The following is a 55948-nucleotide window of genomic DNA, read 5'->3' on the forward strand; positions in this document are numbered from 1 at the left end:
CCCGCCGGCGAAGGACGGCGAACCGTCCCCCGGCGCCAGCCGGAACATGAAGTCGATGCGCGCCTCCTCCAGGTAGCGGAGGAAGACCACGTTGTTCACGTGGCCGAAGGCATCCATGTCCGACCAGCGCAGCGGGCAGCTGTAGATATGACGAGCCACGATCAGCCTCGCGTGAGCTTCTTGTACGTGGCACGGTGCGGACGGGCCGCGTCCGCACCCAGGCGCTCGACCTTGTTCTTCTCGTACGACTCGAAGTTGCCCTCGAACCAGTACCACTTGGAGTCGCCCTCGTACGCCAGGATGTGCGTGGCGACGCGGTCCAGGAACCAGCGGTCGTGGGAGATGACCACGGCCGCACCGGGGAACTCCAGCAGCGCGTTCTCGAGCGAGGACAGGGTCTCGACGTCGAGGTCGTTGGTGGGCTCGTCGAGGAGCAGCAGGTTGCCGCCCTCCTTGAGCGTCAGCGCCAGGTTGAGGCGGTTGCGCTCACCACCGGACAGGACGCCGGCCGGCTTCTGCTGGTCCGGGCCCTTGAAGCCGAACGCGGAGACGTACGCCCGCGAGGGCATCTCGACCTGGCCGACGTTGATGTAGTCCAGCTCGTCCGACACGACGGCCCAGAGGGTCTTCTTCGGGTCGATGTTGGCGCGGGACTGGTCGACGTAGGAGATCTTGACCGTGTCGCCGACCTTGATGGCGCCGGAGTCCGGCGTCTCGAGGCCCTGGATCATCTTGAACAGCGTGGTCTTGCCCGCACCGTTCGGGCCGATGATGCCGACGATGCCGTTGCGCGGCAGCGTGAAGGACAGGTCGTCGATGAGGACCTTGTCGCCGAAGGCCTTCGAGAGGTTCTCGACCTCGACGACGATGGAACCGAGACGCGGGCCCGGCGGGATCTGGATCTCCTCGAAGTCCAGCTTCCGCATCTTGTCCGCCTCGGCCGCCATCTCCTCGTAACGGGCGAGGCGTGCCTTGGACTTGGTCTGCCGACCCTTGGCGTTGGAGCGGACCCACTCAAGCTCTTCCTTGAGCCGCTTCTGGCGCTTCTCGTCCTTGCGGCCCTCGACCTTGAGGCGGGTGGCCTTGCGCTCCAGGTACGTGGAGTAGTTGCCCTCGTAGGGGATCGCGCGGCCGCGGTCGAGCTCGAGGATCCACTCGGCGACGTTGTTCAGGAAGTACCGGTCGTGGGTGACGGCCACGACGGCGCCCGGGTACTTCGACAGGTGCTGCTCCAGCCAGTTCACCGACTCGGCGTCGAGGTGGTTGGTGGGCTCGTCGAGGAGGAGCAGGTCCGGGGCCTCGATCAGCAGCTTGCAGAGCGCCACACGGCGCTTCTCGCCGCCGGAGAGGTTGTTGACGGGCCAGTCGCCGGGCGGGCAGCCCAGGGCGTCCATGGCCTGCTCCAGCTGGGCGTCCAGGTCCCACGCGTTGGCGTGGTCCAGGTCCTCCTGGAGCTTGCCCATCTCGTCCATGAGCGCGTCGGAGTAGTCGGTCGCCATGAGCTCGGCGACCTCGTTGAAGCGCTTGAGCTTGCCCATGATCTCGGCGGCGCCGTCCTGGACGTTCTCCAGGACGGTCTTCGACTCGTCGAGCTTCGGCTCCTGCATGAGGATGCCGACGCTGAAACCGGGCGTGATGTACGCCTCGCCGTTGGACGGCTGCTCGAGGCCCGCCATGATCTTCAGCACCGTGGACTTACCGGCGCCGTTGGGTCCCACGACACCGATCTTCGCGCCGGGCAGGAAGTTCAGGGTGACGTCATCGAGAATCACCTTGTCGCCGTGCGCCTTGCGCGTCTTGCGCATGGTGTAGATGAACTCAGCCAAGAGAAACCGTCCGGCAGCAATAGAGGTGTGGGCAGATACACCCATCTTGCCTGACGTCCGCACCCGGACGGAAACCAGTCCGCTCCCCGGTACCCCCTGTTCATCCGCCCGGAACGCACCGGGCCCGGTACGCGGGTGCGTACCGGGCCCGTCACCGGCGCATCGTCACGATGCGCCGCCGGTCACTTACCCGGCGTTCGCACCGTCGTTGCCTTCGCCGGCCGGCTTCTTCTTGCGGAGCAGGAAGACCGCGCCGCCGCCGAGGACGACGAGGCCGATGGCGATGCCCGCGATGAGCGGCGTCGCACTGGACCCGCCCGTCTCGGCGAGGTCGCCCTCGATGCCGGTGGAGCTGGTGCCGGTCGAGGCGGGCACGGGCTGCTTGGCGCTCTGCGTGCCCACGCCGTCACCCGTCACGGTGCTACCCGCGGTGGCGCAGTCCAGGACGCCCTTGAAGTTCTTGCGGAAGCCGCCGGGCCCGGTGATCGTGAAGTCGTACGCCTGGTCCTCGGCGACCGGGATGGTCACCGTCCTGGTGACTCCCGCTTCGATGGTGTGCTGGAAGCCGGCGAGCTCGAAGGTGAACGGGGCGTCCCCCTTGTTGGCCGCGGTGATGTCCACGCCGCCCTTGGCGCAGTTCTTCTTCGCCGTGAGAGCGGGTACGGCGCCCGTCTCGGCCCAGGTCGCGGTCGCCGTCGCGGAGACCGTGGACTCGCTGGAGCCGGCCAGGATCTGCGTCTGGCTCCTGGTCACCCCGGCGAACGCCCGGCCGACGGGCACGGAGGTGGTCGCCTGGACGGTCAGCGAGGCGGAGCCGTCCGCGGCGTCCTCGGGGATGTCGAAGTACAGGCCGGTGCCGTCGGCCGCCTCCGTTATGGGCTTGCCGTCCTTGTCGGTGACGGTGATCCCGCTGGCCGCGGCGTCGGCGGGCGGCGCGACGGAGACCTGGCCCGCGTCGGTGCGGACCGTGACCGGACCGAGCCGCCCACCGGCCCGTCCGGAGACCGCGGCCGGGTCCAGGGCGAGGGATGCCTTGGGCTCCGCCATGTTGACGGCCTCGTCCTCCAGCCAGTCGGCGAGCTTCTCGGCCTGCTTGTCGGCGGCCTCGACCTCGGCGTCGTCCGAGTAGCGCCAGATGGCGACCTGGGTGCCCGCGGCTGCGGTCCGCTCGGTGAGCGGCCCGGTGCCGGCCTTGTCGGCGAGCGCCGCGAGGTCGTCGACCTGGGGGTAGGAGTGCTGCAGGATCCAGCGGATCTTCCCGGCGTTCTTGTTGGCGCCGAGCGAGGTCTGGATCCAGGGGGTCTCGAGGTACTTCGCCTGGTCCTGGGTGGGGTTGTGGATGTCGATGCAGTAGGTCTTGAGCCTGCCGCCGCCGTCGACGGTCATCTCGAACAGGCCTGCGGGAAGCTCCTGTGTCGTGCGTTCCTTGCCGCCTTCGCCGCCGGTGTGGAGCAGCGCACGGTCGAAGGTCTTCAGCCCGTCCAGGACTGCGGTCGCGCCCCCCTGGTGCTGGCCTGTCTCCTCCGCTGCCGCCGTCGCCGCACCGGCGAGGGTGCCGGCCGCGACGAGACCGGAAGCCAGCACCGCGGCGGCCAGCCGGGCGAGACCCCGTCCCCGGCCGGCTCTCCGGCTCCGGCCCGGCACCTGGTCGCGCTTCCGACCCCGGCTTCGGCTCCGTGCGGAGTGCTCCGTCGTCGCGGTGGACGGCGAAGCAGACGCTGCGGACGCAGAAAACACAGAAAACACAGAATTCCCCTCCGGGCGAGGCCTTCACGCATGGTGCGTGTGTGGGGATTGCCTCGCCAGCAGACTCAAGTGCCGCATGAGTACTGAGGAATCCTAAGGAGCGGGCGAGGAGCAGTCCCCCGTCATACCGTTGGATAACCATTCCGACTCGTAATCGTTATCGCCTTCTCCGGCGCGTCCTGCCTATTTCAGGACACCGACACCATCTCCGTGGCCCGTTTCTGACGATGCGCCGATTCTTCCGGGCCCCTGCCTGCCGCACCGTTGCTTGCCCCACCCCTCCTTGCCCCTCCCCTGCCTGCAGCGCCCCCGCCTGCCACAGCACTGCCTGCCTCCCCACCGCCGGCCTCTCCACCGCCGGCCTCGCTGCTGCCGGCCTCCCTGTGCTCCGCCTCGCCTCTGTCCGAGCTCCCCGGTGGACGCGGCCGACGGGCCGTCAATGAGGGTTCACCCCTCACCACCCGCCGGAACGCGGCCGTCCCCCGGGTCAGGTCGTGTCCCACCGCCACGGCCTCGATGTCCACAGAGGTCTTCCAGGCCCCGTCGCGTTCCTCCTCACGCACCTTCAGTCGGCCGTGCACGACGAGGGGTTCGCCGACGGAAACGGAACCGGCCAGATTCGATGCCAGCGTCCGCCATGCCCACACCGTGTAGAAGCTGGTGTGGCCGTCCGCCCAGTGCTGCTTCTCGCGGTCCCATCGACGCGGAGTCGCCGCCATCCGGAATCGCGCCATTCCCCCGGTGGCCGTCTCCCGGAACTCCACTGCGGTCGCGGCATTTCCCACCAGCGTCACCAAGGTCTCGTTCATTTCGTCCCCCGTATCCGTCCTGCACCGGTCCGGTGGGATCCGGTGTGATCCCAATGCTGGACGGAAATCGGGGATCCTGCCGGCGCCTGTGGACTACCGGCCGGTTGTGGAAAACTCCGTCACCGCCACGTACCGCTCGCGCACCTCGCGATAGCGCGCCAGCTCCGCCGCGACGGGGTCCAGGACCCTGGCCCGGCCGCATCCGGACGCGGCCTCGCGCAGGCGCCTTTCGGCCTCCTGCCCGTACCGTCGCGCGGGGCCCCGTGCGGCAGCGGCGCAGGACCACTCCACGAGCGGTCCGCCGACGACCCCGGCCAGCATGAGCAGCGCGGGGGCGACCAGGCCGGGTTCGATTACGCCGACGATCTGACCGAGCAGCCACAGTCCGCCGAAGATCTGAAGCAGCGTCATCGAGGCCTGCGCGAGCACCGCGGCGGGCCACCACGCGGGGCGCGGAAGCCTGACGGGCCGGCCCCCGAGCGCCCCCGCGGCGGGAGCGACGGCCCTGCCCGAAACCCCGGATCCGAGAGCGCCGGAGCCGAGGGATCCTGAGCCGAGTGCCCCTGAGCCCGGAGCCCTCGCCCCGGCCGGCCCGCCAAGCGTCCCCTGGGCGCCCTGTGTTCCCTGCGTCCCCGCACCCCTCGCGCCCGAGGCAGCCGCGCCGAGATCCGCGGCACCTTTGTGCCCGCCGCCCCCAGCACGCCCCCGGCCGGCCGCTCCCGTCCCGGCCTGAGCGTTCCGTGCGAGCTCGTCCAGCGCCTCCGGCAGCCCCTTCGCCCCGCTCACCGCAGCCTCGCGCACGGCCTGGGCCCAGGGCGCCGGCAGCCCGACGACGGCGTCGTCCGCCAGCGTGCGCACGGCCTGCTCCACGCGCTGCCGGGCGGTGAGTTCCTCCTCCGGCGGCGCGAGCGCCTGCGCCATCAGGTCCAGGCCGCCGAGCTGCCGGGTGGATTCGTACCAGCGCCACAACCGCAGCCACGGCGTCCCGCAGGCCCGCCCCGCGTTCCTGCGCCACTCGCGCTCGGCCGCCTGCCCCGCGGCTGCCGCACCGACGGCTTCCGCGAGCCGGTCGGCGAACTCCTCACGCGTCCGTTCACCGAGTCCGGGCCGTCCCTCGGCGACGTACACGGGCCTGAGCCGCGCCGCCGCCGCGGCCACGTCGGCGGAGAGCCGCGCCGCGGCCGCCGTACGGTCCTGGACGAACCGGCCGAGCATCTCGCGCAGGTCCGCCACCCCGTCACCGGTGAGCGCGGACAGGGACATGACGGTGGCGCCGGGCTCACCGTGCTCGCCCACCGCCATGCCGTCCTCGTCGAGCAGCCTGCGCAGGTCGTCCAGGACCAGGTCGGCGGCCTCTCCGGGAAGCCGGTCGATCTGGTTGAGGACGACGAAGGTGATCTCCGCGTGTCCGGCGAGCGGCCGCAGATAGCGTTCGTGGAGGGCCGCGTCGGCGTACTTCTCCGGGTCGACGACCCAGATCACCGCGTCGACCAGCGCGAGGACACGGTCCACCTGGTCCCGGTGCCCGGTCGCGGCCGAGTCGTGGTCGGGCAGGTCCACCAGCACGAGCCCTTGCAGCGCCTCGTCGGCGTCCGTACCTCCCTGCACGGGCCTGCGCCGCAGCCGGCCGGGAATGGCCAGCCGGTCCAGCAGCCCGGCGGCTCCGTCGGTCCAGCTGCAGGCGATCGGCGCGGACGTGGTCGGCCTGCGCAGCCCGGTTTCGGAGATCTGTGAGCACGCGAGAGCGTTGAAGAGGGTCGACTTCCCGCTGCCGGTGGCACCGGCGATGGCGACGACCGTGTGCCGGGAGGAGAGCCGCTGCCGGGCCGATGCCTCGTCCAGGACGCGCCCCGCCTCGGCGAGGGTGTCCCCGTCGAGCCTGGCGCGGGAGAGGCCGACCAGCTCGCGCAGCGCATCGAGGCGCGGGCGCAGAGGGCTGCCCGGCAGTCCGTACGCCTCGACCTGAGGCCGTACGTCGTCGTCCGGCGGACGCTCCCTCTCGACGCCCTCCTGCAGGGCGTCCGCGGCCCGTCGTGCGATGAGCCCGTCGTCCCAGCGCCGGCCCGCCGCCCCCTCCGCTCCTTCGGCGCCCCCGGCCGCCCCGTCGGCCGCCCCACCGGCCCCTCCGTGCTCGGGGCCCTGCCCCCGGTCCCGGCCCTGGTCAGTGACAGCGGTCATCGCTTCCACCTCTCCTTCTGCAGTACGGACAGCGCGGCAATCAGTTCGGCCTGCGGTTCCGGGGCCACCTCGAGCGCATCGAGCGGGGCGAGCCGCCGGTCGCGTTCGCCGTGCAGGACCTGGTCCAGATAGCTGGTGAGCAGCGCCCCGCCCTTGTCGCGCAGCCTCAGTGCGCCCTGGGCACCGATCCGTTCGGCGAGCTGCTCCCCGGCGCCCCGGGCCCGGCGCCCGCCGAGCAGGGCGGCCGCCAGCAGCGCCGCCACCGTCTCGGCGTCGGGTGCGGCATTGCGTTCCAGCAGCCGCGCCTCTTCCTCGGCCAGCTCCTCCAGGACCCGCCGCCACCGCCGTACGGCCATGGCGATCCGGCCCTGGATGTCCTCGGCCGGGCCCCAACCACCGGCTTCCCGGCCCGCCTCCTCGAACCTGAAGTCCCCTGCCGCGGGCTCGCGCTGCCAGGTCGTGCGGATCTGCTCGTCGGCGGCTGCCACGGCGCACTGGAGCAGGGCCGCGAGGCTCTCCACGAGTGCGTCGAGCAGTTCCCCGGCGGTGCTGTACAGCGGATATCCGCGCCACCGGGTGCGCGCGTCACCGGCGAGCACGGCACCGTTCTGGAGCCGTCGGCGTACGCGCGAGGACTCCGTCCCGTACGCCTCCTCGACCACGCCGGTCAGCCGCACCGCCGCCGCGTACTGCGCGGCGACCGCCCCGGCCAGTTCGGGCATCCGGACGTTGAGCGACTCGATGACTCCGGATGCCGTACGCCCCAGCGCCTGCTGACGGGCCGCCGGATCCTGTGCCCGGTGGGTGAGCCAGGAACGCAACGGCGCGACGGCGGTGGTGGGCAGCAGTCCGCTGCCGCCGCCTGCGGACTCGGGCAGCTCCGGGATGGTGAAGCGGGGCACCTCGCCCAGTCCGGCCCGGGTGAGCAGCGCCGCGAACTGCCGGGACACTTCACCGATCACCTGGTGCGGTACCCGGTCCAGGACGGTGACCAGGCAGGCGTCGTACTCCTTGGCGGTACGCAGCAGATGCCACGGCACCGCGTCGGCGTACCGGGACGCGGTGGTCACCATGACCCACACGTCGGCGGCGCAGATGAGTTCGGCGGCCAGGACCCGGTTCCGTACGACGAGCGAGTCGATGTCCGGGGCGTCCAGCAGCGCGAGTCCCCGGGGCAGGGTCGCCGCGGTCTCCACGCGCAGGACGGTGTCGTCCTCGCCCTCCGGGCCGAGGTGGTCGAGCCCGTCCGGATCAGGGGCCTGCCCCGGCGGCAGCCACACCCGGGTGAGCTGTGGCAGCACGCGCACCCCTGCGAACCAGTGGTGATCGTCCGGGTGGCAGACGAGTACCGGGGTGCGGGTGGTCGGCCGCAGCACACCGGCCTCGCTGACCCGGCATCCCACGAGCGAGTTGACGAGCGTCGACTTGCCGGCGCCGGTGGATCCCCCGATGACCACGAGGAGCGGCGCATCGGGATCCTTGAGCCTGGGCACCAGATAGTCGTCGAGCTGGGCGAGCAGTTCGGTCCTCGTCTGCCGGGAGCGCGCGGCTCCCGGCAGCGGGAGTGGAAGACGCACGGCAGCGACACGGTCGCGCAGGGCGGAAAGTGCGTCGATGAGCTGGGGCCGTACGTCCATGGTTACCACATGTGAAGAATGCCCAATTTTGACGCCATTTTGAAGCGTATAGGCACCCTCTGCGCGGCGGATCCACGTTGGGGGACAGAGGGGACGAGTGGGGCGCAGGCATAACGAGTGCACAACACCCGGGGCGTGAGGCGTCAAAAGCGGTGCATGAATCGCACCCACCTGCGATTATCGGTTCGCTTCACCGAACCTCCACATCGTGCCACGCAGGTGAAGCAACCGGGACGAGGCGATCTGAGCCCTATCCTTGTCCCGGCAAGGTCACGGATGGCTTGATTCAGCGCTCTCCGGACCGTCGAGGCCGACACCGGCCCCCGTAGCTCAGTGGATAGAGCAGGCGCCTTCTAAGCGCTTGGCCGCAGGTTCGAGTCCTGCCGGGGGCACACATCCCGTACGACGTCAGACCCTCCCTCGGGAGGGTCTTTTTTGCAGGTCACAGCACCGTAGCGAGGGCCGCGTAGCGACCGCGTAAGCGCCGGAGCGTCCCCAGGTCACGGCGGGGAGGGCCGGCGCCTCAAGCCGAGAGGAGGAGCCGTGCCCAGAGGGGACGAAGCCCGTGTGCAGGCAGCATTCGAGCAGTGGCTGGCCAACAGTGGATGGACTCTGCGCTTCAAGGCCGAGCGAGGGGATGTGGACGTCGACGCGGTCCATGCCGACGGGCGCCGCCTCCTTGCCGAGGTCAAAGGCAGGACGAGTGCGCCAGGCCTGGACGTCGACACCGCGTACGGGCAGCTTCTGCGCCGCATGACCGGCGAGATGAACACGGCCTACGCCGTAGTCGTCCCCGAGTCCTGCGTCGCAGCGGCGTTGCGGGTACCCCAGGCCGTGCGCGACCTGCTTGACATCACGGTATATGCCGTGAATGAGCAGGGGGACGTTCGATTCGTGGCGTGACACCTGCCCGGGACCTGGCAGGAGGGCGCTGGGCGCCGCCGTCCCGGAGCTGCGCGCTAGTTGACAGGCAGCACGGCTCTCAATACCGGCGAGGCAGCACGGTGTTCCTCGCAGACGGCCCACCAACTGTCACCGCCCCGGTCCCTCACATGGACGCTCCAAGCTGCGGCGTTCGAACACGGGGCGTTCCAAGCGCAGTGCCGTTGATGGGACTTTGTGCCAGCACTGTGCTTGCTCTGGTCCCACTCGATCGGCTTCTCAACAAGTTCCATGCAGCCAGTGAAGAGGATCCTGGCCCGCTGCCGCGGTCGAATACGTATCGAAGCTCGTAAGCAGCTACCTAGCAGCTCAGTCCAAGCGCCTTCTCGGCACTTGGCCGCAGGTCCCTCGAAGGGCTCTCTTTGCAGGCCACAGCACCGCAACCAGGCCCCGTAGCGAACACGTAGGCGCCGGACCGCCCCCGCCCCCGGTGGGGGCGGTCCGGCGCCCTCCCTCTGTCACCGGGTGGCCGAGGGGATACGCGGTGGCGCGTCCCGCGGAGAGTCAATCGAGGGGAAGGCCCTGCATCTGCCCGAGAGTTCGCGCTCCCGAGCCGTGGAGCAGGGTGCCGTCACAGGCAGGCAGTTCGCCCTTAACCTTCTCCAGTGTCTCGGCATCCACATAGCCCACGGGAATGTCTCCCTTGTCGGTGAAGACCTTGGTGTAGCTCCGGTCATGATCCGTCCCCATGGCCAGCAGACGCTTGCTGTCGAGGAGCACGCCGTAGTACGGCCTGTCGGAGTTCAGCTTGTCCACGGCCGAACAGAGCACGGGTACCTCTTCGCCGCGCTGCGGGTGGCAGTCGGGCTTGGCCTGATTGCACAGCTCGGCATCGCTGACCTTGATCACCTTGCAGCTGTCCTCGGACTCGCCCGTGCAGGAGACCGGCATGATGTTGAGGGGCGGGCTCACGCCGACGCTGTCGTACACGCTGGCCCAGGGCGCGCTGACGGCTGTCCGGTGCACTTCGGGACGCGCGCACAGGTCGATGTCCGCCGTCCCCCCGAATTTGTCGTCCTGCACGGTCACCGCGTGCTTCTCGGGGCAGTCCCCTGACGCGCCCTCGTCGGCCGCACCACCGCCGGCCACGCTGCCTGCGGCTGCCGGGCCCGGGATGTCCGAGTCCTTGTCCGCCGTGGATCCGCAGGCGGCGAGGGACAGGGCCAGGACCGCTCCGAGGATGCGGGAAACGAGGACGCGGTGTGACACGAAAGCACCTCTTGTTCGACGGGTGAATCATCCGAATTCCGGGAGCGGCCTGCACGTGGCTGTGCTGCGGCGCGGGGATCGATGCTCGCAGGATCCGCTGCCGAGGGCGTCGGTGGAATCACGTACTTCGCCACGTACTGACCGGCCGACCAACCGGGCACGCCCTGAATTACGTAGGCCCGTCAGGGAATTCACGGACTCGCGGCACCGTGATGGGTGGGAGGGTCGAGGTCGGTCAGTGAGCCGAACACGTCACAGCCGGTCTGCGTGACGGCTGCCTATGGGGAGGGCAGGCGGTGTGGCGCGAACGGCAGGGACATGGGAACGCAGGGTGGGTCTGACCGGAGCGGTGGTCAGCCTCGCCGTCGCCGGGTGGCTGATCTGGGTGCTCCCGGGACCCCACCTGGCGGCCGTCCTGGGCATCGGCCCCGTGGACGGCGTCATGAGGATCAGCGGGTGCTACGAGTCCACCGACGCGCAGGGCTATCAGGACGGCACCGACTGCACAGGCATGTACACGCCGCGCGCGGCGGGTGAGCCCCGGCGTGAGGTCATGCTGGACAAGGCTGCCAGGACGCACGAGCCCGGCAGCACCGTGGACGTGCGGATGGTGAGGGGCCGGGCCCACGAACCGTCGGGCTACGCGCTGGGGACGTGGGTCACCGTCACCGGGCTCATCCTCGGCCCCTTCCTCGCCCTGTCGCTGTCCTTCCGCGCCTGCGCGCGGGACGCCACGTGGAGTCACAACGGTGACTACGTACTGGTCTTCATCGCCGCCGAGATCGCCGCCCTCGTTCTCGGAGTCCTCGTCGGCATCCTCGCCTGGATCGCCCTTGCCCTGTTCGGCTGAAAAGGCGGGAGGCGCCGCAACGAGGCGTGCCGTACGCCCCGCGCCCTCGGCGGAGATTCTGGACGCGGCGTGTACGACTCCCGAACGGTCTTGCGTCCAACGTGATAGACAAAGCCGTGGAGTTCGGCAGGGAGATCACACACGTGGGAGCGCCGGAAGGCTCATCCGCACCTCACGACAGCGGGAGTCCTCTCGTCGGCCGAACGGCCGAACTGGGACTGCTCGACACGGTGATCGACCGGCTGGGCCATGGGGCACCGCCCTTCGTCGACATCACCGGCGCGGCGGGGATCGGTAAGAGCCGGCTGATGACGGAACTCTGCCTGCGCGCACGGCGGCGCGGGATGACGGTGCTGCGCGGCCGGGCGGCCGAGTACGAACGGCATCTCCCTTTCCATCCGTTCGCCGACGCGTTCGCCGATCTGGACGACCGCCTGCCGCACACGGCACCGGAGCTGCTCGACGCGGTCTCCCCGATCCTCGGCGGCCGTGGCGCCGGGCCGTCCCCCGGACCGGCGGCGGCCAGCGCCGACCGCTTCGGCCTCCACCGTTCGGTGGCAGGGCTGTTGGCGCAGCTCGGCCGGGCCGGCGGCCTGGTGGTGGCGCTGGACGACGTGCACTGGGCGGACCCGGCGTCGCTGGAGCTCCTGGACCATCTCGTCCGGCATCCCGTACCCGGCCCGGTCGTCCTCGTCGTCGCCCGCCGCGACCGGCAGACGCCGGCCGCACTCACCGCGGCTCTCACCCGCGGAGTCGACACCGATGCGGTGCTCCGGATCGCTCTGGCGCCGCTCGCGGAACAGGAATGCGTCGAAGGGCTCGCCCCCGATCTGCCGCGCGGCCGGGCCGCGCAACTCTATGCCGCAGGCGAGGGCAACCCGCTCTACTTCCTCTCCCTCCTGCACGCGCACCGCGAGGGCGCCGCGCGTCGCCCTGCGTCCTCCTCGGCCTCCGCCGAGAACGGTCTCGGCGAACTGCCCACCGGACTCGGAGCACTGCTGCTGAACGAGCTGGCCCCGCTGACCCCGTCGCAGCACCGTGCCCTGGAGGCGATCGCCGTGCTCGGCGATCACGCGGTGCCCCCGGTGATCCGCGGGGCGACCGGTCGTACCGACGCCGAGCTCGACGACGATCTGGACGCCCTGGCGCGACGTGACCTCGTGCGGCCGGGCCCGGGCGGCCGCATGGTGTTGCGCCACCCGGTGATCCGGACCCTGGTCCACGAGTCCACCGCCGTCCGACGGCGCGTCGAGATCCATCGCGCCGCAGCCGCCGAGCTGGCCCGCACCGGCGCACCGGCCGTCGAGCAGGCCCGGCACGTCGAACGGTCGGTGACCTCGTGGGACCCGCAGGCGTACGCCGTACTGAGGCAGGCGGCCGAGCAGACTGCGTCGACGGCCCCGACGAGCTGCGCACACTGGCTCGGGGCGGCTCTCCGGCTGCTGCCCGACACGGTCGAACGCGCACCTGAGCGACGCGATCTGATGCTGCGTCGCGCACGTGCGCTCGGTGTCGCCGGCGGGCTGCGGGAGAGCCGCGACCTGCTGCACAAGGTGATCAGCACGGTCGGTCCCGACGAGGCCGGCGTCCGGACGTCGGCGGTCGTGCTGTGTGCCTCGACCGAGCGGCATCTCGGAAGATATCCGGAGGCAATCGCGCTCCTGCGGCGCGAGTTGAGCAGGCAGCCGGGACTGTCGCCGTCCGACAGGGTGTCGATCGGCCTCGAACTGAGCTCGTCCGCACCGCACAACGCCTCGTATCCGCAGATGCGGGGCGAGGTCGCGCGGACCCTCGCGGATGCCCGCGCTCTCGGCAACGAACTCGGCGAGGCGGGGGCACTGGCGGTCGCCGCGTTCGGCGAGGCCTACGAGGGCGGTGTGGCCGCGGCGAGCTCGTACGCCGCGCAGGCGGCCGGGTTGCTGGACGGTCTGCCCGACGACGACCTCACGGCGCTGTGCGAACCGCTGGGCAGGCTGGGCTGGGCGGAGGCATTCCTCGGCTGCTTCACCGATGCCGAGCGTCACGCGGACCGGGGCCTGGGGATCGCCCGGCGCAGCGGGCAGGTCTACCTCCTGCCGCTCCTGCTGCTGTGCAAGGCACACGTACGGATCCAGACCTGCCGGCTGCCTTCGGCCTGTGAACTGGCGGACGAGGCCGAGGACATCGCCCGCGGTATCGGCAGCAGCGAACTGCTCGCCTTCGTCCTGGCCAACAAGGCCCAGGTACGCATCGCGGCGTCCGCCCCAGGCGACCCGGAGGCCCTGGCGGCCGCCGAGGAGGCCGTCGCGTCCATGGGTCCGAGCGACAACTGGCGGGCCTCCATGGCCTGGTGCATGCTCGGCTACGCGGCGCTCACCGGCGGTGATCCGCACCGTGCCCGGGACGCCCTCCTCCGGGCCGGGGGCGACGACCTGCGTGGCCTGCAGCCCTCGATGCGCCCCCTCCTGTCGGAACTCCTCGTCACTGCGGCCCTCTCCACCGGGGACGTCGACTCCGCGTCGGCATGGTCCGAGCGGGCCCGTAAGGACGCGGAGCGGCTCGGCCTGCCCGTGCAGCGCGCCTCCGCGCTGCGGAGCGCGGCACAGCTCGCCCTGCACGGCGGCGACCCGTCCACTGCGGCGACGCTGCTCGCCGAGGCGGCGGCGGAGTGCGCGCGTTCCGGCGCGGTGTTCTGGGAGGCGCGGTCACTGCTGCTCGCGGCCCCGGCGATGACGGCTGCCGGGTTCGGAGCGCGCGGTGCTGCCATGTGGGAGCAGGGCCACCGGCTGGCCACCGGCGGAGGCGCAGGCCTGCTGGTCGGCCTGGCGGAGCTGACGCGGCCGTCCGTACCCTCCCCGTCCTCCCCCGCCCCGCCGTGGCTGGCCTCCTTGACGGCACGCGAACGGGAGGTCGCCGAAATGGTGGCGGAGGGCCTCACCAACCAGGCGATCGCGACCAGGCTGTACCTCAGTCCGCGTACCGTCGAGACCCACCTCTCCAGGGTGTTCCGCAAGACCGACGTCGCCACCCGGGCGGGGCTCGCCGCCCTCATGGCCCGTTCCTGACAGCAGGAAGCGGAGGCGCCCACGTCCAGGCGCCCACGTCGAGGCGCCCACGTCCAGGCGCCTACCTTCAGGGGCTCGGCACCGGGACCGGCCTGGCCAGTACTTGGTCCATGACCTCGGTGAGGAACCGAGCGGGATCCGCCGGCGACGCCGTGGCGCGCATCGCGACGATCCCGTCCGGACGGACGAGCAGCGCCCCTTCCTCCGGCAGCCACGGGACCGCGACGCGATGCGCGGGGAGTCCGGCGCCCGCCGCGGCGGTGATCCAGCGCTCGCCGGCGTCGCCCACCAGCAGGGTCCACCGGGACGCCACCAGGTCGAGCGTGGATACCCCGTCGATCCACGCGTGGGGCACCCGGGACCCCGGCGATCCGTCCAGCACCAGGTCGACCGTGGACGGGAGTTCCGGCCGCGGATCGACAACGGCGGCCGAGTCGTACCGCTGGCCGAGGTGCACGACCGGCGCCGCCCATACCCCCGCCGCCGCCCTGGCGGCGTCGGCCTCGGGTCCGCGTCCCCAGTGCAGCTGCGGGTCGGCGAGCCTGCGCATCGCCTGGTCCAGCGTCGCCGCGGCCACCGGTTCACGTTCGTGCGCGTAGGTGTCGAGCAGCCCGGCACCGGCCTCGCCGTGATGGACGGCGGCCAGTTTCCACGCCAGGTTGTGCGCGTCGGCGACCCCGGTGTTGAGGCCGAACGCGCCCAGGGGCGACACGGTGTGCGCGGCGTCGCCCACGAGGAACACACGGCCGACGGCGAAGCTTTCGGCCGCCGCGCTCCGGGGCCGCCACGCGAGCACGCTGCGCACCTCGACGTCGAGGCCGGGATCGCCGACCGCCAGCCTGACGACCGCGGCGCAGCGTTCGTGCGTGAAGTCCTCGGGGCGTTCGCCGCCGTCGACGTCGCAGGGGACGTGGAAGACCCAGTTCGTCTCTCCGTCCACGGTGGCCAGCAGGCCGGGCGCCTCCGGTGTGGTGATCGTGCAGGTGGCGAAGGACATACCCCGCAGGTGCGGCCGGAGGTCGGCGCGGAACAGGATGTTGATCATCGACTTGCCCAGGTCGCCCGGCCCGGAGGTGCCCACACCGAGGGCGCCCCGCACGGTGCTGTGCGTGCCGTCGGCGGCGACGACGCGCCCGCACCGCAGCGAGTAGCGGCCGTCCGGTCCCTCCAGTTCGACATCGACCCCGTCGGCGTCCTGCGCGATGCCGGCCAGGCGGGTCGACCAGCGCAGGTCCGCTCCTCGGCGTGCCAGGTCGGCTGCCACGACGGCGTCGAGCCGGTCCTGGGCGCAGACGCCGCGCAGCCTGAACGGCGTCACGTCCGGTTCGTCGGCGGACGGGACCGGCATGGGCACGGTCACGACGTCGCCCGCACCCATCTCGACGACGGTCCGTGCCACCGCCTTGCCCGCGCCGCCCCGGAGGTCGACCGCGGCGGCGTCGACGGCGGTGTCGAGCCCGAGTTCGCGGAGGATTTCGACGGTACGCGGTCCGATGCCGGTGGCACGTGGGTGCACCGACGGCCCGGACCGGCGTTCGACGAGCACCGCGGGGACGCCGTGGTGGGTGAGCAGCGCCGCAGTGAGCAGGCCGACGCTGCCGCCTCCGACCACGAGAACGGGTACTTCTGGATACACTGTCTCCGTCATGGATACACCGTAGCCAGAAGGTATGATGCGGGTCAACGAGGAAAGGACCGCCCCGATGACCGACCCCGTTCCCTCCTCGGTGTGGACCCGGCCGCGCCCCGAACCGCGGCGACGCGCGCCTGGGGTGGACCAGTACGTGGCCGCCGCGCTGGCCGTCGCGGACGCGGAGGGACTGGCGGCGGTGTCGATGCGGCGGGTCGCGGGTGACCTCGGTTCCGGGACCGCCACGCTCTACCGGTACATCACCAACCGCGACGAGCTGGTGGACCTGATGGTCGACGCGGCACAGGGCGAGGATCCGCTGCCCGAGTCCGTCGAGGACTGGCGTGCCGGTCTGGAGGCGGTCGCACACGCGTCGCGTACGACGCTGCTGCGGCATCCCTGGCTGGCGGGCGAACTGACGGGGAGACCAGCGCTCGGCCCCAACTCGCTGCGTCGGTCCGAGTCCGCGCTGCGCGCCGCCGTCGCGCTCACGCCCGACATCACCCTGGCCTCGCAGGCGCTCGGCGCCGTGCACGCGTACGTCCTGGGCTCGGTCGCCGCCCAGCAGGCCCTCCGACGCACGGAGCAGCGCACCGGGCTCACCGAGGAGGAGTGGCAGCGCAGCGTCGGGCCCTACATCAGCGAGGTCATCGCGGCGGGGGAACACCCGATGCTCGCCCGCCGCGTCCACGAAGCCGAGGAACCCGACCCCGACGTCGACTTCGCGTTCGGCCTGGACTGCGTGCTCGACGGGCTCGCGGCCCGGCTGGGTCGCTGAGCGGTCAGTACGGACCGCGGCACTCGATCGGTACGCCGGGCCGGGCAGCGCGGGCCCCTGCCGGAGTCGGCAGGGGCCCGCAGTGCAGAGAGCTGAGAAGAGCCGGGTCTGTCTCGACGAGCACCGTCCCGGCCGACACCGTTCACTGCCGGCCGTCGGCCCGACGGCCCGGCCTCACTTCAGGTGCCGGGCGAAGAACCGGGCCGCATCGTCCCCCGCGAACTGCGGGACGCCGGTGTGCCCGCCCATGTTGGCGTGCAGCGTCTTCTCCTTCGAGCCGAAGGCGTCGAACAGGTCCAGGGCCGCCTGCCGGTCGTTCCCTTCGTCGTCCCACTGCAGCAGGACGTGCAGCGGAATGGTGACCCGGCGGGCCTCCTCGAACATGGCGCGAGGCACGAAACTCCCGGCGAAGAAGCCGGCGGCGACGATGCGCGGCTCGACCACCGCAAGCCGGATACCGATGGAGATCACTCCCCCCGAGTACCCGACCGGGCCGCCGATCTCGGGCAGCGACAGGAGGGCGCCCAAAGCGGCCTGCCATTCCGGGACCGACTTTTCGACGAGCGGGAGGACGAGGGCGTCGATGATCTCGTCGTCGACCGGCTCGCCGGCCTCCATCACCCGGCGCAGGTCGGCGCGGGCCTTCTCGGCGGCGGCCCAACGGGGCCGGTCACCGCTCCCGGGGAGCTCGATGGTGGCGGCGGCGAACCCATCCGCCGCGGCCTGCCGGGCCCGCCCCGCCAGCCGGGGGTACATCCTGTGCAGCCCGAGCGGGGGATGGCCGAGCAGGATCAACGGCACCGGCGCGGATGCGGAAGCGGATGCGGGCGTCCACAGGATGCCGGGGATCTCGCCCAGGGTGAATTCGCGTTCGAGGACGCCGTCGTCGAGGCGCTGTTCGGAAGTGAATTGCATGGTCGTGCCTTTCGGGAGTGCTCAGAACGGCGCTCCCGGACGACCTATCGCCCGACCGTGGCCCCGGAGGGGAGCACCCATGTCGATACTGCGTTCACGGGTACCACCTCCTCGTTCTCTCGCACGGCCTCCGGAAACGTAGCAAGGGTCGCCGTGGTCCGCCAAGCGGATATTGCGCGGGCTCCGTGGCCGGATGCCACGGAGCCGGAACACTACGCAGAGCTCTCCGGCACGGCAGACGCGGTCACCATCGGTATCGGCATCAACGAGTCACGCCTGTCGACCGGCCTCGCAGAAGCCACCACCTCGGCGTCGCCTTGTGATGCACCGCATCTGCCGCTGCGCACCGATCCGCCAAGAGTGACGGGACAGCCCTCAGTCGAGCGGACTGAGGCACAGGGTGAAGCTGTCTCGGCCTCCGTACTCGGCGTACTCGGAAAAGACCGTGCGGTCGCAGTGGGCGTCACTGTCCTCGTACCGCTCCGCAACCTTGAACTCCGCCTCGGCCGAACCGCAGTCGACGACGGCGACTTCAGGAGCGCTTTCCGTTCCGCTGACGCGCACGCACTCACCGACACCCGCGGTGTTCGCGCTGTCGTCCAGCTGCGCGGCGATCGCGAAGAACCCGACGATGAGGAACGGCGCGAGGACGCCAAATGCCTCGACACGTCGAATGACCGGCTTCCCTGGGTCGAGCGGAGGCTGCATGCCGTTGGCGGGAGGCGCCATTCGGCCGAAGCGAACGCGAGCGACGAGGTTGGAGATCAGGGTGACCGGGGTGATGATCACGGAGGCGATGCCCCACCAGCCCTGCCACAGCGTCTTGGTGCTCATCTCACGGTGCGTCGCGATGCCGCAGGTGCGACAGAAGAGCCCCCGCACCTTGAGGAAGCGCATGACGATCAGAAAGCCCTGATGCCCGCGGACGGTGGCTTTGAGCGCCGGCATCCCTCCGCAGAATTGGCAGCACTGAGAGTCGGCCCCCGCGAGCCCCTGGAGCGGTGCGGGTGCGGGCCCCTGGAGCGGTACGGGCACAGGTGCGGGCTGAGTTGGCGGAACTGGATCAATGTTCTGCGGCGGTGTCGCCATGCTGATTTCCCCCCCGGGAAATGATCTCTGGATCGTGCGAGAGCCGAAGTGTAGAGCAGCGGACTGACACAACTTCTCCCGGCTCGGTCCAGTCCAGCCGTCCGCCGGCCCCCGGCCCGGTCGGCACTTCGCCCTCTGGTCCGGAGCGCCCAAGCACTGGACCGGAGCCGCCTTCCTGGACGGCGCCCCGCCGGCTCGCCTTGGCCGTCGACTCCGCCTCCCGGACACCCGCATCAACGGGCCGCCGCCCAGCGCGGGTCGACCGGGGCGGCGCTGCTCCCAAAAGGGGTTGCCCTTGCCGTGCGCCATGCGGCGATACTCCGCCATGAGCAGAATTGCGCAGGTCATCGTGTTGGCGACGTACGCGGACGAGGTCATGGAACCGCTGACCCGCCCCGACGAGTCACGTAGCTGGAACGGTCACTTCCAGCCCCTCGACTTGTTCGTAGGCGGATGGGTCATCGAGTTCCACCGCGTGGGGCCGCGCACCGGGCTGCTGAAGCATCTCGAATCGCTTCCGTGGCCCAACCCGGGCCAGGTGCAGGTCCTGATCCACGATGAGGAGGACGACTGCTTCGGCCTGTGGATGATTCACGACGGCAGACTGGTCGAGGTGCCGCTTCCGCGCACCCAGCGCTTTCATTCCCCGGCTCCGGCCTCCGACGCATACGCACCGAGTCCGGGATATCTGTGGCGGACCGACGCGGGCAGCACAGTTCCGGCAAAACTCTCGACAGAGCGGCAAGATCCCCGACCGGCCTGGTAGCAGCGGAGCCGCAGCACCTACTGGTCGTCAGTAGCGGTGGCCCGGCCAGTGCGGATCCATCCAGCGGTCCTCGTCGGTGAGTCCGAGCAGCCGTATCCGGTGCTGCAGATCCTCCGATGCGCCCGACGCGCGGAGTCGCACCGCGGCGTGGCCGAGGAGCCATGCGACCAGTTCGGCGCGCATCTCCTCCTCGTCGTGCCCGTACCAGCCGCTCCACGGCAGGCTGTCTCCCAGCAGCTCGTACTCCCATTCAGCCGCTGCCTCCACGAGACGTCGGTCGCTGAGGTGGCCGGTCCGCTCCTCCCATTCGGCAAGCCAGGGTCCGACCGTTCCGGACGCCTCGGCACACATCACGAAGACCTCGTGCGCCGGGACGACCGCATCCGGGTCGGTGAGGCTGTGCACCCACCACGCGTGCAGAAACTCGCGTACGGGACCGGCGTGATCGTCGGGCCACTGCTGCCAGCCGCCGCGGGCGAAGGCCTGTCCGGCCTCCTGCAGTCCGAACAGGGGGTCTGCCCGACCGGCGACCAGGACCTTTGCGAACTGCGGCAGGACTCGACGCAGCACGGCCGCGGAGTCGGTCCAGTCGGTGGCCTGCCAGGTCCGGCGCAGAAGGTCCGGCTCCAGCTCCACGTCCGGCGTCTTCAGGAGGGCGAGTTCATCGGAACTACCCCAGTGACACTCACAGTTGGTCTCATCCGGACGCGCGGTCATGCCACGGAAGGTGACAGCCAGGTCATCCAGGGCGGCGCCGAGTCGGCGGTGTGCGGGATGGTCGGCGAGTTGCATGGTGTGCCCGGCCTTCAAGGACTCCGTACGGCTTCCGCCGGCCGAAGATCGCCACTTTACCGGGTGGGCCGGAGTTGGCTACGGCAGCCGAGCGCGCCGTGCTGCCGCCTGCGGTCGCTGCTCCGCCGTCACCGTTCGGGCCTGTTCACACGGATCAGCGTCTGCTGGCCGTTCGCGACGAGCGAGCGGCGGCCGTCCTGGACACCGAACACTTCCAGTTGACACACGGTCAGCGTTCGCCCCGCCTTCAGGACTGTTCCCACCGCCTCGATGCTGTCGCCGACGGCGGGCGCCAGAAGGTTGATCTTGTACTCGACGGTGAGTACCGAGGTGTTCTCGGGGAACAGCGTGAAGGCCGCGTAACCACCCGCACTGTCCGCGATGGCGCTGGTGGCGCCCGCATGGAAGTAGCCGTGCTGCTGGGTGACTTCGGGGCGTGAGGGAAGCACGATGTGGACGCGGCCCGGCGCGATGTGCGCCATACGCGCACCGAGGTGTGCCATCAGCCCCTGGCGGTCGAAGCTTTCCTGGACGCGCGCCCGGACTTCGGGGCTCGCCGGTTCCTGCGACGTTCGGTCTTCCACGTGCGTGCGCTCCTTCAGCAGTTGGTGCGCGGCCGGCACTCGGCCGTGAGCAGCGATCCGGTTCCGGTCACCCGGCGGAGCCGAGTACAGAGGGTGATCAGCCTGCCAGGCGTTCCGCGAGGAGGAAGCCGCCGATGACGATCATCATCGCGCCGGAGGCCCGGGTGACCGCGCGGGCGGCTGACGGCCGGGTCTTCAGGAGCGTGCGGGCAAGGACGCCCACGGCGAGGTAGACAACGGCGCAGAGCGCCATGTGGAGAGTGCCGAACAGCCCGGTCTGGGCGGCGACGGGCCAGCCCGATGCGGGGTCGATGAACTGCGGGAACAGCGAGAAGTACAGCAGCAGCGCCTTGGGGTTGAGGCCGCTGATCCCGGCGCCCTTCAGCACGACTCTCCGGCGGGAGGAGTCCAGCGTCTCCGTCGGCGCGCTCAGTCCGGTCGGCCGTTTCAGGACGTTCCAGCCGAGCCACATCAGGTAGGCGGCACCCAAGACGGTCAGTGCGGTGAGCAGGCTCGCCGAGCTTGCGACGATCACCACGAGGCCGGCCACGGCGAGCAGGGTGTATCCGGCGTATCCGGCTATCAGTCCGGCGACCGCAGGCACCACCGACCGCTCCCGCAGTCCGGCAGCGATCGCATAGGCCCAGTCCGCGCCGGGGGTGAACACCAGCAGGAGGTCCACCGCCAGAAAGGTCGCCAGTGTGGTCGTGTCCATGGAGCATTTTCCTCTCACATTCTTGTGGCGAGAGGAAAGATTAGGACCGTTCTGCCCGAATGTGTTCCCGTTCTTTCTCCATGATCGCGCTGATTGAGGGAGAATCTTCTCCATGGACGCCTTGGACCGGAAGATTCTTACCGAGCTGCAGTTGGACGGGCGGCTGACGGTGACCGAGCTGGCCGCCCGCGTGAAGCTGAGTGTCTCGCCGTGTCACCGGCGCCTGCGCGATCTCGAACGGGAGGGAGCGATCCGCGGCTACCGCGCTGTCGTGGACCCGGCCGCCGTCGGGCTCGACTTCGAGGCCCTGGTCTTCGCCACCCTGCGTTGGGAGGACCGCGACACCGTCACCACGTTCGAAGAGGCCGTGGCCGCCGTCCCGCACGTGATCCAGGCCCAGCGTCTGTTCGGCGAACCCGACTACCTCCTGCGCGTGGCCACCACCGACCTGGCCGCCTTCCAGCAGCTCTACGACCGGCAGTTGGCCACCCTGCCCGGTGTCCAGCGCCTGACGTCGACCCTCGTCATGAAGCACGTCGTCGACGACCGCCCGCTGCCGGAGCAGCCGGCCGACGGCGGACTACGCGGCCGATGAGGCCCCGGGGATGCCCAGGCCGACCAGGAGGAGCCCGTACAGCTCTTCCGCACTGGTGGCGGACCCGGTGAGCGCCTGTCGGACGACTTCGGCGTCGGAGGCCAGCCCGGCTGCGGCCGACCACGCGAGGGCGCCCGCTACGGCAGGCTCCACCGGGAAATCCTCCAGCGGTATGTCGTAGCTCTCCGCCATACCGCGGTTGAGCAGCCCGTCCCAGGCTCCGCCGTCCGGCGCCATGGCCTCGACGAACCCCACATCGCTGTCCAGGAACGACACCATGACGACCGGCGCACCGGTCTTCTCCACAAGTCCTGGCAGGCTGCGCTGATCCGCGTCGGCGAACTCCACCGCCTGCCAGCCCTCCGCCAGAACGTCCGCGTCCTCGATGCCGACATAGCCCGTCGCCCTCATCGGATCGCGAAGCTCTGCCGTGGATCCGATCGCGAGCGAACCGCCGAAATTTCCCATGGCCCGCAGATTAGCCAGCACCACCGACAACACCCCGCTGCGTCCGACTGCCCTGCCCCCCGGCCCTAGGAGCGCATCGCAGTCCGACTGCCCTGCCCCGGCCCTGCAAGCGCATCGCCACGCGGTCCGGAGCAGAGCTGTTCCCCGTGGCCGCGGCCTGTGTTCATGCTGCGTTCGGTTCGGTCACCGAGACTCGGCCCTCGCCCCCCAGCGCGGTTGAACGAGAGGCTCACTGTGACGGACAAGAAGAACTCCGACGACCCCGAGGCCGCGGCGATCTCACGGCGCCGCCTGGTCAAGTACGCCGGGGTCGGGGCGACTCTGGCGGCCGCGAGCCCGCTGGTGGGCGGCGGCACCGCGTTCGCCGACAGCGGCGAGGACCGGCGCGCGAAGCCCGGCAACTCCCGTGACCGGGTGTGGCGCGCCGGGGATCACCATGTGCACTCGGAGTACAGCGGGGCCTTCGACACGACGAAGAATCCGCCGGTGTTCCGCAAGGGGGCCGACGCGGTCTACCCGATCGTCACCAACGCGATCATGGCCAAGAACTTCGGTCTCGACTGGGTGATGTGCACGGACCACGGCGGGCCGACGCACTCGAAGGTCAACCTCGAGCAGGCCTATCCCGATCTCCTGCGCTCGCGCGCACTCGTGCCCGAGGTCCTCCAGTTCTGGGGGATGGAGTTCGACGCCCCGGCCATGGACCACCACACGCTGATGATCCCGCACCACCGGGACGAGGCCCAGCAGTTGTTCGAGCTGGAGAGCCGCTTCGCCAAGTACGACCCGTTTCCCGCCGATGCGGGCCGGGACACCGAGGCGAAGATGGTCGAGTTCCTCAAGGCCGCGAAGGACATGCGGCGCAAGCCCCTCGTGATCGCGCACCACGCCTCGCGTTCGGCGACCGGCCTCGGCGTCTACGGGCAGGACACACCCAGGGAGTTCCGCAACGGCAACAACGCCGCACCGGACATCTACATCGGCTTCGAGGGCGCTCCCGGCCACCAGGCGGGCCCGCTCAACGGAGGCGCCCGCGGTGGATACGGCAACCACCCGACCCATGGCGGCTTCGACCAGATGACTGCTGTCGTCGGCGGGCTGTGGGACTCGCTGCTCGGGGAAGGCCGGCGCTGGTGGATCACCGCGACCTCGGACTCGCACGTCCACTGGACGCGCGGCGGCTCCGACTTCTGGCCGGGCGAGTACAGCAAGACCCATGTGCTGGCCAGGCAGGACTACGCCGACATCATGGACGGGCTCCGCAACGGCCGGATCTGGGTCGGCACGGGTGATCTGATCACCGGCCTCGGCCTCACGGCGAGCAATCGCGGCCGCGTGGCCGCCATGGGCGAGACGCTCACGGTGAGCCCCCGCAACCGCACGGACGTCGACATCGAGATCAGGTTCCGGCCGCTCGACGGGAAGAACGCGAACGGTGACCGCCCGGAGGTCCGGCGTGTCGACCTGATCGTCGGCCGGGTCACCGGCCCGGCCGCGAGCCTCGACACGGACACCAACCCGACGACGAAGGTCGTGGCGCGGTTCGGTCCGGGTGACTGGCACCGGCACAAGGGCGAGTACGTCGTGCGGCACACCCTGCGCGACGTGGAGGGCGACCTGTACGCCCGGGTGCGCGGCACCGGCACCGACGAGGCGGAGCCGCTCGCCGACGGGCTGGAGAGTCCCTGGGACGACCTGTGGTTCTACTCCAACCCCGTCTTCGTCGAGGTCCGCTGAACGAACTGAGCGGACTGAGTGGACTGAAGGCCCCCGACCGTCCCGTACCCGCGCGCGGGTACGGCGAGGGGGGCCATCAGGGGTGCCCCAGCCGTTCCACCAGCGCGGGCACGTCCGCGAAGGAGTCCAGGACGTGGTCCGGGGTGCCGTCCGCTGCCGCGTGGGTCTCGGGCAGGTACTTGCCGGTCCTGACCAGTACGCCGGTGATTCCGCCGCGCTGGGCCGCCAGCACGTCCGACTCGATGTCGTCGCCCACCATCAGCGATTCGGACGGGGCGGCGCCGAGGTGGGCCAGGGCCGCGGCGAAGAACGCCCCGGCGGGCTTGCCGGTGATCTCCGCCTCCGTGCGGGCCGCCCGCTCCAGACCGTCGAGGAACGCCCCGGTGTCGAGGTCGAGCCCGCCGGCGGTACGCCAGTACAGGTTCCGGTGCATGGCCACGAGCCGGGCGCCCTGCTGCACGTGGCGGAAGGCCCGGTTGAGTGCCGCGTACGTGAACGCGGCGCCGGCTCCGCCGAGCACGACGACGTCCGGTACGGCGCCCTCGCTGTCCTCCTCCTCGACGAGTGTCACGCCCGACAGGTCGTCCCGTACGTCGCCGGTGTTGATCAGCAGACAGCGGGCCTCGGGGTGGTGCTCGCGCAGATACGCGGCGGTCACCGCGGGGGCGGTGAGGATGTCGTCGGCGCTGACGGGGAAGCCCGACCCGGCCAGCTGTTCGGCGATCCCGGCGCGTGTCCGTGAGGTGTTGTTGGTGACCAGGGCCAGAGGGATTTCCGCGGCCCGCAGCTGCTCCATCGCCTCCACGGCACCGGGCAACGGCTCCCAGGACACCGTGAGTACGCCGTCGATGTCGATCAGGACCGCTCCGATTCGTTCCATACCGTCGACCGTCCCCGACTTGCCGAACAGGTGCAAATGGGATTGTTTCGAAGGTGGGGGTGTGTGTTCGTTCCGGTCTCCCCTCCTTGGAGGCGAACCACTGTGCTGTTCACCGACCGCACGGACGCCGGGCGGCGGCTCGCCCAGGCGCTCGGACACCTGGAGACGCGTCGGCCCGTCGTCCTGGGACTGCCCCGGGGCGGGGTCCCGGTGGCATTCGAAGTGGCGCAGTTCCTCGGTGCGCCGCTCGATGTGATCGTGGTCCGCAAGCTGGGAGTCCCGTACCACCCGGAGCTGGGCTTCGGTGCCATCGGCGAGGGCGGGGTCAGGGTCATCAGCGACGAGATCGTCCGGCACGCCGGGGTGCGCGAGAAGGACCTGGTGTCGGTCGAGCGCGCCGAGGAGGCGGAGCTCGTACGGCGGGCGCGGACGTACCGGGACGGCCGGCCGCGCCTCCCGCTGGAGGGCCGGGCCGTGATCGTGGTGGACGACGGGGTCGCCACCGGCGCGACCGCGCGGGCCGCGTGCCAGGTGGTGCGGGCACAGGGCGCCGCCTATGTCGTGCTCGCCGTTCCGGTGGCATCTCCGGATGTGGCCGACCGGCTGCGCTCCGAGGTGGACGAGGTCGTGTGCCTGTCCACGCCTCAGCTCTTCTCCGCTGTCGGTGAGTGGTACCGGGACTTCTCCCAGACCTCCGACGAGGAGGTCGTCTCCCTGCTGGCGCGAACCCCCGAGGGCCGCGGTTCCTCCGAACAGGTCGAGGTGGACGCGGGCGGCATCGGGCTCGCCGGGGATCTCGTACTCCCGGACGGCACCGCGGCGGTCGTGGTGTTCGCCCACGGCTCCGGCAGCAGCCGCCACAGTCCACGCAACCGCTCCGTGGCCACGGCCCTGAACCGGGCGGGCCTCGGCACCCTGCTCTTCGACCTCCTGACGCCGGGGGAGGAAACGTACCGGGCCAACGTCTTCGACATCGGGCTGCTGGCCGGGAGGCTGGCGGGCGCCACCGAGTGGCTGCGGCGCCGGGTGCCGGTACCGGTCGGGTCCTTCGGGGCGAGCACCGGGGCGGCGGCGGCGCTGCGGGCCGCCGCGGCGGCCGACTCCGGCATCGGCGCCGTGGTCTCCCGCGGCGGGCGCCCCGACCTCGCCGGGGCGGACCTGTCCGGGGTGCGGGCGCCGACGCTGCTCATCGTGGGCGGCAACGACACCACGGTGATCGATCTGAACCGGCAGGCGCAGGCGGCACTGTCCTGCGAGAACCGGCTGGAGATCGTCCCGGGCGCCACCCACCTCTTCGAGGAACCGGGCGCGCTGGGCCTGGTGGCGGATCTGGCCCAGGACTGGTTCACCACGCACCTGGTGCCCCAGGCCGCTTAGTCCGGGCCCGCCGCCCTATCCTGTCCCCCGGGCACGCACGGCGGCGGGAGGGCAGTCCATGCAGGTCAGGACCGTGAACGGCGCAGAGGTCCCGGCGTACGCCGACGGGATACGGCGCGTGTACGCGGACGTGTTCTCGGCGCCCCCGTGGAACGAGGACCGAGCGGCGGCCGTGTCGTACGCCGAGCGGCTCGCGACCGATGCGGCGCGACCGGGATTCACCGCCGCGGTCGCCCTGGACGCCGGCACCGTGACCGGCTTCGCCACCGCCTGGACCACGCCCGCCCCCTTCCCGGTCGACCGCAGCTACGGGCACGTCGCCGAAGCCCTCGGACCCGACCGGGTCACGGAGTGGCTGTGCGGGGCCGTCGAGGTGGACGAGCTGGCCGTCGGCCCCGCGGGGCGCGGCGCCGGGCTGGGCGCGGCGCTGCTGGCAGCAGTCACCGGGGCGGCCCCCGACGGACGGTGCTGGCTGCTCACCTCGGTCCGGGCGCAGGACACGCTGCGCTTCTACCGACGCGCCGGCTGGCACCGGATCCCCGCACCCGTCCCGGGAAGGGCGGGACTTGTCGTGCTGCTGGGGCCGCAGCATCCCGCCGGTATCCGCACCACCGGCTGAGGCGTACGGGTACCGCTTCCGGGGCACGGATCGGGGCACTGCGGCCGCGCCGGAGCCGCACCGGAGCGATGCGGCCGACAACGATGCCATCCCTCTGCCGCCACTCGCCGCGACATGGGCTCCGGACACCTGGTGCGCACAGATATGAGGAGCGATGCGCGACCGTGATGTGAATCGATTCAGAGACGCGAAACATAGTTGCTGACCTCGGAGACTGTCAAGAGTTCTCCCCATTCACCCCATTCGATCCACACATCCCTCCTCCGGCATGAACTTCTCGCCATCAACCCATTGACGGCACCCGCAATCCCCGTTTAGCTTCCGAGCAACCTCATTGAAACCTTTCACGGCGAGTGGAGCGACGCAGTCCCACCGCTGAGGAGCTCCCATGAACCAGTCCGCCCCGGACCCGGCCCCGGTCCTGGCCCTGAAGGGCGTGAGCAAGTCCTTCGGTGCCGTACGGGCCCTGCAGGACGTTTCCCTGCAGTTGTTCCCCGGCGAGGCACACGCACTCGCCGGGGAGAACGGCGCAGGCAAGTCGACCCTGATCAAGGCCCTCGCCGGGGTCCACCGCCCGGACAGCGGCGAGGTGCAGCTCGACGGGCGGCCCGTCGTCTTCCACGGCCCCGCCGACGCCCGTGACGCCGGCATCGCGGTCATCTACCAGGAGCCGACGCTCTTCCCCGACCTGTCGATCGCCGAGAACATCTTCATGGGCCGCCAGCCGCGGCGGACGCTGGGCCGCATCGACCGCAGGGCCGTACACGCCACCACCGCCGGGCTGATGCGCCGGCTCGGTGTCGATCTGGCCCCCGACCGGCCGGCCCGGGGGCTGTCCATCGCCGACCAGCAGATCGTCGAGATCGCCAAGGCGCTCTCCTTCGACGCCCGCGTCCTGATCATGGACGAGCCGACCGCCGCCCTGACCGGCAGCGAGACGGCCCGGCTCTTCTCCGTCGTGCAGACGCTGCGCTCCGAGGGCGCGGCGGTGCTGTTCATCTCGCACCGGCTCGACGAGATATTCGAGCTGTGCCAGCGCGTCACGACGCTGCGCGACGGCCGGTGGATCTCCTCGGAGCCGCTGGAGGGGCTGACCGAGGACGACCTGGTGCGCAGGATGGTCGGCCGTGACCTCGACGACCTCTACCCCAAGCAGGACGCGGAGGTCGGCGAGGTCGCCCTGTCGGTGCACCGGCTGACCCGCGAGGGCGTCTTCCGTGATGTGTCCTTCGACGTCCGCCGCGGCGAGATCGTCGCGCTCGCCGGGCTCGTCGGCGCCGGGCGCACCGAGGTCGCGCAGGCGGTCTTCGGCGTGGACCGTGCCGACGCGGGCGAGGTGAAGGTGGGCGGCACGGTGCTGCGGCCCGGTTCACCGACCGCCGCGATGGCGGCCGGGATCGCGCTCGTACCCGAGGACCGGCGTCAGCGCGGGCTGGTCATGGATATGTCGATCGAGCGCAACATCGGCCTCACCGGCCTGGACGAGGTCCGTAAGCGCGGGCTCGTCAGCCGGGCCCTGGAGCACGACCGGGCCGCCGACTGGGCGGTTCGCCTCCAGCTCAAGTACAACCGGCTCGCCGACACCGTGGGTGTGCTGTCCGGCGGCAACCAGCAGAAGGTCGTGCTGGCCAAGTGGCTGGCGACCGGCCCGGCCGTGCTGATCGTCGACGAACCGACCCGCGGCATCGATGTCGGCACCAAGGCCGAGGTGCACCGCCTGCTGTCCTCGCTCGCGGCGGACGGCCTCGCCGTACTGATGATCTCCTCCGACCTGCCGGAGGTGATCGGCATGGCCGACCGGGTGCTCGTGATGCACGAGGGCCGGCTCGTCGCCGAGATCCCGCGCGAGAGCGCCACCGAGGAGTCGGTCATGGCGGCGGCCACCGGACGCAACGAGAGGGCAGCGGCATGACCACCACCATCGAGAGCCCTCCGGACACGGCGAAGGCCCCCGAACGGAGCGCCGCCTCCCTCGTGGACACCGTCTTCCGGGCCCGCGAGATCTCCATCGCCGGGGCGCTGGTCCTGCTGATCCTCGGCACCTATCTGGCCAACCCGCGCTTCCTGTCCGACCAGGGCATCAAGGACCTGCTGCTCAACGCCTCGATCCTGGTGCTGCTCGCGGTCGGCCAGTCCGCCGTGGTGATCACCCGCAACATCGACCTGTCGGTCGGCTCCGTCGTGGGCCTCTCCGCCTTCGCCTGCGGCAAGTTCGTCGCGGGAAGCGACCACGGCGTGCTGACCGTGATGCTGCTCGGCATCGCCATCGGTGTGGTCTGCGGACTGGTCTCCGGCGCCCTCGTCAGCTTCGGCAAGGTCCCCGCGCTCGTCGTGACCCTGGGCATGCTCTACATCATCCAGGGCGTCGACTACTGGTGGGCGCAGGGCGAGCAGATCAGTGCCTCCGACGTGCCGGACGCCGTTCTGGGGCTGGGCAGCGGAAGCCTCCTGGGGGTGCCGTACCTGCCTCTGATCGCCCTCGTACTGCTCGCCGCGACCGCGTACTTCATGCGCAGCTACCGCTCGGGGCGTGAGCTGTACGCGATCGGTTCGAGCCCCGAGGCCGCCCGTCTCGCCGGTATCCCGATCCGCCGCCGGGTGCTCGCCGCGTACGCGTTCTCCGGTGCCGTCGCCGGCTTCGCGGGTGCCCTGTGGCTGGCCCGCTTCGGCACCGTCGTCGCCGACAACGCCCACGGCTGGGAACTGACCGTCGTCAGCGCCGTCGTCGTCGGCGGTGTCGCCATCACCGGCGGTACCGGCAGCGTCTGGGGCGCCGCACTGGGCGCCCTGCTGCTCACCACCATCGGCAGCGTCCTGGTCGTGCTGAAGGTGGACTCCTTCTGGCAGGGCGCCATCACCGGTGCGCTCCTCCTGCTGGCCATCAGCGTCGACCGGATCGTGAACCTGCGGATGACCGCCGCACTGAGGAAGAGGAGCGCCCGTTCATGACCACGGCGCCTGAAAAGCAGGCCGTACAGGGCTCACAGGGCCCGAAGAGGACGCCCCGGCCCCCGGCCGGCTCCCTGCGGAGCCTCGCACTGCGCTGGGACACCGCCGTCGGCGTCCTGCTGGTGGCCGTCCTCGTGGTCGGCCTCGGCAGCACGGAGGGTTTCGGCTCGACGGAGAACCTCGCCTTCGCCTTCAACGACATCGCCGAAGTCGCCCTCATCGCCCTCCCGATGACCCTCCTGGTCGTCGCCGGTCAGGTCGATCTGTCGGTCGCCTCGATGCTGGGCCTGGGCAGCGCGCTGACCGGTGCGCTGTGGGAGGCGGGCTGGGCCTTCGAGATGATCGTGCCGGTGGTGCTCCTGGTGGGCGTCGCCGGAGGCCTCCTCAACGGCTGGCTGGTCACCAAGGTGGGGCTGCCGTCCCTGGCCGTCACCATCGGCACCCTCGCGCTCTACCGCGGCCTCGCCTCCGTGGCCCTCGGCAGTGACGCGGTGACCGACTTCCCGCAGACGTACGCGGACTGGGCCGTCGACACCACGACCGTGCCCGGCACCTTCGTCACCTACCCGGTCCTGCTCTTCGTCGTGCTGGCCGCGGTGACCGCGGTGGTGCTGCACGCCACCGGCCTGGGCCGCTCGCTCTTCGCGATCGGCGCCCAGGAGGAGGCCGCATACTTCGCCGGCATCCGGGTCAAGCGGATCAAGCTGCTTCTCTTCGTGGTGACCGGGCTGTTCTCCGCGTTCGCGGGTGTCGTCTTCACCCTCCGGTACGGAAGTGCCCGCGCGGACAACGGACTCGGCTTCGAGATGCTCGTCATCGCGTCCGTGCTGCTCGGCGGCATCGACTTCGACGGCGGGAAGGGCACGCTCTTCGGTGCGGTCGCCGGTGTCCTGCTGATCGGTGTCCTGAAGAACCTGCTCACCCTCAACGACATCGCCAACGAGGTGCAGGTCATCGTGACCGGCCTGCTGCTCGTGGCGTCCGTCCTCACCCCACGGGTCATCGCCACCGTCGTCGAACGACGGCACAGGCGGGCCGTGAACACCCCCGCACCCGAGTCGTCATAACCGCGTCGTCACCACCGCCCCTTCCCCCGTACCTCTCCGAAAGGCACAACGCCGCCATGATGCTCCGCAATGCCGCTGGGCGCCGCGCCGTCGCGACCGCCGCCACCGCCGTGTCCCTCGCGCTCGCCCTCACCGCCTGTTCCGGCACCACGAAGGACAGCAAGGACACCGGTGGCGAGAAGGCCGCCGGCTCCGCGAAGGCCGACCCGAGCGCACCGTTGAAGAAGGGCCTGAAGATCGCCTTCCTGCCCAAGCAGATCAACAACCCGTACGAGAAGATCGTCGACGAGGCGGGCATCGCCGCGGCGAAGGAGTACGGCGGCACGGGCAAGGAGGTCGGCCCGTCGGACGCCAGCGCCTCCTCGCAGGTCAGTTACATCAACACCCTGATCCAGCAGCGCCAGGACGCCATCCTCGTCGCGGCGAACGACCCCAACGCGGTGTGCGGCCCGCTCAAGCAGGCCATGAAGAAGGACATCAAGGTCGTCGCGTACGACTCCGACACGGCGAAGGACTGCCGTCAGCTCTTCATCAACCAGGCCAGCTCCGAGGAGATCGGGCGCAGCCTGGTCCAGCACCTCGGCGAGCAGCTGAACTACAAGGGCAAGGTCGCGATCCTCTCGGCCACGCAGAACGCGACCAACCAGAACACCTGGATCGAGTTCATGAAGGAGGAGCTCAAGCTCCCCAAGTACAAGGGCATGGAGCTCGTCAAGGTCGCGTACGGCGACGACGCGGACCAGAAGTCGTTCCAGCAGACGCAGGGCCTCATGCAGGCCTATCCCGACCTCAAGGGCATCATCTCGCCCACGACGGTCGGCATCGCCGCCGCAGCACGCTACCTGAGCGACTCCTCGTACAAGGGGAAGGTCGTCCTCAACGGCCTGGGGACGCCGAACCAGATGCGCAAGTACGTCAAGGACGGCACCGTCGAGCAGTTCTCGCTGTGGAACCCGGAGGAGCTCGGCTACCTCGGCTCGTACGCCGCCGCCGCTCTGGCGTCGGGTCAGATCACCGGCGCGGAGGGCGAGAAGTTCAAGGCGGGCAAGCTCGGCGAGTACACGGTCGGCAAGGACGGCGAGGTCATCCTCGGCGAGCCGACGGTCTTCGACTCGAAGAACATCGACGAGTTCGACTTCTGAGCGCGGGAGCCCTCTTCATGCAGCGTGTCTGCTTTCTGCTGAAGGTCCGCGAGGACCGCAAGGACGAGTACCGCGAGCGGCACGCCGCGGTGTGGCCGGAGATGCTCGCCGCGCTGTCGGAGGCCGGCTGGCACAACTACTCGCTCTTCCTGCGCGAGGACGGTCTCCTCGTCGGCTACCTGGAGACGGAGGACTTCGACGCGGCACGTGGGGCGATGGCCGCGACCGAGGTCAACGACCGGTGGCAGCGGGAGATGGCCGAGTTCTTCGAGCAGCCCGAGGCGCCGGACGAGGCGATGGCCCCGCTGACGGAGGTCTTCCACCTGGCCTAGGGTCTGCCCGGCCGGGGCCGGGGCTCCTCGTCCGGGGAGTCCCGGCCCCCGGCATTCCGGCAGCGGCCGGTACCGTACGGCGGCCACCGCCCTGTGCGCCCGCTCTGCGGAGGTCCGTCCTACAGAACTGCCACCACGAGCAGGACGAAGGCGGCGAGCGAGAGCGCGGTCCGGGCCTGGTGGAGGCTGTTCCACCGGGACTCGAACGCGGTGCGCGCCGCGCTGTCGTCGCCGCCTTCGGCCCCGGCGAGCGCCGTGTTCAGCGGGATGTTCCCGGCGATCGTGATCAGGTGGCCGACGACGGCGCAGAGAAGCGCGCCGAGGACCGTCGGCCAGTGGGACGTCCCCGCGATGAGCACGGCGGCCGGGAAGACGATCACCCCGCCGAACAGGACGAGGAAGGACGGTCCGGGCACCTTCTCGTTGAAGCGGCGCATCGCGGAGGTGAACTGATCGTCCGGCAGGGCCGCGAGGCCGGGCATGATCGCGATCAGGAACGTCAGCATGAAGCCGGCATAGAGGCCGGTGGTGAGCACGGCGGCCAGCATGAGCACGAAGGACATGGGGCTCATGATGACGCGGGCGCGGGGCTCGTACAGGGTTTTCCGCACGTCCGTACGAGCCGCGCGGCTCGCAGCCTCCGTGTGAGGGAGTGACGGGGGCCCGCACCTCCGTGCGGGCCCCCGTCCCTCGCTCAGCCGAGCTCGCCGTCCCCGTCGCCGCCGGCCGGCTTCTCCTCGTCGCCGCTCCTGATCCCCTCGGCCTGTTCGATCGCCGTCGCGAGCTTCGCCACCGAGCTGTCCTCGGTGCTGTCCGCCAGCTTGCCCGCCCGGGTGGCGAGTTCGGCGAGCGTGGGGGTGCCCGGCAGGTCGCCGCCGCGCAGCACGTCCGCGAAGTACGCGGCCACCGCCGTCACCTGGAGCCGAGGGCTGTCGCCGCCCCAGAGTTTGCCGTCGATCGCGCCGGTCCCCACCGAACCGGTCTCCTCGTACGCCTTCCGCGTCTTCGGGTCCAGCCAGCGCACCGTCGCCGTCGCCACGTGCCCGGAGGCACCGTCGCGGAGGCGTACGGCGTAGAGCGCCGTCACGGTGTGGCCGGGTCCGACCTCGCCGCCGTCGACGCTGTCGTCGCGGAAGTCGTCGTCGGCGACCTTGCGGTTCTCGTAGCCGATGAGCCTGAACTGCTTGACGGTCTTGCGGTCGAAGGCCACCTGGGCCTTGGCGTCGCGGGCACGCAGTTCGACATGGGCGGGCAGCTGGTCGACGAAGACCTTCCTGGCCTGGGTCTCGTCGCCGACGTAGGTGGTGTTGCCGTCGCCCTTGTTGGTGAGGCGTTCCATCAGCGCGTCGCCGTAGTCGCTGCCGACACCGACGCCGAACAGGGTGATCCCGAATTCCTTGCGTGCGTCGCCGATCCGTTCCAGGATCGCGTCGGCGTCGGTCTCACCGGTGTTGGCGAGCGCGTCGGAGAGCAGGACGACCCGGTTGTTGGCACCCTTGCGGTGGCCCTTGACCGCCTCGTCGTAACCCCGCTCGACGCCGGCTGCCACGTTGGTGGAGTCCGCGGGTTCCAGCTCGTCGACGGCGTCCCGGATCTTGGTGCGGTTGCCGCCGAGCCGGGTCATCTTCAGCCGGGTCTCGGCCTCTCCGCTGAACGTGACCAGGGAGACGGAGTCGTCGTCGCGCAGTTCGTCGGTGAGGATGCCCAGCGACTTCTTCGCCAGGTCGAGACGGCCAGGTTCGGCCATCGAGCCGGAGATGTCGACGACGAAGGTCAGGGCGGCGGGCGGGCGTTCCCCGGCGTCGGTGGCTGCCCCGGTCGCCAGGCCGACCCGTACGAGCGACCAGTCGGCGGCCCCGGCGCCGACCGCCGCGCCGTCGACGTTCACCGAGAATCCGTTGCCCTTCGGCCGCTCGTAGCCCTGCCTGAAGCTGTTGACGAACTCCTCCGGCCGCACGGTCTCCGAAGCGGGCATCTTCCCGTCGCCGAGCAGACGGCGCGCGTAGCCGTAGCTGGCGGTGTCCACGTCCAGGGCGAAGGTCGACAGGTAGTCGGGCGGCGCGACCTCCCGCGTATCGCCGTCCTCCTTGCTCTGCGCGCCGTCCTCCTGCTGCTCCGGTGCGGCGGACGGCGCCGCGGGCGCGGGTTGCACGCCGCGCGGTCCGCCGCTGCCGCTGCTCTTGTCCGCTGCGGACTCGTTGTCCGAACCGCCGCAGCCGGTCAGCAGCATCCCGCCCGTCAGCAGTAGAACCAGCGCGCCCTGATGAGTCCTTGTCCGGCGTTTCATCCGTACCCCCCACGTCGTCGACATCTGTGAATGTGACGTACGGGGCGCCTGTCAGGATCGGACGAATGTGTTGCGGATCCGTCTCGATGCGGCAACAGCGTGCGACGACGGGGCGGAACATCAAGGTCAGGACACGATGTCCTTACGACTGAACCCCCGGAAGGCGAACGCGAACAGAATCAGGGCATACGTCACCGAGATAGCTGCGCCCTTCGCCATCCCGCTCCATTCGAGATCGGGCTGGAGGGCGTCGGCCCACGCGAACTGCCAGTGCGCGGGCAGGAATTCCCGCCAGGTACCGAGGGCGGTGACGGCGTCCAGGACGTTGCCGACGATGGTCAGGCCGACCGCGCCGCCGACCGCGCCGAGCGGGGCGTCGGTCTTGGTCGAGAGCCAGAACGCCAGTCCCGCGGTGACGAGTTGGGACACGAAGATGAACCCGACGACGAGCGCGAGGCGCGGCACGGTGTCGGCGGTGCCGAGCGCTCCGCCGGTGGGCAGCTGGAGCGGTCCCCAGCCGTACGCGGCGGCTCCCGCGGCCAGGGCGACGACCGGCAGCAGCACCATCGCCGCCAGGCTGAAGCCGAGCGCCACGACGAGCTTGCTCCACAGCAGCCGGGAGCGGGGTACGGGTGCCGCCAGCAGGTAGCGCAGCGAGGACCAGCTCGCCTCGGAGGCGACGGTGTCCCCGCAGAACAGCGCCACCGGCACCACCAGCAGGAAGCCGGCGGAGACGAACAGGCAGGTCGCGGCGAAGTTCGCCGCGGATTCGGTGGCGACGTCCATGAGGTTGATCCGCGAGCCGCCCCCGCCGCCGCCCCCTTCGCCGCCCGGGGTGCCGCCGATCGCGAAGGCGATGATCAGGATGAACGGCAGGGCGGCCAGCACCCCGCCCATGAGCAGGGTGCGGCGCCTGCGGAGCTGCCGCATCGCTTCGACGCGCAGGGGCAGGGTGCGGCGGGCGTGGTAGCCGGGGGCTTCGGCGTGGCCCCGGACTTCGGTGGCGGAGCTCATGCGGATCCTCCGGAGATGAGGGTGAGGAAGGCGTCCTCCAGGCGGCGGTGCGGCCCGACACCCGTCACCGGTACGTCGAGACGGACCAGGTCGGCGACCAGCCGGTCCGCTGTGGCGCCGTCGAGCCGGACCAGCAGTCCGTGGCCGTCGTCCACACGGACGGCGGAGCCGATGCCGGGCAGGGCTGCCACCTTGTCCACGAGGGGTTCCGTGACCTCGTCCGCGGTGGTGACGAGCAGCATGTCCCCGGACCCGGTGATCTCGGCGACGGGACCCGCCTGGACGAGCCGGCCGCGGTCCATGACCACGAGGTGGGTGCAGGACTGTTCGACCTCGGACAGGAGGTGGCTGGAGACGATGACGGTGCGGCCCCCGGCCGCGTACCGGATCATCACGTCCCGCATCTCGCGGATCTGGGGCGGGTCGAGGCCGTTGGTCGGTTCGTCGAGGATGAGCAGGTCCGGCATGCCGAGCATGGCCTGGGCGATGGCGAGCCGCTGCCTCATGCCCTGCGAGTAGGTGCGCACGGCGCGGGCCAGGGCGTCGCCGAGCCCGGCGATCTCCAGGGCGTCGTCGATGTGCGAGTCCTCGGCGGGCCGTCCGGTGGCCTGCCAGTACAGCTCCAGGTTGGCGCGGCCCGACAGGTGCGGCAGGAAGCCTGCGCCCTCGACGAAGGAGCCGACCCGTGACAGCACGGGGGCCCCGGGTCGGATGGCGTGCCCGAAGACCCGGATCTCTCCGGCGTCGGGGGTGATGAGCCCCATCAGCATGCGCAGCGTGGTGGTCTTGCCGGCGCCGTTCGGTCCGAGGAGGCCGAGGACCTGGCCCTTCTCGACCTGGAAGCCGAGGTCGCGTACGGCGTACCGGTCCGAGGACTTGGCGTACTTCTTGGACAGGTCCGTGATCCGCAGCGGCACGCCCTCGAGTGCCGGGTCGGGTGCGGGGGTCGCGGTGCGCCTGCGTGCGGTGAGCAGGAGTACGGCGGCGATCACCACGGCCGCGGCGGGGAGCCCCCACGTCCACCAGGGCAGGGTGGCCGCCGCGGTCCGGACGGCGGGCGCGGTGGGGACGGTCAGGGGCCCGTCGAGGGAGACGGTGTACGTGGCCGGCTCGGCGGGTGACGCGTAGCCGAGGTCGGTCGCGGACAGGACGAGGCGGAGCCGGTGCCCGGAGTCGACTTCGTGGTCGATGGCGGGCAGGGTCAGCTCGACGGGCTTCCCCTGCTCCCCGGGGGCGATCCGGTAGGGCGCGACGAGCTGGGAGGGCAGCACCTGCTGCTTCCCGTCCGGTGAGACGTCGTACACCTTGCCGAACAGCACCGCGTCGCCCCGGTCCGCCTTCACGTTCACGCGGACGGTGGGTGAGCCGGTGACGCGGAGGGACTTGTCGAGCGGGGCGGAGTCGTAGCGCGCGTACTGCCCGGGGAAGTCGAGGGAGAGGCCGACGCCGAGGGAGGACAGCTGGGAGAGCCCACCGCCGATGCCGGGAAGGGCCGAGACGGAGGGCGGGTTGGCCCCTGCGGGGTTACGGAACGTCTGGGTCCGCCGCTCGCCGCCGAGCGCGATCTGCTCGCCGCCGCTGACCAGGCCCGGGTAGGTGTCGCCGTCCGCGCCGCGCTTGAGGGCCGCCCCGTCGGTGGAGTCGATTCCTCCGGTGCGGGTGACGCGGAAGGCGGGGCCGGTGTCGGCGCCCTTGTCGTCCTTCAGGTACCGGTCGAACCACGCGCCGATCCTGTTCTCGACGCGGTCGCCCTCCATGTCGCCGCCGTCGTGTCCGCCCGCGATCCAGTCGACGGACACGGGGGCGCCGTTCTCGCTGATGGCCCTGGCCATGACGTCGGCCTGGCCGAGCGGGAAGAGGGAGTCGCTCTGGCCCTGCACGATGAGTGCGGGCACGTCGATGCGGTCGGCCACGGCGACGGGGGAACGTTCCTTCAGGAGCTCACGCGCGGCCGCGTCCGGTGTGCCGCTGACGGCGACCCGCTCGTACATGTCGCACAGTTGCTTCTCGAACTTCTGGCAGCCGCCGCCGGTGGTGACGAAGATCCCGGCCCAGAGCTTCTTGAACACTCCGTCCGGGAAGAGGGCGTCGGCCAGGTTCCAGTAGGTGATCATCGGGGCGATGGCGTCGACCCGCTTGTCGTAGCCGGCGGCGAGGAGAGACACCGCGCCCCCGTACGAGGCGCCGGTGACACCGACGCGCGGGTCGCCCTTGGCGTCGAGCTCCACCTCGGGCCTGCCCGCCAGCCAGTCGATGAGCCCCGAGACGTCCTTGACCTCGCCGTCGGGGGCGTTGAGCGTGATCTCCCCGCCGGTCCTCCCGAACCCACGGGCCGACCAGGTCATGACGGCGTACCCGTCGGCGGCCAGCTTCTCGGCCTGGGCGCGCACATCGTTCTTGCTGCCGCCGAAGCCGTGCCCGATGAGGACGGCGGGCCTGCGCTGCGAACCCCCGGTCGTGAAGTACGAGGTGTCGACGGACACCCCGTTCATCCGCATCATCCGGTCCTCGCGGTGCACGGACGGCGCACTGTCGTCGGCAAAGGCGGTCCAGGTACCGGCACCCGCGAGGACGGCGAGCACGGCGACGACCGCGGCCCACCGGCGTCGGGTACGGGGCAGCAGCCGCCACCGGGAAGTCGGTTTCTCCATGACTCGACCCTAAAGGGCGCGCGCCCGGCCCCGAGGTGCCGCCAGGGTGAGGTACCCCGCATCCCTGAGAGGTACAGCGGGTCCGCCCCGTACTCCGTACGTGGTACATCACCGTCACGAAGGGCACGTCCATGGACATCCGTCGCGCCACCACCACCGCGGAACTCCTCGCGGCCTCGCACCTGTACGACGGTCCCGCGACCCCGAAGTGGGCGTCCCGCTTCCTGGCGGCGGGCGGACACCTGATGCTGATCGCGTACGTGGACGGGGCACCGGCGGGGTTCGTCTCCGGTATCGAGATGCTGCACCCGGACAAGGGCACGGAGATGTGCCTGTACGAACTCGCGGTCGACGAGGCCCACCGCCGCCGCGGCATCGGCCGGGCACTGACGGACGCCCTGGCGGCCGAGGCCCGGGAGCGCGGCTGCTACGGGATGTGGGTGGGCGTGGACCGCGACAACGAGGCCGCTCTGGCCACCTACGGCTCGGCGGGGGCGGTCGACGACGGTGTGTTCGCCATGCTGGCGTGGGAGTTCGACGGTCCGCGCTGAGAGCGGTCCGCACGGAGACCGGGAACCGGCCGGGCGCCGCCGGGGCTGTAGGGCAGCTCCCGGGGCAGCAGCGCGGTCGCCTCGTCGTCCTGTCCCGCCCGCACCAGCCCGTGGATCTCCCGGGCGAGCGGCGTGACGTCCCGGATGGAGACCGTCCACTCGTCGGCGTAGCGGCGCGATGCCTCACCCGAGAGGCCGAGCTGGAGGGAGCGGTACGGGAGCCGGTTGAGGTGGAGGTCGCGTTCGGGGTCCCACTGGACGCGGGCCGGGGCGCGGCGCAGGTTGCGGCGCCAGGTGGCGTGGTCGGGGTGAACGCCCTCTACGTAGTGGGAGAGTTCGGCACCGCCGAGGGCCAGGTCGAAGCCCTCGCGGGCGATCTCGACGGCCAGGACCGTCTCCTGGTCCTCCTTCGTGGCCCAGCCGCAGCGGTACATCATCCACAGGAAGCTCGGCTTGATCCAGGTCATGCGGTCGCGCTTCCAGACGGCGGGAAAGCGTCCGTCACGGGCGGCCGGGAGGCCGATGGCGGGCGGGTACGCCTGGTAGACGGTCACGGTGGTGGCGGTGTGCTGTGCGCGGATCTCGTGCTGAGGAACCGGCAGTTCGCGGTCGGGGGCGGATGCGGTCATGCCGCCATCCCAGCACCCCGCGCGCCGGGTGGGCCAGCGGATTTCCCCGACTGCCCTGTCACGTACGGCTGCTGACATCTGTCATGCGGAGGTCAGGACGACGGGCCCTGCCGCGCACCCCGCCCCGGCGGCCAGAGTGTGGGTGTCGGGAGCGGGCGTCGAAACCGCCCCGATCCCGAGTCCGTACCCCTGGAAGGAACCCCGCTCATGACCACCCCGGCCACCGTTCCCGCCCCTGCTCCCGTCGCCGCGGGCCCCCGCAAGGCGCTGCTGGCGGGCTTCGCACCGCTGGTCCTGGACGCCGGGGCGCCGATCGCCGCGTACTACCTGCTGAGGGCGGCGGGGATGGGAACCCTGGGTGCCCTGGCGGTCAGCAGTGTTCTGCCCGCGGGGCGCATCGTGTGGGGGTGGGTGCGGGACCGCAGGATCAATGCCCTGGCGGGTCTGATCCTCGCGGTGAGCGTGGTGGGGCTGCTGCTCAGCACGGTCACCGGGGACGCGCGGCTGATGCTGGCCAAGGACAGCGGGGTGAGCAGCACGATCGGGCTCGTGGTCCTGGTGTCGGCGCTGCGCGGGCGCCCGTTGATGTCCTCGGTCCTGGGGCCGTGGCTGACCCGGGGGCGGGCGGACCGCGATGCCGCCCGGGAGCGGTTGTCGGCAGGGTCGGACCGCTTCCGGCGGGCCGAGCTGCGGTTCTCGGTGCTGTGGGGTGCCGCGCTGCTGGCCGAGTGCGTGGTGCGGGTGGTGGGTGCCTACACCGTGCCGGTGGACACGATGGTCTGGGTCGGCGCGGTGATCGTGTCGGTGACGATCACGCTGGCCTTCATCGTCTCCGGTCCGCTGGCGGTCGTCCCGATGGTGCGGATGATCGAGGAGGAGACCCGTAAGGGCGAGGAGACCCGTAAGGACGTCTGACCCGACGCCGCTGCCCCCGCCCGGTGCGTCCGGGCGGGGGCAGCGGCGGTTGCGTGCCTGTCAGTGGTTGCGGGGGAAGCCGAGGTCCACGCCGGACGGGGCGTCGGCCGGGTCGGGCCAGCGGGTGGTGACGACCTTGCCTCGGGTGTAGAAGTGCACGCCGTCGTTGCCGTAGATGTGGTGGTCGCCGAAGAGGGAGTCCTTCCAGCCGCCGAAGGAGTGGTAGCCCACCGGCACCGGGATCGGGACGTTGACGCCGACCATGCCGGCCTCGATCTCCAGCTGGAAGCGGCGGGCCGCGCCTCCGTCTCGGGTGAAGATCGCGGTGCCGTTGCCGAACGGCGAGGCGTTCATGAGGGCGACACCCTCTTCGTACGTGTCGACGCGCAGGACGCACAGGACCGGGCCGAAGATCTCGTCCCGGTAGGCGTCGGAGTCCGTGGAGACGTGGTCGAGGAGGGACAGGCCGATCCAGTGGCCGTCCTCGAAGCCCTCGACCGTGTGGCCCGTGCCGTCGAGGACGACGTCGGCGCCCTGGGCGGCGGCGCCGGTGACGTAGCCGGCGACCTTGTCGCGGTGCGCGGCGGTGATCAGCGGGCCCATCTCGGACGTGGGGTCGTTGCCCGGGCCGATCTTGATCTTCTCGGCGCGCTCCTTGATCCGGGCCACCAGGTCGTCGGCGACGGAGCTCACGGCGACGACGGCGGAGATGGCCATGCAGCGCTCGCCGGCGGAGCCGTACGCGGCCGACACGGCGGCGTCGGCCGCGGCGTCCAGGTCTGCGTCCGGGAGGACCAGCATGTGGTTCTTCGCGCCGCCGAGCGCCTGGACGCGCTTGCCGTTCGCGGAGGCCGTGGCGTGGATGTAGCGGGCGATCGGCGTGGAGCCGACGAAGGAGACGGCAGCGACGTCGGGGTGGGCCAGGAGGCCGTCGACGGCGACCTTGTCACCGTGCAGGACGTTCAGGACGCCGTCGGGCAGGCCCGCCTCGGCGGCCAGCTCGGCCAGCAGGTTGGCGGCCGAGGGGTCCTTCTCGCTGGGCTTCAGGACGAAGGTGTTGCCGCAGGCGATGGCCAGCGGGAACATCCACATCGGCACCATGGCCGGGAAGTTGAACGGGGTGATGCCCGCGACGACGCCGATCGACTGCCGGATCGAGGAGACGTCGACCCGGTTGGAGACCTGGGTGGACAGCTCGCCCTTGAGCTGGGTCGTGATGCCGCAGGCCAGCTCGACGATCTCCAGGCCGCGGGCGACCTCGCCGAGCGCGTCGGAGTGGACCTTGCCGTGCTCGGCGGTGATCAGCGCGGCGATGTCGTCGCGGCGGGCGTCCAGCAGGGCGCGGTAGCGGAAGAGGACGGCGGTGCGGGCGGCGAGCGAGGACGTGCCCCAGGTCTCGTACGCGCTCTTCGCGGCGGCGACCGCGGCGTCGACCTCCTCGGCCGAGGCGAGTGCGACCTGGGTCGTGACGGCACCGGTCGCCGGGTCGGTGACCGGCCCGTAGTTGCCCGACGTGCCCTCGACGGTCTTGCCACCGATCCAGTGGTTGACGGTCTTCATGACGGGGTCTCCTTCAGAGGTGTCGGCGTCGGGCAGCGGTCTGCCGGTCGTACTCCTTGCGTGCCTCCACCGCCGACGGGCGGGTCGCGGTCTCGGCCACAGGAACATCCCACCACGCCTGTGCGGGAGGGGGCCCCGACACTGTGTCTGGCGTTTCGGTCTCGACGTAGACACAAGTGGGACGGTCCGCGCCGCGTGCCTCGGCGAGGGCACCGCGCAGGTCCTGTACCGACTTCGCGCGCAGCACGCACATGCCGAGGGAGGCCGCGTTGGCCGCGAGGTCGACGGGGAGCGGGGTGCCGGTGAAGGCGCCGTCGGCGGCGCGGTGCCGGTAGGCCGTACCGAAGCGTTCACCGCCGACGGACTCGGAGAGGCCGCCGATGGACGCGTACCCGTGGTTCTGCAGGATGACGAGCTTGATGGGCAGGCCCTGCTGCACGGCGGTGACGATCTCGGTGGGGTTCATCAGGTACGTACCGTCGCCGACCAGGGCCCAGACGGGGCGGCCGGGGGCGGCGAGCTGGACGCCGAGGGCGGCCGGGATCTCGTATCCCATGCAGGAGTAGCCGTACTCGACGTGGTACTGCTGCGGGGAGCGGGTCCGCCACAGCTTGTGGAGGTCGCCGGGGAGCGAGCCCGCGGCGTTGATCAGGATGTCGTCCTCGGTGACGAGGGCGTCGAGCAGTCCGAGCACCTGGGCCTGGGTGGGGCGGGCGTCCGGATCGTCGGCGGTGAAGGCCGCGTCGACGCGCTGTTCCCAGCGGTCCTTGGCGTCGGTGTACTCGGTCTCGTAGGCGGCGGCGACGTGGTAGCCGCGTGCGGCGAGCGCGGCGCCGAGGGCTTCGAGGGAGGTCCGGGCGTCCGCGACGAGCGGGAGGGCGGCGAGCTTGTGGGCGTCGAAGCCGGTGATGTTGAGGTTGAGGAAGCGGACCGCCGGGTCGGCGAAGAGGGTGCCTGACGCGGTGGTGAAGTCCGTGTAGCGGGTGCCGATCCCGATCACGAGGTCCGCTTCGCGGGCCAGGTCGTCGGCGGTGGCGGTGCCGGTGTGACCGATGCCGCCCACGTCGGCGGGGTGGTCGTGGCGCAGGGAGCCCTTGCCGGCCTGGGTGGAGGCGACGGGGATCCGGGTGGCCGCGGCGAAGGCGGCGAGGGTCTCCTCGGCCGCGCTGTGGTGGACGCCGCCGCCCGCGACGATCAGGGGGCGGCGCGCGGTGCGGACCGCCCGGACCGCCTGTTCGAGTTCGGCCAGGTCGGGGGCGGGCCTGCGCACGTGCCAGACACGCTCGGCGAAGAATTCCGCCGGCCAGTCGTACGCCTCGGCCTGCACGTCCTGCGGCAGCGCGAGCGTGACGGCGCCGGTGTCCGCCGGGTCGGCGAGGGTCCGCATGGCCTGCAGGGCGGCCGGGATCAGCGCCTCGGGGCGGGTGATCCGGTCGAAGTAGCGGGAGACGGGGCGCAGACAGTCGTTGACCGACACATCGCCCGCATGCGGCACTTCGAGCTGCTGCAGTACGGGGTCGGCGGGGCGGGTCGCGAAGGTGTCGCCGGGCAGCAGCAGGACCGGGAGGTGGTTGACGGTGGCGAGGGCGGCACCCGTGACGAGGTTGGTGGCGCCGGGGCCGATGGAGGTGGTCACGGCGTGCGCGGAGAGCCGGCCCGACTGGCGGGCGTATCCGACGGCGGCGTGCACCATGGCCTGTTCGTTGCGGCCCTGGAAGTAGGGCATCGCGGGGCCGGACTCGACGAGGGCCTGGCCGATGCCCGCGACGTTCCCGTGGCCGAAGATGCCCCAGGTGGCGCTGATCAGCCGTTGGCGGCGGCCGTCACGCTCGGTGTACTGGCGGGCCAGGAAGGCGACGAGGGCCTGTGCGGTGGTGAGTCTGCGGGTGGTGTGCGACGTGGTCAACGGCTTGCCTCCGGGCCGGGAGCGCGTGGTGGGGTCACTGGGCGGCCTCCGGACCGTGGAGCGGAAGCCGGGGTCACTGGGCGGCCTCCGGACCGTGGAGCGGAAGCCGTGGGTCGACGGGCTGGGCCGGCCAGGTCTCGCGGATCCAGCTGTGGCCGGGGTGGTCGCGGATCAGCCACTCGCGCTGCTCCCCCGGGCCCGCCATCACGTTCAGGTAGTAGAGGGTGCGGCCGGGCGGGGCGATGGACGGGCCGTGCCAGCCGTCGGGAATGAGGACGGCGTCACCGGTGGCCACCTCGGCGAGGACGTCCGTACCGCCCGCGCGGGACGGCGACACCCGGTGGTAGCCGAGGCCGTCGCCCTCGACCTCGAAGTAGTAGATCTCCTCGAGCTCGGACTCGACACCGGGGTGGTGCTCGTCGTGCTTGTGGGGCGGGTACGAGGACCAGTTGCCGCCGGGGGTCAGGACCTCGACGGCGATGAGGCGGTCGCACTCGAACGTGTCCGCGGCGGCGAAGTTGTTGACCTGGCGCGAGCAGTTCCCGGCGCCGCGGAGCTCGACCGGTACCTCCGGCGCGGGGCCGTAGCGAGCGGGGAGTCGTCGCTCGCACTTCGCTCCTGCCAGGGCGAAGCGGCCTCCTGCGCCGGAGGCGATCTGGGCGCGGGCGTCACGCGGCAGATAGGCGAAATCCGTTACCGCACTGAACACGCTTTCCCTGCCCGCGAGTTCGAATACGTCATCCGCCGTGTGCACCGTACAGCCACCCGCCAACGGCAGAACGACCCACTCGCTCTCCCCGGTTACCAAGGTATGAACACCACCGGGCTCGAGCTCCAGTACACGCAGACTCGACCGGTCCCATCCGGCCCGCTTCGGGTCGATATGGAGGGCGTAGGGGCCGCTCGCGGCGTCGCCGGCCCGGAGGTGGTACCGCTGTTGCTCGTCGCGCGTCGTCATGCCCCATCCCTACCCGTATCCCTGCGCGTCGCTCACAGAAGTCCCACGGCGGTGTCGACCGCGCCCGCCACGTCCCCGTCGGCCGGATAGAGGAGCGACCGCCCGACGACCAGCCCCTGGACGGTCGGCAGTCGCAGCGCCCCGCGCCATTTCTCGTACGCACCGTCCAGGTCTCCCTTGACCTCGCCGCCGAGCAGGACGGCGGGGAGCGTCGAGGTCTCCATCACCCGTGCCATGTCGTCGGGGTTCTCGGTGACGGGGACCTTGAGCCAGGTGTACGCGGAGGTGCCGCCCAGTCCCGAGGCGATGGCGATGGAGGTGGTGACGGCTGCTGCTCCCAGATCGGTGCGGAGCCTGCCTTCGGTGCGGTGGCACAGGAACGGCTCCACGAACACGGGCAGCCGGTGGGCAGCCATCGCGTCGACGGTACGGGCGGCGGTGTGGAGCGTGTCCAGGGAGCCGGGGTCGCCGTAGTCGATTCTCAGCAGCAGCTTGCCCGCGTCGAAGCCGGACCGGGCGAGGTCGACGGGGCGGTGGCCGGTGAAGCGGTCGTCGAGCTCGAAGGCGGCTCCCGCGAGTCCACCGCGGTTCATGGAGCCGATGACGACCCTGTCCTCCAGGGCGCCGAGCAGCAGCAGGTCGTCGAGGACGTCGGCACCGGCGAGGACTCCGTCGACGCCCGGTCGCGAGAGGGCGAGGCAGAGCCGTTCCAGGAGGTCGAAGCGGTTGGCCATGGCGAGTTCGTCCTCGCCGACGGCCAGGGCGCCGCGGGCGGGGTGGTCCGCCGCGATGATCATCAGGCGCCCCGTGGAACCGACCAGGGGGCGTCTGCCCCGTCGCGCGGCTGCCTCGGCGACGGCCTCGGGGTGGTGGGTGCGCAGCCGGACGAGATCGGCGACGGAGGCGGCGGGCGGTGTCATGGGGCGGCTCCGGTGACTCCGGTGGCTCCGGTCTCTGTGGTTGCTCCCGGGGTTCCGGGGGTTCCGGGTGTTCCCGAGGCTCCGGGTGTTCCCGGTTCTCCGGTTGTTCCCGTTCCGGTGACGGCTCCGGCGGCGAGGGCCTGTTCGACCTCGTACGGGAACGGCATCGCGGACGAACAGGCTAGGCGGGACGCGACGATGGCCCCTGCGGCGTTCGCGTAGCGCATGATGCGTTCCGTCTCCCAGCCGGCGAGCAGCCCGTGGCAGAGGGCGCCGCCGAACGCGTCCCCGGCGCCGAGCCCGTTGACGACGTCCACGGGGAGGGGCGGGATCCGGGCGGTGGTGCCGTCGCGGTGGACGGCGAGGACGCCTGCCGGGCCCTGTTTGACGACGGCGAGTTCGACCCCGGCGGCCAGCAGGGCGCGGGCGGCCGCGTGCGGTTCGCGTTCGCCGGTGGCGATCTCGCACTCGTCGAGGTTGCCGACGGCGACCGTGGCGTGGGCGAGGGCTTCGCGGTAGCGGGCGGGGGCGGTCGAGGTGTGTGCGGCCGTCCGGGACCCGTCCCAGAACATGGGCCGCCAGTCGAGGTCGAAGACCGTGGCGCGCGGGGTCCCGTCCGCCCGTGCCGCACCGTCCTTTGCCGTGCGTGCGGCGCCGTCCTCCGCCGTCCGTGCGGCGCTCCGGGCGCGGAGTGCGGTGAGGGTCGCGGTGCGGCTGGGTTCTGCGCACAGCCCGGTGCCGGTCATCCAGAAGACCCGCGCGGCACGCACCGCATCCAGGTCGAGCTCCTCCGCGTGGATCTCCAGGTCGGGCGCCTTGGGCTGCCGGTAGAAGTAGAGCGGGAAGTCGTCGGGCGGGAAGATCTCGCAGAAGGTGACCGGGGTCTGATACTCCTCGACGGGTGTCACCCACCGGTCGTCCACACCGAATTCCCCGAGCGCGTGGTGGAGATAGTCGCCGAAGGCGTCCTTGCCGGTCCTGGTGACCACGGCCGTGCGCCTGCCCAGGCGGGCGGCGGCGACGGCCACATTGGTCGGCGAGCCGCCGAGGAACTTCCCGAAGGTCTCGACCCTGGACAGCGGTACGCCGGTCTGGAGTGGGTAGATGTCCACCCCGATCCGCCCCATGGTGATCACGTCGTACGGCTCAGGCATACGCATCCCTTCGGCTGCCCCCAGGTCTAACCCGCACCCGGGACCCTGTCAACACTTTGTCCGGACATTCGGACGAACTCTTGACACTCCCCCTCCGAGGACTGAATGGTGGGCGATATGACCTCCTCCGTACCGGCTCCGGCTCGCATCCGCATCGGCTCGGCACCCGATTCATGGGGGGTGTGGTTCCCCGACGATCCGCAGCAGGTGCCCTGGGAACGGTTCCTCGACGAGGTCTCCGAAGCGGGCTACGAGTGGATCGAGCTCGGCCCGTACGGCTACCTGCCGACCGATCCGGCCCGACTCACGGACGAGACCGCCCGCCGCGGCCTCACCGTCTCCGCGGGCACCGTCTTCACCGGATTGCATCACGGCCCTGACGTCTGGGACCGGACCTGGGAGCATGTCGCCGGCATCGCGGCACTCACCCGGGCCATGGGCGCCGAACACCTGGTGGTCATCCCGTCGTTCTGGCGGGACGACAAGAGCGGCGAGGTGCTGGAGGACCGCACGCTCACGGCGGCGCAGTGGCGCGATCTCACCACCCAGACGGAGCGGCTGGGCCGCGAGGTGCGGGACCGCTACGGGCTGCGGATCGTCGTGCACCCGCACGCCGACACGCACATCGACAGCGAGGAGAACGTCAACCGCTTCCTCGACGCCACCGACCCCGAACTGGTCTCGCTCTGCCTCGACACCGGGCACTACGCGTACTGCGGCGGGGACAGCGTCAAGCTCATCGAGACCTACGGCGAACGGATCGGCTACCTCCACCTCAAGCAGGTCGATCCGGTGGTCCTCGCCGATGTCGTGGCGAACGAGGTGCCGTTCGGTCCGGCAGTGGCGCGCGGGGTGATGTGCGAGCCCCCGGGCGGGGTACCCGCGCTGGAGCCCGTACTGGAGGCCGCGCGCGCCCTGGGCACCGACCTGTTCGCGATCGTCGAGCAGGACATGTACCCGTGTGCGCCCGACAAGCCGCTCCCCATCGCCCGCCGCACCCGCGAGTTCCTCCGTGGCTGCGGACCCGCGCGGCCCTCCGCCTGACCCCTCCCGCTCTCCCTGGATCCCCCTCCGTCACGGCAGTCACTTCTTCGTCACGTATATCTCCGTTCCGCTGGGTTTGCGTCACAGGCGCGCGACGCCCCCTGCCCAGCCCGCCGGCCCGTCGTTGGGCCGGACAGAGGCTGAGTGGTCGTCAGCGTGCGCACCGGGGCTCCCCCGACGGCCCCCGCCGCCGCCGCGGTGCGCAGTACGGAGGTACAGAGAGGTGTCATTCATGACGGACAGAAGGCTCTGGTCGTACAAGGACATTGCCGCGCACATCCGGGTCCAGCCCGACACCATCCGCTCGTACCGCAAACACGGACTCCTCCCCCCGCCCGACGATGTCCAGCACGGAAAGCCCTACTGGTACGTGGACACGGTTCTCGCCTGGATCGCCTCCCGCCCCAGCAACCGGGGCCGCTGAGGCCTCACTCCTCCCGTGCCGGTTCGATGATCGTCACGCCCGCCCCCGGCGCTCCGCCCATGGCGGCCAGCGCCGCCGGGGCGGCGTCCAGGGAGATGGTGGAGGTCACCAGGAGGTCGGGGCGCAGGGTGCCTGCCCGGACCATGTCCATCATCGGCGGGTAGTCGTGCGCGGCCATGCCGTGGCTGCCGAGGATCTCCAGCTCCAGGCCGATGACCCGCGCCATGGGTACGACCGGGTCCCCGGCGGCCGGCGGCAGCAGCCCGACCTGGACGTGGCGGCCCTGCCGGCGCAGGCTCCGCACCGAAGCGGCACAGGTGACCGGGGAACCCAGGGCGTCGAGCGAGAGATGCGCACCGCCGCCGGTCAGTTCGCGTACCGCCTCGTCCGCGCCGACGGGATACGCGGAGGCGTCCACGCACTCCGCCGCACCGAAGGCCCGCGCCAGTTCGAGGGCGTGCGGCGAGACATCGACGGCCACGACCCTGGCTCCGCACGCCACCGCGATCATCACGGCCGACAGCCCGACCCCGCCGCACCCGTGCACGGCGACCCACTCCCCCGGGGAGACCCGGCCCTGACCGACCACGGCCCGGAACGCCGTGGCGAACCGGCATCCGAGCCCCGCCGCCGTACCCAACGGCATGCCCTCGGGCACGGCGACCAGGTTGACGTCGGCCTGTTCCAGCGCCACGTACTCGGCGAACGATCCCCAGTGGCTGAAGCCCGGCTGGGTCTGCCTCTCGCAGACCTGCTGGGCGCCGGCCGCGCAGGCGGAGCAGTGGCCGCAGGCGCAGACGAAGGGAACGGTGACCCGGTCGCCGGGGCGCCAGTTGTGCACACCTGAGCCCACCGCCTCGACCACCCCGGCCAGTTCGTGGCCGGGGACATGGGGCAGGACGATGTCCGGGTCATGGCCCATCCAGCCGTGCCAGTCGCTCCGGCACAGCCCGGTGGCCCCGACCCGGACCACGACTCCTCCGACGGAAGGCGCGGGATCCGGGAGGTCCTGGACACGGGCCTCCTGTCCGAACTCCTCGAACACCACTGCCCGCATCGGCCCCGCCCTTCGCTCGTGCCCCACCTGCTGGGTCCGGCGAATCTACGCTTCGGCCGTGACCTTGTCCCGCTCCTCGTCCCCCGCCCGGGATGTCCCGGGTATCTCCTCGGCGGCAAGGTCCTCGACGGGCATCTGCGCGGGCTCCCCTTCGCTCAGCCCGAACCTCCGGTGGAAGGCGCGCAGCGGCGCGGGGGCCCACCAGGTGACCCGGCCCATCAGCTTCATGACCGCGGGCACCAGGAGGCTGCGCACCACCATGGCGTCCATCAGCACGGCCAGTGCGATACCGAGCCCGAGCATCTTGGTGTTGGTCACCCGCGAGGTGCCGATGGCCACCATCACCACCGCCAGGATCACTGCGGCGGCGGTGATCAGCCCGCCCGTGTGCCGCAGTCCGAACGTCACCGAGTGTTCGTGGTCGCCGGTGCGGTCGTACTCCTCCTTGATCCGGGAGAGCAGGAACACGCCGTAGTCCATGGAGAGGCCGAAGGCGACGCAGAACATCAGCACGGGCAGGGTCGTCTCTATGTCACCGGTGCTGGTGAAGGAGAGCAGCCCGGACAGATTCCCGTCCTGGAAGACCCAGACCACCGCTCCGAACATCGCGGTCAGGCTCAGGGCGTTGAGCACCACCGCCTGGATCGGTATCAGCACGCTGCCGGTGAGCAGGAAGACCAGCAGCAGGGTCACCACGACGATGATCCCCACCGCCCAGGGCAGCCGGTCGGCGATGGCGTCCTTGGAGTCGACCAGGACAGCTGCCGTGCCGGTCACCGAGGTCTCGAACGGTGCGGGCTCGGCCCGGAGATCCTGGACGAGCTGCTGGGCGCCCTGCCCGACGGACTCCCCGTCGGGCAGCACGGCGAAGTACGCGGAGCCGTCTCCCGTGACCGGGCCGTCCACCCGCTGCACTCCGGGGAGCGCGGCGATCCTGGTGCGGAAGTCGGCGTACTGGGCGGGCGTCGCCGCGCCTTCGGCGAGCAGTTCGAGGCCGCCGCCCGGACTGCCGGGGAAGCCGTCCCGTATGTGCTCCTGGACGACGCGGGACTCGGCGCTCGCGGGCAGCTGGCGGTCGTCCGCCGTACCGAACTTCACCCCGAGGAACGGCAGCCCCAGGAGTACGAGCCCGACCGTGGTGACGACGGCGAAGACCGGTGCTCTGCGCATCACCAGCAGCGCGAAGCGTGCCCATCCCGTGCCCGAGCCGTCGGACACACCGCTCGCCCCCTCTGCCGCGTCCGCCCCGGCCTGCTTGCCCCTGGCGCGGCGCCGCAGGAGCCGGCGAAGGTCCAGCGAGTTGACCCGGGGCCCGAGCAGCATCAGCGCGGCAGGCAGCAGGATCAGGGCCGCGGCTGCCGCGAGCAGCACCACGGCGATGCCCGCATAGGCGAAGGAACGCAGGAAGTACTGCGGGAAGACCATCATCGCCGCCAGCGACACCGCCACCGTCAGGGCGGAGAAGAGCACCGTGCGTCCCGCTGTGCGCAGTGTGGTGCCGATGGCCGTACGGGTGTCCGCCCCTGCGGCCAGCTCCTCGCGGAACCGGCGCACGATGAACAGGGCATAGTCGATGGCGAGTCCGAGGCCGAGAGCCGTGGTGAGGTTCTGGGCGAACACCGAGACGTCGGTGAACTCGGTGATGCCCCGCAGCACAGCGTTCGTTCCCAGGATCGCGACGATTCCGACAGCGAGCGGCAGCAGGGCCGCGATCGCGCTGCCGAAGACCATGACCAGCAGCACCAGCGTCACCGGCAGGGCGATGAGCTCGGCCCGCAGCAGGTCGTCCTGGATGATCGTCTGCATTTCGTGCCGTACGGCGACGGGACCGCCGACGGAGACCTCCACCGGGCCGTGCTCACCCCGGAAAGCGGGCGCTATGCGGTCGAGGATCTCGCCGGCGGCCTTCTCGTCACCCTCGATCCGCGCGGCGACGATCGCTTCGTGGCCGTCCTCGGAGCGCAGGGCGGGGGACGCGCTCCGCCAGTACGAGCCGACGCCGGTGATCCCCTTCTCGGCGGCCAGCCGCTCGGTGAGCCGGGCGGCCTCCGCGGCCACCGCGGGATCGTCGACAGAGGCACTGCCGCTGTCGACGAGCAGCAGCAGATTGGGCTGCGAAGCGGGGAACTCGCGCTCCAGTACCTGGGTCGTGTAGGTCGACTCGGCGTCCGGGTCCTCCCAGCCGCCGCTGCCCATCCGGTCGGCCACACCGCTTCCCGCGAACACGGCGAGCGCCGTGATGACCAGGGCGGCCAGCAGCGCCAGCCGTGGCCGTGCGGTGACGAAGCGGGTCCAGCCCCCGACACGCTCCGGGCTGTTGACTTCGGACATGGTGCGGTGTCCCCTTCACCCAGACCCGGGCAGCACGAGGCAGCATGGGTCAGTCGTTGCCACTTACACTGGCAAACACGAGTCAGCGCTCGCGTTTCCCAAGAATGCGAGCGAGTGCTCGTGTTTGTCAACCGCGTCTTGAAAGCTGGGGATTGACCGTGTCGGAGGCCAGGGCCGGAGAGGCCACCTCACCCGCGCAGAGCGACAAGGAAGCCGGAGTCGCACGGCCGCGCCGCCGCCAGGCACGCGGAGAGGCCCGCATCGCCCAGCTGCTCGATGCCGCCGCGAGCGTCTTCTGCACCAGCGGCTACTACGGGGCCAGCACCAACGCCATCGCCCGCGAGGCCGGCGTCTCGCCCGGCACGCTCTACCAGTTCTTCCCCAACAAGGAGGCCATCGCCGTCGAGCTCGGCGACCGGCTCATGCACCGCTGGCGGGAGACGTACGGCGCCGCGTTCGTCCCCAGCCACATGGAGCTCCCCCTCGACCGGATGCTGGACGCGATCCTCGACCCGCTGATCGCCTTCAACTGCGAGAACCCGGCCTTCGCCGTCCTCACCCACGGCTCCGAGATCCCCGGCGTGATCACCCAGGAGCACGACATCCTGCACGCCACGATGACCACCAGGGTCGAGCAGCTCATCGGCGCCTACCTGCCGGAGCTCCAGGCCGACCAGGTCACCCGTATCGCCGCCATGTCCTTCATCCTCTTCAAGTCCGGACTTGACCTGATCATGTCCCACGAGGGAGACGAACGGGAGGCGTACATCGGGGAGTTGAAGACGGTGATGTACCGCTACCTGGATCCACTGGTCTGCGAGGGGCCCACAGGGGTGGCGCCGCAGGAATTTGATACCCCCTAGGGGTATAGTCTGGATGGGTGGGGCGAACCGGCCTTCCGGTGTCCCCTCACGCCACGTCCATGTGTGCTCGCGAAGAGGAGAACGTCATGACCGCCGAGACCGAGATCCCCCGGACCGCCGGCTCCTGCTGCTCGTCCACCGGTTCCTGCCACGACGGGGCGGCCGACGTCCAGGTGGGCGGCGTCACCACCGTGTACGAGGTGAAGGGCATGACCTGCGGTCACTGCGAAGGAGCCGTCTCCGAGGAGATCTCCGGGATCGAGGGGGTCAGCTCGGTGAAGGCCGAGGCCTCCACCGGCCGGGTGACCATCGCCTCCAGGGCCCCGCTGACCGAGGACGCGGTGCGCGCCGCCGTCGACGAGGCGGGCTACGAGCTCGTGGGCCTGGCCTGAGCGATCCGGGGCCCGAGCGGCCTGCGGCATCCTTGGAACAGGTCCTCCACCGGACCGCACCACGCACCGATTTCCCTCGGGCCGATTCCCTCACCAGATGCGGCAGATACTGGTAGGGAGCGGCCCGACCTGCTTTACCCAGGAGTCCGGACATGGCGAGCACCACAGCAGCCGCGGCGCCGGCCGCGGAGACCTCCGAGGCCGAGCTCACGATCGGCGGGATGACCTGCGCCTCCTGCGCGGCCCGCGTCGAGAAGAAGCTCAACCGGATGGACGGTGTCACCGCCACGGTCAACTACGCGACGGAGAAGGCCCGCGTTACCTTCGGCGCCGGAACCGCGCTCGACGACCTCGTCGCCACGGTCGAGAAGACGGGCTACACGGCGCAGCCCGTACCCCGCCCGGCCCCCGAGCCGCCTCCCGCACCTCCGGCCGCCCCCGGCTCCCGGGGCGGGGAACACGCGCAGGACGACGAACACGCGCGGGACGGGGAAGCCTCGCCCGACGGGGAGACGACAGCAGCCGCGCAGGGCCCGGCAGCAGGGGCGCCGGACCGGGAGGACGAAAGCTCCCAGGACGCGGCCGACCGTACGGCCGCCGAAGCTCTCGCCGCGCTCCGCCGGCGCCTGCTGGTCTCGGCGACGCTCGCCGTACCGGTCGTCCTGATGGCCATGGTTCCCGCGCTCCAGTTCGACAACTGGCAGTGGCTCTCCCTCACCCTCGCCGCCCCGGTCGTCGTCTGGGGCGGGCTGCCCTTCCACCGCGCCACCTGGACCAACCTCCGGCACGGTGCCGCGACGATGGACACCCTGGTGTCGGTGGGCACCCTCGCGGCGTTCGGCTGGTCGCTGTGGGCGCTGTTCTTCGGCGACGCGGGCATGCCGGACATGCGGCACGGGTTCGACGCCACCGTCTCCCGCTCCGACCCCGCCTCCACGATCTACCTGGAGGTGGCGTCCGGAGTCATCGGGTTCATCCTGCTGGGGCGCTACCTGGAGGCACGGTCCAAGCGCGCTGCGGGTTCCGCCCTGCGTGCACTGATGCACCTGGGCGCGAAGGACGTGACGGTCCTGCGCGGAGGTACGGAGGTACGCGTCCCGGTCGGCCGGCTCGCCGTGGGCGACCGCTTCGTCGTCCGCCCCGGAGAGAAGATCGCCACGGACGGCACCGTCGTCGAAGGCTTCTCCGCCGTCGACGCCTCCATGCTCACCGGTGAGTCGGTACCGGTGGACACCGCCACGGGCGACTCCGTGGCCGGGGCCACGCTGAATGTGTCCGGACGGCTCGTGGTCGAAGCCACCCGCGTCGGCGCGGACACCCAGCTGGCCCGGATCGCCAGGCTCGTCGAGGACGCCCAGAACGGCAAGGCGGCGGCCCAGCGCCTCGCCGACCGGATCTCGGCAGTCTTCGTCCCGGTCGTCCTGCTGATCGCCCTGGGCACCCTCGTCGCCTGGCTGCTCGCCACCGACGACATCACCGCGTCGTTCACCGCGGCCGTCGCCGTCCTCATCATCGCCTGCCCCTGCGCCCTGGGGCTCGCCACGCCCACCGCCCTCATGGTCGGCACCGGGCGCGGCGCCCAGCTCGGCATCCTCATCAAGGGCCCCGAGGTGCTGGAGACGACCCGTCGCGTCGACACGATCGTCCTCGACAAGACCGGCACCGTCACCACCGGCCGGATGACCCTCGGGCGCGTCCACACCGCGGCAGGCACGACCGAGGCCGACGTCCTCCGCCTTGCGGGCGCGCTCGAACACGCCTCCGAACACCCCATCGCGCAGGCCATCGCCGCCGGAGCGGCCGAACGCACCGAGGCCCCCCTCCCCTCCCCCGAGTCCTTCACCGGCATCCCCGGCCTCGGGGCACGCGGCACCGTCGAAGGACACCAGGTGCTGGCGGGCCGCCCGAGGCTGCTCGCCGACGCCGGGATCGCACTCACACAGCCGCTGGCCGACGCCATGGCGGACGCCGCGAGCCAGGGCCGTACGGCAGTGGCCGTCGCCTGGGACGGCGAGGCGCGGGGCGTGCTGGAGGTCGCCGACGCGGTGAAGGAGAGCAGTGCCGCGGCCGTCGCGGAGCTGCGCGCCCTGGGGCTCCGGCCGATTCTGCTGACCGGTGACAACCGTGCCGTCGCGGACGCCGTGGCACGCGCGGTCGGGATCGACGAGGTCCATGCGGAGGTCATGCCGCAGGACAAGGTGGAGGTCGTCCGGCGCCTCCAGGCGGAGGGGCGTTCCGTCGCCATGGTCGGTGACGGGGTCAACGACGCCGCCGCGCTCGCCGTGGCCGATCTGGGTCTGTCGATGGGTACCGGGACGGATGCGGCGATCGAGGCGGGCGACCTCACACTCGTTCGTGGAGATATTAAGGTGGCCGCTGACGCCATCCGGCTGTCACGGCGTACGCTGTCGACCATCAGAAGCAACCTCGTCTGGGCCTTCGGCTACAACGTTGCCGCGCTGCCTCTGGCTGCGTTCGGGCTGCTCAGCCCCATGATCGCGGGTGCGGCAATGGCGTTTTCGTCGGTCTTCGTCGTGACGAACAGTCTGCGGTTGCGCTCCTTCACGTAATTTCCACAAAGAGACTTAGATCACACCGATTCGAGGGTAACCATCT

Annotated in this window: 48 protein-coding genes and 1 tRNA gene (1 of these 49 running past the window's edge); 22 read left to right on the forward strand and 27 right to left on the reverse strand. The window is 71.0% G+C overall.

The genetic code is table 11. The features are described from left to right. From ACFQ6X_RS17705 to ACFQ6X_RS17730, 6 genes are all read right to left on the reverse strand, one after another. Positions 1–159, reverse strand: the 5' end (the start) of a protein-coding gene (locus ACFQ6X_RS17705; RefSeq protein WP_329210993.1) for a thioesterase family protein. It extends 264 nt beyond the left edge of the window; only the first 159 of its 423 coding nucleotides appear in the window; its start codon is at positions 157–159; the stop codon falls past the left edge of the window. A 2-nt stretch (positions 160–161) separates the two neighbouring features. Continuing rightward, complete coding sequence (ettA, locus tag ACFQ6X_RS17710) at positions 162–1826, reverse strand: energy-dependent translational throttle protein EttA (RefSeq protein WP_383182404.1); 1665 nt, start codon at positions 1824–1826, stop codon at positions 162–164. 186 nt (positions 1827–2012) lie between these two features. After that, the gene (locus tag ACFQ6X_RS17715; protein ID WP_383182406.1) at positions 2013–3563 is read right to left on the reverse strand and encodes a Cys-Gln thioester bond-forming surface protein; all 1551 of its coding nucleotides are present in this window, start codon (positions 3561–3563) and stop codon (positions 2013–2015) included. A gap of 197 nt (positions 3564–3760) precedes the next feature. Beyond that, positions 3761–4381 carry a single-stranded DNA-binding protein gene (locus ACFQ6X_RS17720; protein WP_383182408.1) on the reverse strand — a complete coding sequence of 207 codons (621 nt, stop codon included), beginning with the start codon at positions 4379–4381 and terminating at the stop codon, positions 3761–3763. 93 nt (positions 4382–4474) lie between these two features. After that, positions 4475–6559, reverse strand: coding sequence for a GTP-binding protein (locus ACFQ6X_RS17725; RefSeq protein WP_383182410.1), 2085 nt, complete (start codon positions 6557–6559; stop codon positions 4475–4477). Next, on the reverse strand, positions 6556–8196 hold the full coding sequence (locus tag ACFQ6X_RS17730) for a dynamin family protein (protein ID WP_383182412.1): 1641 nt from the start codon (positions 8194–8196) through the stop codon (positions 6556–6558). The genes ACFQ6X_RS17725 and ACFQ6X_RS17730 overlap by 4 nt, the downstream gene beginning before the upstream one ends. Positions 8197–8515: 319 nt before the next feature. Between ACFQ6X_RS17730 and ACFQ6X_RS17735 the strand changes: the two genes are divergently transcribed. Further along, positions 8516–8588: transfer RNA gene (locus ACFQ6X_RS17735), tRNA-Arg, on the forward strand. 151 nt (positions 8589–8739) lie between these two features. Beyond that, positions 8740–9099 carry a hypothetical protein gene (locus tag ACFQ6X_RS17740; RefSeq protein WP_383182414.1) on the forward strand — a complete coding sequence of 120 codons (360 nt, stop codon included), beginning with the start codon at positions 8740–8742 and terminating at the stop codon, positions 9097–9099. A gap of 543 nt (positions 9100–9642) precedes the next feature. Here ACFQ6X_RS17740 and ACFQ6X_RS17745 read toward each other — a convergent pair. After that, entirely contained in the window at positions 9643–10347 is a 705-nt protein-coding gene (locus ACFQ6X_RS17745) for a hypothetical protein (RefSeq protein WP_383182416.1), read from the reverse strand. Positions 10348–10678: 331 nt separating this feature from the next. On the opposite strand from ACFQ6X_RS17745, the gene ACFQ6X_RS17750 reads away from it, so the two are divergent. Together ACFQ6X_RS17750 and ACFQ6X_RS17755 are read left to right on the forward strand one after the other, a co-directional pair. Then, entirely contained in the window at positions 10679–11197 is a 519-nt protein-coding gene (locus ACFQ6X_RS17750) for a hypothetical protein (RefSeq protein WP_383182418.1), read from the forward strand. 143 nt (positions 11198–11340) lie between these two features. After that, positions 11341–14241 carry an ATP-binding protein gene (locus tag ACFQ6X_RS17755; protein WP_383182420.1) on the forward strand — a complete coding sequence of 967 codons (2901 nt, stop codon included), beginning with the start codon at positions 11341–11343 and terminating at the stop codon, positions 14239–14241. Between the two features lie 67 nt (positions 14242–14308). On the opposite strand, the gene ACFQ6X_RS17760 is transcribed toward ACFQ6X_RS17755, so the two are convergent. Beyond that, entirely contained in the window at positions 14309–15889 is a 1581-nt protein-coding gene (locus tag ACFQ6X_RS17760; RefSeq protein ID WP_383182422.1) for an FAD-dependent monooxygenase, read from the reverse strand. A 55-nt stretch (positions 15890–15944) separates the two neighbouring features. Between ACFQ6X_RS17760 and ACFQ6X_RS17765 the strand changes: the two genes are divergently transcribed. Continuing rightward, positions 15945–16649, forward strand: coding sequence for a TetR/AcrR family transcriptional regulator C-terminal domain-containing protein (locus ACFQ6X_RS17765; protein WP_383182424.1), 705 nt, complete (start codon positions 15945–15947; stop codon positions 16647–16649). A gap of 174 nt (positions 16650–16823) precedes the next feature. Here ACFQ6X_RS17765 and ACFQ6X_RS17770 read toward each other — a convergent pair whose 3' ends face one another. Then, a complete protein-coding gene (locus ACFQ6X_RS17770; protein WP_383182426.1) occupies positions 16824–17564 on the reverse strand; it encodes an alpha/beta hydrolase in 741 nt (246 codons plus the stop codon). Between the two features lie 375 nt (positions 17565–17939). Next, on the reverse strand, positions 17940–18512 hold the full coding sequence (locus ACFQ6X_RS17775; RefSeq protein WP_383182428.1) for a hypothetical protein: 573 nt from the start codon (positions 18510–18512) through the stop codon (positions 17940–17942). A gap of 466 nt (positions 18513–18978) precedes the next feature. On the opposite strand from ACFQ6X_RS17775, the gene ACFQ6X_RS17780 reads away from it, so the two are divergent. Continuing rightward, the gene (locus ACFQ6X_RS17780; RefSeq protein ID WP_383182430.1) at positions 18979–19419 is read left to right on the forward strand and encodes a hypothetical protein; all 441 of its coding nucleotides are present in this window, start codon (positions 18979–18981) and stop codon (positions 19417–19419) included. A gap of 27 nt (positions 19420–19446) precedes the next feature. On the opposite strand, the gene ACFQ6X_RS17785 is transcribed toward ACFQ6X_RS17780, so the two are convergent. The 3 genes from ACFQ6X_RS17785 to ACFQ6X_RS17795 all read right to left on the reverse strand — a co-directional run bounded on the left by ACFQ6X_RS17785 (position 19447) and on the right by ACFQ6X_RS17795 (position 21510). Beyond that, entirely contained in the window at positions 19447–20211 is a 765-nt protein-coding gene (locus ACFQ6X_RS17785) for a hypothetical protein (RefSeq protein ID WP_383182431.1), read from the reverse strand. Between the two features lie 128 nt (positions 20212–20339). Beyond that, entirely contained in the window at positions 20340–20795 is a 456-nt protein-coding gene (locus ACFQ6X_RS17790) for a PaaI family thioesterase (protein ID WP_383182433.1), read from the reverse strand. A 97-nt stretch (positions 20796–20892) separates the two neighbouring features. Further along, complete coding sequence (locus ACFQ6X_RS17795; RefSeq protein ID WP_383182435.1) at positions 20893–21510, reverse strand: LysE family translocator; 618 nt, start codon at positions 21508–21510, stop codon at positions 20893–20895. Between the two features lie 112 nt (positions 21511–21622). On the opposite strand from ACFQ6X_RS17795, the gene ACFQ6X_RS17800 reads away from it, so the two are divergent. After that, positions 21623–22105, forward strand: coding sequence for an Lrp/AsnC family transcriptional regulator (locus ACFQ6X_RS17800; protein ID WP_383182437.1), 483 nt, complete (start codon positions 21623–21625; stop codon positions 22103–22105). Here ACFQ6X_RS17800 and ACFQ6X_RS17805 read toward each other — a convergent pair. Then, positions 22091–22573, reverse strand: a complete 483-nt coding sequence (locus ACFQ6X_RS17805; protein ID WP_383182439.1) for a hypothetical protein — start codon at positions 22571–22573, stop codon at positions 22091–22093. The genes ACFQ6X_RS17800 and ACFQ6X_RS17805 overlap by 15 nt on opposite strands. Before the next feature lie 234 nt (positions 22574–22807). Between ACFQ6X_RS17805 and ACFQ6X_RS17810 the strand changes: the two genes are divergently transcribed. Next, positions 22808–24310, forward strand: a complete 1503-nt coding sequence (locus tag ACFQ6X_RS17810; protein ID WP_383182441.1) for a phosphoesterase — start codon at positions 22808–22810, stop codon at positions 24308–24310. A 76-nt stretch (positions 24311–24386) separates the two neighbouring features. On the opposite strand, the gene ACFQ6X_RS17815 is transcribed toward ACFQ6X_RS17810, so the two are convergent. Next, a complete protein-coding gene (locus tag ACFQ6X_RS17815; protein WP_383182443.1) occupies positions 24387–25190 on the reverse strand; it encodes an HAD-IIA family hydrolase in 804 nt (267 codons plus the stop codon). Positions 25191–25292: 102 nt separating this feature from the next. Here ACFQ6X_RS17815 and ACFQ6X_RS17820 point away from each other — a divergent pair, with 102 nt between their 5' ends. The 7 genes from ACFQ6X_RS17820 (at position 25293) to ACFQ6X_RS17850 (ending at position 32676) form a co-directional block, all read left to right on the forward strand. Beyond that, on the forward strand, positions 25293–26567 hold the full coding sequence (locus tag ACFQ6X_RS17820; protein WP_383182445.1) for a phosphoribosyltransferase family protein: 1275 nt from the start codon (positions 25293–25295) through the stop codon (positions 26565–26567). Between the two features lie 58 nt (positions 26568–26625). Next, on the forward strand, positions 26626–27186 hold the full coding sequence (locus ACFQ6X_RS17825) for a GNAT family N-acetyltransferase (protein ID WP_383182447.1): 561 nt from the start codon (positions 26626–26628) through the stop codon (positions 27184–27186). Between the two features lie 388 nt (positions 27187–27574). Further along, the gene (locus ACFQ6X_RS17830) at positions 27575–29098 is read left to right on the forward strand and encodes a sugar ABC transporter ATP-binding protein (RefSeq protein WP_383182449.1); all 1524 of its coding nucleotides are present in this window, start codon (positions 27575–27577) and stop codon (positions 29096–29098) included. Continuing rightward, the gene (locus ACFQ6X_RS17835) at positions 29095–30135 is read left to right on the forward strand and encodes an ABC transporter permease (RefSeq protein ID WP_383182451.1); all 1041 of its coding nucleotides are present in this window, start codon (positions 29095–29097) and stop codon (positions 30133–30135) included. Before ACFQ6X_RS17830 ends, ACFQ6X_RS17835 begins: the two co-directional genes overlap by 4 nt. Continuing rightward, positions 30132–31202, forward strand: a complete 1071-nt coding sequence (locus ACFQ6X_RS17840) for an ABC transporter permease (protein WP_383182452.1) — start codon at positions 30132–30134, stop codon at positions 31200–31202. Before ACFQ6X_RS17835 ends, ACFQ6X_RS17840 begins: the two co-directional genes overlap by 4 nt. Before the next feature lie 56 nt (positions 31203–31258). Next, on the forward strand, positions 31259–32344 hold the full coding sequence (gene rhaS, locus ACFQ6X_RS17845; RefSeq protein ID WP_383182454.1) for a rhamnose ABC transporter substrate-binding protein: 1086 nt from the start codon (positions 31259–31261) through the stop codon (positions 32342–32344). A 17-nt stretch (positions 32345–32361) separates the two neighbouring features. Then, positions 32362–32676, forward strand: coding sequence for an L-rhamnose mutarotase (locus tag ACFQ6X_RS17850; RefSeq protein ID WP_383182456.1), 315 nt, complete (start codon positions 32362–32364; stop codon positions 32674–32676). A 119-nt stretch (positions 32677–32795) separates the two neighbouring features. Here the strand turns inward: ACFQ6X_RS17850 and ACFQ6X_RS17855 are convergent, their stop codons facing one another. The 4 genes from ACFQ6X_RS17855 to ACFQ6X_RS17870 form a co-directional block, all read right to left on the reverse strand. After that, on the reverse strand, positions 32796–33239 hold the full coding sequence (locus ACFQ6X_RS17855) for a DUF1772 domain-containing protein (protein WP_383182458.1): 444 nt from the start codon (positions 33237–33239) through the stop codon (positions 32796–32798). Between the two features lie 131 nt (positions 33240–33370). Beyond that, positions 33371–34963 carry a von Willebrand factor type A domain-containing protein gene (locus ACFQ6X_RS17860; protein WP_383182460.1) on the reverse strand — a complete coding sequence of 531 codons (1593 nt, stop codon included), beginning with the start codon at positions 34961–34963 and terminating at the stop codon, positions 33371–33373. Positions 34964–35089: 126 nt separating this feature from the next. Further along, on the reverse strand, positions 35090–35977 hold the full coding sequence (locus tag ACFQ6X_RS17865; RefSeq protein ID WP_383182462.1) for an ABC transporter permease: 888 nt from the start codon (positions 35975–35977) through the stop codon (positions 35090–35092). Further along, positions 35974–38628 (reverse strand): alpha/beta fold hydrolase, encoded by a 2655-nt coding sequence (locus tag ACFQ6X_RS17870; protein WP_383182464.1) that lies wholly within the window; start codon positions 38626–38628, stop codon positions 35974–35976. The genes ACFQ6X_RS17865 and ACFQ6X_RS17870 overlap by 4 nt, the downstream gene beginning before the upstream one ends. A 131-nt stretch (positions 38629–38759) precedes the next feature. Between ACFQ6X_RS17870 and ACFQ6X_RS17875 the strand changes: the two genes are divergently transcribed. Next, complete coding sequence (locus ACFQ6X_RS17875; protein ID WP_383182466.1) at positions 38760–39179, forward strand: GNAT family N-acetyltransferase; 420 nt, start codon at positions 38760–38762, stop codon at positions 39177–39179. On the opposite strand, the gene ACFQ6X_RS17880 is transcribed toward ACFQ6X_RS17875, so the two are convergent. Then, positions 39107–39808, reverse strand: coding sequence for a DUF4291 domain-containing protein (locus tag ACFQ6X_RS17880; protein ID WP_383182468.1), 702 nt, complete (start codon positions 39806–39808; stop codon positions 39107–39109). The two genes, ACFQ6X_RS17875 and ACFQ6X_RS17880, sit on opposite strands and share 73 nt — an antisense overlap. A gap of 207 nt (positions 39809–40015) precedes the next feature. Between ACFQ6X_RS17880 and ACFQ6X_RS17885 the strand changes: the two genes are divergently transcribed. Further along, positions 40016–40723, forward strand: coding sequence for a VC0807 family protein (locus ACFQ6X_RS17885; RefSeq protein ID WP_383182470.1), 708 nt, complete (start codon positions 40016–40018; stop codon positions 40721–40723). Positions 40724–40783: 60 nt separating this feature from the next. Here the strand turns inward: ACFQ6X_RS17885 and ACFQ6X_RS17890 are convergent, their stop codons facing one another. The 5 genes from ACFQ6X_RS17890 to iolC form a co-directional block, all read right to left on the reverse strand. Further along, positions 40784–42283 (reverse strand): CoA-acylating methylmalonate-semialdehyde dehydrogenase, encoded by a 1500-nt coding sequence (locus ACFQ6X_RS17890; RefSeq protein WP_383182472.1) that lies wholly within the window; start codon positions 42281–42283, stop codon positions 40784–40786. Positions 42284–42296: 13 nt separating this feature from the next. Further along, positions 42297–44189 carry a 3D-(3,5/4)-trihydroxycyclohexane-1,2-dione acylhydrolase (decyclizing) gene (iolD, locus tag ACFQ6X_RS17895; RefSeq protein ID WP_383182474.1) on the reverse strand — a complete coding sequence of 631 codons (1893 nt, stop codon included), beginning with the start codon at positions 44187–44189 and terminating at the stop codon, positions 42297–42299. Between the two features lie 73 nt (positions 44190–44262). Next, complete coding sequence (gene iolB / locus ACFQ6X_RS17900) at positions 44263–45147, reverse strand: 5-deoxy-glucuronate isomerase (RefSeq protein ID WP_383182476.1); 885 nt, start codon at positions 45145–45147, stop codon at positions 44263–44265. A 32-nt stretch (positions 45148–45179) separates the two neighbouring features. Continuing rightward, complete coding sequence (locus tag ACFQ6X_RS17905; RefSeq protein WP_383182478.1) at positions 45180–46067, reverse strand: deoxyribose-phosphate aldolase; 888 nt, start codon at positions 46065–46067, stop codon at positions 45180–45182. Next, a complete protein-coding gene (iolC, locus tag ACFQ6X_RS17910; RefSeq protein ID WP_383182480.1) occupies positions 46064–47221 on the reverse strand; it encodes a 5-dehydro-2-deoxygluconokinase in 1158 nt (385 codons plus the stop codon). The genes ACFQ6X_RS17905 and iolC overlap by 4 nt, the downstream gene beginning before the upstream one ends. Positions 47222–47338: 117 nt before the next feature. Between iolC and ACFQ6X_RS17915 the strand changes: the two genes are divergently transcribed. Together ACFQ6X_RS17915 and ACFQ6X_RS17920 are read left to right on the forward strand one after the other, a co-directional pair. Next, positions 47339–48265, forward strand: a complete 927-nt coding sequence (locus ACFQ6X_RS17915) for a sugar phosphate isomerase/epimerase family protein (RefSeq protein WP_383182482.1) — start codon at positions 47339–47341, stop codon at positions 48263–48265. 232 nt (positions 48266–48497) lie between these two features. Continuing rightward, positions 48498–48689: a MerR family transcriptional regulator gene (locus ACFQ6X_RS17920; protein WP_351171406.1), complete on the forward strand. Its 192-nt coding sequence runs from the start codon at positions 48498–48500 to the stop codon at positions 48687–48689. 4 nt (positions 48690–48693) lie between these two features. Here ACFQ6X_RS17920 and ACFQ6X_RS17925 read toward each other — a convergent pair whose 3' ends face one another. Together ACFQ6X_RS17925 and ACFQ6X_RS17930 are read right to left on the reverse strand one after the other, a co-directional pair. Further along, on the reverse strand, positions 48694–49746 hold the full coding sequence (locus ACFQ6X_RS17925) for a zinc-dependent alcohol dehydrogenase family protein (RefSeq protein ID WP_383182484.1): 1053 nt from the start codon (positions 49744–49746) through the stop codon (positions 48694–48696). Between the two features lie 45 nt (positions 49747–49791). Beyond that, positions 49792–52077, reverse strand: a complete 2286-nt coding sequence (locus tag ACFQ6X_RS17930) for an MMPL family transporter (protein WP_383182486.1) — start codon at positions 52075–52077, stop codon at positions 49792–49794. Positions 52078–52229: 152 nt separating this feature from the next. On the opposite strand from ACFQ6X_RS17930, the gene ACFQ6X_RS17935 reads away from it, so the two are divergent. The 3 genes from ACFQ6X_RS17935 to ACFQ6X_RS17945 all read left to right on the forward strand — a co-directional run bounded on the left by ACFQ6X_RS17935 (position 52230) and on the right by ACFQ6X_RS17945 (position 55902). Continuing rightward, a complete protein-coding gene (locus tag ACFQ6X_RS17935; protein ID WP_383182488.1) occupies positions 52230–52940 on the forward strand; it encodes a TetR family transcriptional regulator in 711 nt (236 codons plus the stop codon). Positions 52941–53026: 86 nt separating this feature from the next. Next, positions 53027–53332, forward strand: a complete 306-nt coding sequence (locus tag ACFQ6X_RS17940) for a heavy-metal-associated domain-containing protein (RefSeq protein ID WP_383182490.1) — start codon at positions 53027–53029, stop codon at positions 53330–53332. A gap of 152 nt (positions 53333–53484) precedes the next feature. Continuing rightward, positions 53485–55902: a heavy metal translocating P-type ATPase gene (locus ACFQ6X_RS17945; protein WP_383182492.1), complete on the forward strand. Its 2418-nt coding sequence runs from the start codon at positions 53485–53487 to the stop codon at positions 55900–55902. The last annotated feature ends 46 nt before the right edge of the window (positions 55903–55948 follow it).

The organism is Streptomyces sp. NPDC056452, assembly GCF_042796085.1.
In the GTDB taxonomy this organism is placed as follows: domain Bacteria; phylum Actinomycetota; class Actinomycetes; order Streptomycetales; family Streptomycetaceae; genus Streptomyces.

What these genes read in the sequence shown, in the direction of transcription:
- iolB (WP_383182476.1), bottom strand. Translation starts at nt 45,147, where the DNA reads ATGACGACGCGCGACGAGCAACAGCGGTACCACCTCCGGGCCGGCGAC.
- ACFQ6X_RS17730 (WP_383182412.1), bottom strand. Translation starts at nt 8,196, where the DNA reads ATGGACGTACGGCCCCAGCTCATCGACGCACTTTCCGCCCTGCGCGAC.
- ACFQ6X_RS17860 (WP_383182460.1), bottom strand. Translation starts at nt 34,963, where the DNA reads ATGAAACGCCGGACAAGGACTCATCAGGGCGCGCTGGTTCTACTGCTG.
- ACFQ6X_RS17930 (WP_383182486.1), bottom strand. Translation starts at nt 52,077, where the DNA reads ATGTCCGAAGTCAACAGCCCGGAGCGTGTCGGGGGCTGGACCCGCTTC.
- ACFQ6X_RS17725 (WP_383182410.1), bottom strand. Translation starts at nt 6,559, where the DNA reads ATGACCGCTGTCACTGACCAGGGCCGGGACCGGGGGCAGGGCCCCGAG.
- ACFQ6X_RS17830 (WP_383182449.1), top strand. Translation starts at nt 27,575, where the DNA reads ATGAACCAGTCCGCCCCGGACCCGGCCCCGGTCCTGGCCCTGAAGGGC.
- ACFQ6X_RS17795 (WP_383182435.1), bottom strand. Translation starts at nt 21,510, where the DNA reads ATGGACACGACCACACTGGCGACCTTTCTGGCGGTGGACCTCCTGCTG.
- rhaS (WP_383182454.1), top strand. Translation starts at nt 31,259, where the DNA reads ATGATGCTCCGCAATGCCGCTGGGCGCCGCGCCGTCGCGACCGCCGCC.
- ACFQ6X_RS17785 (WP_383182431.1), bottom strand. Translation starts at nt 20,211, where the DNA reads ATGCAACTCGCCGACCATCCCGCACACCGCCGACTCGGCGCCGCCCTG.
- ACFQ6X_RS17880 (WP_383182468.1), bottom strand. Translation starts at nt 39,808, where the DNA reads ATGACCGCATCCGCCCCCGACCGCGAACTGCCGGTTCCTCAGCACGAG.
- ACFQ6X_RS17850 (WP_383182456.1), top strand. Translation starts at nt 32,362, where the DNA reads ATGCAGCGTGTCTGCTTTCTGCTGAAGGTCCGCGAGGACCGCAAGGAC.
- ACFQ6X_RS17765 (WP_383182424.1), top strand. Translation starts at nt 15,945, where the DNA reads ATGACCGACCCCGTTCCCTCCTCGGTGTGGACCCGGCCGCGCCCCGAA.
- ACFQ6X_RS17800 (WP_383182437.1), top strand. Translation starts at nt 21,623, where the DNA reads ATGGACGCCTTGGACCGGAAGATTCTTACCGAGCTGCAGTTGGACGGG.
- ACFQ6X_RS17770 (WP_383182426.1), bottom strand. Translation starts at nt 17,564, where the DNA reads ATGCAATTCACTTCCGAACAGCGCCTCGACGACGGCGTCCTCGAACGC.
- ACFQ6X_RS17805 (WP_383182439.1), bottom strand. Translation starts at nt 22,573, where the DNA reads ATGGGAAATTTCGGCGGTTCGCTCGCGATCGGATCCACGGCAGAGCTT.
- ACFQ6X_RS17855 (WP_383182458.1), bottom strand. Translation starts at nt 33,239, where the DNA reads ATGTCCTTCGTGCTCATGCTGGCCGCCGTGCTCACCACCGGCCTCTAT.
- ACFQ6X_RS17940 (WP_383182490.1), top strand. Translation starts at nt 53,027, where the DNA reads ATGACCGCCGAGACCGAGATCCCCCGGACCGCCGGCTCCTGCTGCTCG.
- ACFQ6X_RS17780 (WP_383182430.1), top strand. Translation starts at nt 18,979, where the DNA reads ATGAGCAGAATTGCGCAGGTCATCGTGTTGGCGACGTACGCGGACGAG.
- ACFQ6X_RS17865 (WP_383182462.1), bottom strand. Translation starts at nt 35,977, where the DNA reads ATGAGCTCCGCCACCGAAGTCCGGGGCCACGCCGAAGCCCCCGGCTAC.
- ACFQ6X_RS17890 (WP_383182472.1), bottom strand. Translation starts at nt 42,283, where the DNA reads ATGAAGACCGTCAACCACTGGATCGGTGGCAAGACCGTCGAGGGCACG.
- ACFQ6X_RS17905 (WP_383182478.1), bottom strand. Translation starts at nt 46,067, where the DNA reads ATGACACCGCCCGCCGCCTCCGTCGCCGATCTCGTCCGGCTGCGCACC.
- ACFQ6X_RS17885 (WP_383182470.1), top strand. Translation starts at nt 40,016, where the DNA reads ATGACCACCCCGGCCACCGTTCCCGCCCCTGCTCCCGTCGCCGCGGGC.
- ACFQ6X_RS17825 (WP_383182447.1), top strand. Translation starts at nt 26,626, where the DNA reads ATGCAGGTCAGGACCGTGAACGGCGCAGAGGTCCCGGCGTACGCCGAC.
- ACFQ6X_RS17920 (WP_351171406.1), top strand. Translation starts at nt 48,498, where the DNA reads ATGACGGACAGAAGGCTCTGGTCGTACAAGGACATTGCCGCGCACATC.
- ACFQ6X_RS17925 (WP_383182484.1), bottom strand. Translation starts at nt 49,746, where the DNA reads ATGCGGGCAGTGGTGTTCGAGGAGTTCGGACAGGAGGCCCGTGTCCAG.
- ACFQ6X_RS17840 (WP_383182452.1), top strand. Translation starts at nt 30,132, where the DNA reads ATGACCACGGCGCCTGAAAAGCAGGCCGTACAGGGCTCACAGGGCCCG.
- ACFQ6X_RS17760 (WP_383182422.1), bottom strand. Translation starts at nt 15,889, where the DNA reads ATGACGGAGACAGTGTATCCAGAAGTACCCGTTCTCGTGGTCGGAGGC.
- ACFQ6X_RS17775 (WP_383182428.1), bottom strand. Translation starts at nt 18,512, where the DNA reads ATGCCGGCGCTCAAAGCCACCGTCCGCGGGCATCAGGGCTTTCTGATC.
- iolC (WP_383182480.1), bottom strand. Translation starts at nt 47,221, where the DNA reads ATGCCTGAGCCGTACGACGTGATCACCATGGGGCGGATCGGGGTGGAC.
- ACFQ6X_RS17815 (WP_383182443.1), bottom strand. Translation starts at nt 25,190, where the DNA reads ATGGAACGAATCGGAGCGGTCCTGATCGACATCGACGGCGTACTCACG.
- ACFQ6X_RS17720 (WP_383182408.1), bottom strand. Translation starts at nt 4,381, where the DNA reads ATGAACGAGACCTTGGTGACGCTGGTGGGAAATGCCGCGACCGCAGTG.
- ACFQ6X_RS17835 (WP_383182451.1), top strand. Translation starts at nt 29,095, where the DNA reads ATGACCACCACCATCGAGAGCCCTCCGGACACGGCGAAGGCCCCCGAA.
- ACFQ6X_RS17915 (WP_383182482.1), top strand. Translation starts at nt 47,339, where the DNA reads ATGACCTCCTCCGTACCGGCTCCGGCTCGCATCCGCATCGGCTCGGCA.
- ACFQ6X_RS17875 (WP_383182466.1), top strand. Translation starts at nt 38,760, where the DNA reads ATGGACATCCGTCGCGCCACCACCACCGCGGAACTCCTCGCGGCCTCG.
- ACFQ6X_RS17870 (WP_383182464.1), bottom strand. Translation starts at nt 38,628, where the DNA reads ATGGAGAAACCGACTTCCCGGTGGCGGCTGCTGCCCCGTACCCGACGC.
- ACFQ6X_RS17945 (WP_383182492.1), top strand. Translation starts at nt 53,485, where the DNA reads ATGGCGAGCACCACAGCAGCCGCGGCGCCGGCCGCGGAGACCTCCGAG.